Origin of the sequence: Rhodanobacter sp. B2A1Ga4 (assembly GCF_018101315.1) — a bacterium.
Classification (GTDB): domain Bacteria; phylum Pseudomonadota; class Gammaproteobacteria; order Xanthomonadales; family Rhodanobacteraceae; genus Rhodanobacter; species Rhodanobacter thiooxydans_A.
Genome location: NZ_JADBJR010000002.1, coordinates 170,735 through 225,611 on the forward strand (window position 1 = coordinate 170,735; position 54,877 = coordinate 225,611).

60 protein-coding genes (2 of these 60 cut by a window edge) are annotated in these 54,877 nt (G+C 68.2%); 42 read left to right on the forward strand and 18 right to left on the reverse strand.

Annotation, left to right across the window (positions count from 1 at the left end):
* Together groL and IMW82_RS09395 are read right to left on the reverse strand one after the other, a co-directional pair.
* Positions 1–185, reverse strand: the start of a protein-coding gene (gene groL, locus IMW82_RS09390; protein ID WP_108471687.1) for a chaperonin GroEL. Its footprint begins 1,468 nt before the window's first position; the window shows 185 of its 1,653 coding nt (coding positions 1–185); its start codon is at positions 183–185; the stop codon falls past the left edge of the window.
* Between the two features lie 128 nt (positions 186–313).
* Positions 314–607, reverse strand: coding sequence for a co-chaperone GroES (locus IMW82_RS09395; protein WP_007514157.1), 294 nt, complete (start codon positions 605–607; stop codon positions 314–316).
* 236 nt (positions 608–843) lie between these two features.
* Here IMW82_RS09395 and cutA point away from each other — a divergent pair, with 236 nt between their 5' ends.
* The 12 genes from cutA (at position 844) to IMW82_RS09455 (ending at position 12,291) form a co-directional block, all read left to right on the forward strand.
* Positions 844–1,194, forward strand: coding sequence for a divalent-cation tolerance protein CutA (gene cutA / locus IMW82_RS09400; protein WP_108471688.1), 351 nt, complete (start codon positions 844–846; stop codon positions 1,192–1,194).
* Positions 1,195–1,252: 58 nt separating this feature from the next.
* Positions 1,253–2,149 carry a DMT family transporter gene (locus IMW82_RS09405; protein ID WP_108471689.1) on the forward strand — a complete coding sequence of 299 codons (897 nt, stop codon included), beginning with the start codon at positions 1,253–1,255 and terminating at the stop codon, positions 2,147–2,149.
* Between the two features lie 72 nt (positions 2,150–2,221).
* Positions 2,222–4,411, forward strand: coding sequence for a protein-disulfide reductase DsbD (locus IMW82_RS09410; protein WP_108471690.1), 2,190 nt, complete (start codon positions 2,222–2,224; stop codon positions 4,409–4,411).
* Positions 4,411–4,950: a TlpA disulfide reductase family protein gene (locus IMW82_RS09415; protein WP_108471691.1), complete on the forward strand. Its 540-nt coding sequence runs from the start codon at positions 4,411–4,413 to the stop codon at positions 4,948–4,950. Before IMW82_RS09410 ends, IMW82_RS09415 begins: the two co-directional genes overlap by 1 nt.
* 143 nt (positions 4,951–5,093) lie before the next feature.
* The gene (gene aroQ, locus IMW82_RS09420; RefSeq protein ID WP_108471692.1) at positions 5,094–5,546 is read left to right on the forward strand and encodes a type II 3-dehydroquinate dehydratase; all 453 of its coding nucleotides are present in this window, start codon (positions 5,094–5,096) and stop codon (positions 5,544–5,546) included.
* A 74-nt stretch (positions 5,547–5,620) separates the two neighbouring features.
* Positions 5,621–6,079: an acetyl-CoA carboxylase biotin carboxyl carrier protein gene (accB, locus tag IMW82_RS09425; protein ID WP_108471693.1), complete on the forward strand. Its 459-nt coding sequence runs from the start codon at positions 5,621–5,623 to the stop codon at positions 6,077–6,079.
* Between the two features lie 10 nt (positions 6,080–6,089).
* On the forward strand, positions 6,090–7,466 hold the full coding sequence (gene accC, locus IMW82_RS09430; protein WP_211004348.1) for an acetyl-CoA carboxylase biotin carboxylase subunit: 1,377 nt from the start codon (positions 6,090–6,092) through the stop codon (positions 7,464–7,466).
* 60 nt (positions 7,467–7,526) lie between these two features.
* On the forward strand, positions 7,527–8,426 hold the full coding sequence (gene prmA, locus IMW82_RS09435) for a 50S ribosomal protein L11 methyltransferase (protein WP_108471695.1): 900 nt from the start codon (positions 7,527–7,529) through the stop codon (positions 8,424–8,426).
* Positions 8,427–8,499: 73 nt separating this feature from the next.
* Positions 8,500–9,354, forward strand: coding sequence for a zinc-ribbon and DUF3426 domain-containing protein (locus tag IMW82_RS09440; RefSeq protein ID WP_211004349.1), 855 nt, complete (start codon positions 8,500–8,502; stop codon positions 9,352–9,354).
* Between the two features lie 156 nt (positions 9,355–9,510).
* On the forward strand, positions 9,511–9,834 hold the full coding sequence (locus IMW82_RS09445) for a helix-turn-helix domain-containing protein (RefSeq protein ID WP_108471697.1): 324 nt from the start codon (positions 9,511–9,513) through the stop codon (positions 9,832–9,834).
* A gap of 80 nt (positions 9,835–9,914) precedes the next feature.
* Positions 9,915–11,525: a bifunctional phosphoribosylaminoimidazolecarboxamide formyltransferase/IMP cyclohydrolase gene (purH, locus tag IMW82_RS09450; RefSeq protein ID WP_211004350.1), complete on the forward strand. Its 1,611-nt coding sequence runs from the start codon at positions 9,915–9,917 to the stop codon at positions 11,523–11,525.
* Positions 11,526–11,580: 55 nt separating this feature from the next.
* Positions 11,581–12,291 carry a glutathione S-transferase gene (locus IMW82_RS09455; protein ID WP_211004351.1) on the forward strand — a complete coding sequence of 237 codons (711 nt, stop codon included), beginning with the start codon at positions 11,581–11,583 and terminating at the stop codon, positions 12,289–12,291.
* Positions 12,292–12,297: 6 nt separating this feature from the next.
* Here the strand turns inward: IMW82_RS09455 and IMW82_RS09460 are convergent, their stop codons facing one another.
* Positions 12,298–12,729 carry an EamA family transporter gene (locus IMW82_RS09460; RefSeq protein ID WP_108471700.1) on the reverse strand — a complete coding sequence of 144 codons (432 nt, stop codon included), beginning with the start codon at positions 12,727–12,729 and terminating at the stop codon, positions 12,298–12,300.
* 76 nt (positions 12,730–12,805) lie between these two features.
* Positions 12,806–13,339 (reverse strand): DUF2782 domain-containing protein, encoded by a 534-nt coding sequence (locus IMW82_RS09465; RefSeq protein WP_108471893.1) that lies wholly within the window; start codon positions 13,337–13,339, stop codon positions 12,806–12,808.
* Positions 13,340–13,444: 105 nt separating this feature from the next.
* Between IMW82_RS09465 and polA the strand changes: the two genes are divergently transcribed.
* The 6 genes from polA (at position 13,445) to IMW82_RS09495 (ending at position 20,102) form a co-directional block, all read left to right on the forward strand.
* Positions 13,445–16,192, forward strand: a complete 2,748-nt coding sequence (gene polA / locus IMW82_RS09470) for a DNA polymerase I (protein ID WP_108471701.1) — start codon at positions 13,445–13,447, stop codon at positions 16,190–16,192.
* 328 nt (positions 16,193–16,520) lie between these two features.
* Positions 16,521–16,739: a hypothetical protein gene (locus tag IMW82_RS09475; RefSeq protein WP_108471702.1), complete on the forward strand. Its 219-nt coding sequence runs from the start codon at positions 16,521–16,523 to the stop codon at positions 16,737–16,739.
* 69 nt (positions 16,740–16,808) lie between these two features.
* Complete coding sequence (gene uvrD, locus IMW82_RS09480; RefSeq protein WP_108471894.1) at positions 16,809–19,013, forward strand: DNA helicase II; 2,205 nt, start codon at positions 16,809–16,811, stop codon at positions 19,011–19,013.
* A 68-nt stretch (positions 19,014–19,081) separates the two neighbouring features.
* Entirely contained in the window at positions 19,082–19,363 is a 282-nt protein-coding gene (locus IMW82_RS09485; RefSeq protein WP_108471703.1) for a type II toxin-antitoxin system RelE/ParE family toxin, read from the forward strand.
* A gap of 15 nt (positions 19,364–19,378) precedes the next feature.
* On the forward strand, positions 19,379–19,669 hold the full coding sequence (locus IMW82_RS09490; RefSeq protein ID WP_108471704.1) for a HigA family addiction module antitoxin: 291 nt from the start codon (positions 19,379–19,381) through the stop codon (positions 19,667–19,669).
* A gap of 181 nt (positions 19,670–19,850) precedes the next feature.
* Positions 19,851–20,102, forward strand: coding sequence for a hypothetical protein (locus IMW82_RS09495; protein WP_159082183.1), 252 nt, complete (start codon positions 19,851–19,853; stop codon positions 20,100–20,102).
* A 13-nt stretch (positions 20,103–20,115) separates the two neighbouring features.
* Here the strand turns inward: IMW82_RS09495 and IMW82_RS09500 are convergent, their stop codons facing one another.
* From IMW82_RS09500 to IMW82_RS09510, 3 genes are read right to left on the reverse strand one after another with little or no spacing between them, the layout of a single operon-like run.
* On the reverse strand, positions 20,116–21,372 hold the full coding sequence (locus IMW82_RS09500; protein ID WP_108471705.1) for a heme biosynthesis HemY N-terminal domain-containing protein: 1,257 nt from the start codon (positions 21,370–21,372) through the stop codon (positions 20,116–20,118).
* Positions 21,369–22,511 carry a uroporphyrinogen-III C-methyltransferase gene (locus tag IMW82_RS09505; protein ID WP_108471706.1) on the reverse strand — a complete coding sequence of 381 codons (1,143 nt, stop codon included), beginning with the start codon at positions 22,509–22,511 and terminating at the stop codon, positions 21,369–21,371. Before IMW82_RS09505 ends, IMW82_RS09500 begins: the two co-directional genes overlap by 4 nt.
* Positions 22,512–22,568: 57 nt before the next feature.
* Positions 22,569–23,339, reverse strand: coding sequence for a uroporphyrinogen-III synthase (locus tag IMW82_RS09510; RefSeq protein ID WP_108471707.1), 771 nt, complete (start codon positions 23,337–23,339; stop codon positions 22,569–22,571).
* Between the two features lie 89 nt (positions 23,340–23,428).
* Between IMW82_RS09510 and IMW82_RS09515 the strand changes: the two genes are divergently transcribed.
* From IMW82_RS09515 to IMW82_RS09525, 3 genes are all read left to right on the forward strand, one after another.
* Complete coding sequence (locus IMW82_RS09515) at positions 23,429–23,902, forward strand: YiiD C-terminal domain-containing protein (RefSeq protein WP_108471708.1); 474 nt, start codon at positions 23,429–23,431, stop codon at positions 23,900–23,902.
* A gap of 58 nt (positions 23,903–23,960) precedes the next feature.
* Positions 23,961–24,374, forward strand: a complete 414-nt coding sequence (locus IMW82_RS09520) for a hypothetical protein (RefSeq protein WP_108471709.1) — start codon at positions 23,961–23,963, stop codon at positions 24,372–24,374.
* A 100-nt stretch (positions 24,375–24,474) separates the two neighbouring features.
* Entirely contained in the window at positions 24,475–24,921 is a 447-nt protein-coding gene (locus IMW82_RS09525) for a rhodanese-like domain-containing protein (protein WP_108471710.1), read from the forward strand.
* A gap of 90 nt (positions 24,922–25,011) precedes the next feature.
* Here IMW82_RS09525 and IMW82_RS09530 read toward each other — a convergent pair whose 3' ends face one another.
* A complete protein-coding gene (locus tag IMW82_RS09530) occupies positions 25,012–26,079 on the reverse strand; it encodes a 2Fe-2S iron-sulfur cluster-binding protein (RefSeq protein WP_108471711.1) in 1,068 nt (355 codons plus the stop codon).
* A gap of 54 nt (positions 26,080–26,133) precedes the next feature.
* Between IMW82_RS09530 and IMW82_RS09535 the strand changes: the two genes are divergently transcribed.
* From IMW82_RS09535 to IMW82_RS09560, 6 genes are all read left to right on the forward strand, one after another.
* Positions 26,134–26,574, forward strand: coding sequence for a hotdog fold thioesterase (locus IMW82_RS09535; RefSeq protein WP_108471712.1), 441 nt, complete (start codon positions 26,134–26,136; stop codon positions 26,572–26,574).
* On the forward strand, positions 26,571–27,530 hold the full coding sequence (locus IMW82_RS09540; RefSeq protein ID WP_108471713.1) for a serine/threonine protein kinase: 960 nt from the start codon (positions 26,571–26,573) through the stop codon (positions 27,528–27,530). Before IMW82_RS09535 ends, IMW82_RS09540 begins: the two co-directional genes overlap by 4 nt.
* A gap of 86 nt (positions 27,531–27,616) precedes the next feature.
* A complete protein-coding gene (locus IMW82_RS09545) occupies positions 27,617–28,156 on the forward strand; it encodes a DUF1190 domain-containing protein (RefSeq protein WP_108471714.1) in 540 nt (179 codons plus the stop codon).
* Positions 28,156–29,334: a glutathionylspermidine synthase family protein gene (locus IMW82_RS09550; protein ID WP_108471715.1), complete on the forward strand. Its 1,179-nt coding sequence runs from the start codon at positions 28,156–28,158 to the stop codon at positions 29,332–29,334. Before IMW82_RS09545 ends, IMW82_RS09550 begins: the two co-directional genes overlap by 1 nt.
* 30 nt (positions 29,335–29,364) lie before the next feature.
* Positions 29,365–29,799 (forward strand): hypothetical protein, encoded by a 435-nt coding sequence (locus IMW82_RS09555; protein WP_108471716.1) that lies wholly within the window; start codon positions 29,365–29,367, stop codon positions 29,797–29,799.
* A 137-nt stretch (positions 29,800–29,936) separates the two neighbouring features.
* A complete protein-coding gene (locus IMW82_RS09560; RefSeq protein WP_108471717.1) occupies positions 29,937–31,109 on the forward strand; it encodes a class I SAM-dependent rRNA methyltransferase in 1,173 nt (390 codons plus the stop codon).
* Between the two features lie 33 nt (positions 31,110–31,142).
* Here IMW82_RS09560 and IMW82_RS09565 read toward each other — a convergent pair whose 3' ends face one another.
* A complete protein-coding gene (locus tag IMW82_RS09565) occupies positions 31,143–32,336 on the reverse strand; it encodes an FAD-dependent oxidoreductase (RefSeq protein WP_108471718.1) in 1,194 nt (397 codons plus the stop codon).
* 125 nt (positions 32,337–32,461) lie between these two features.
* On the opposite strand from IMW82_RS09565, the gene rmuC reads away from it, so the two are divergent.
* The 3 genes from rmuC (at position 32,462) to IMW82_RS09580 (ending at position 34,911) form a co-directional block, all read left to right on the forward strand.
* Positions 32,462–33,904, forward strand: coding sequence for a DNA recombination protein RmuC (rmuC, locus tag IMW82_RS09570; RefSeq protein ID WP_108471719.1), 1,443 nt, complete (start codon positions 32,462–32,464; stop codon positions 33,902–33,904).
* Between the two features lie 75 nt (positions 33,905–33,979).
* Positions 33,980–34,582 carry a GTP cyclohydrolase I FolE gene (gene folE / locus IMW82_RS09575; RefSeq protein WP_108471720.1) on the forward strand — a complete coding sequence of 201 codons (603 nt, stop codon included), beginning with the start codon at positions 33,980–33,982 and terminating at the stop codon, positions 34,580–34,582.
* Entirely contained in the window at positions 34,579–34,911 is a 333-nt protein-coding gene (locus IMW82_RS09580; RefSeq protein ID WP_108471895.1) for an EF-hand domain-containing protein, read from the forward strand. The genes folE and IMW82_RS09580 overlap by 4 nt, the downstream gene beginning before the upstream one ends.
* 57 nt (positions 34,912–34,968) lie before the next feature.
* Here the strand turns inward: IMW82_RS09580 and IMW82_RS09585 are convergent, their stop codons facing one another.
* Genes IMW82_RS09585 through IMW82_RS09610 form a run of 6 tightly spaced genes read right to left on the reverse strand, consistent with a single transcriptional unit; the run spans position 34,969 to position 39,729 of the window.
* The gene (locus tag IMW82_RS09585) at positions 34,969–36,165 is read right to left on the reverse strand and encodes an ABC transporter permease (protein WP_108471721.1); all 1,197 of its coding nucleotides are present in this window, start codon (positions 36,163–36,165) and stop codon (positions 34,969–34,971) included.
* Positions 36,162–36,896 (reverse strand): ATP-binding cassette domain-containing protein, encoded by a 735-nt coding sequence (locus IMW82_RS09590; RefSeq protein ID WP_108471722.1) that lies wholly within the window; start codon positions 36,894–36,896, stop codon positions 36,162–36,164. The genes IMW82_RS09585 and IMW82_RS09590 overlap by 4 nt, the downstream gene beginning before the upstream one ends.
* An 11-nt stretch (positions 36,897–36,907) precedes the next feature.
* Positions 36,908–38,461 (reverse strand): alpha/beta hydrolase, encoded by a 1,554-nt coding sequence (locus IMW82_RS09595; protein ID WP_108471896.1) that lies wholly within the window; start codon positions 38,459–38,461, stop codon positions 36,908–36,910.
* Positions 38,462–38,481: 20 nt separating this feature from the next.
* Entirely contained in the window at positions 38,482–38,682 is a 201-nt protein-coding gene (locus tag IMW82_RS09600) for a helix-turn-helix transcriptional regulator (RefSeq protein WP_108471723.1), read from the reverse strand.
* Positions 38,675–39,079, reverse strand: coding sequence for a hypothetical protein (locus IMW82_RS09605; RefSeq protein WP_108471724.1), 405 nt, complete (start codon positions 39,077–39,079; stop codon positions 38,675–38,677). Before IMW82_RS09605 ends, IMW82_RS09600 begins: the two co-directional genes overlap by 8 nt.
* Before the next feature lie 32 nt (positions 39,080–39,111).
* Positions 39,112–39,729: a hypothetical protein gene (locus IMW82_RS09610; protein WP_108471725.1), complete on the reverse strand. Its 618-nt coding sequence runs from the start codon at positions 39,727–39,729 to the stop codon at positions 39,112–39,114.
* 518 nt (positions 39,730–40,247) lie between these two features.
* On the opposite strand from IMW82_RS09610, the gene IMW82_RS09615 reads away from it, so the two are divergent.
* From IMW82_RS09615 to IMW82_RS09630, 4 genes are all read left to right on the forward strand, one after another.
* The gene (locus IMW82_RS09615) at positions 40,248–40,778 is read left to right on the forward strand and encodes a fimbrial protein (RefSeq protein ID WP_108471726.1); all 531 of its coding nucleotides are present in this window, start codon (positions 40,248–40,250) and stop codon (positions 40,776–40,778) included.
* A gap of 90 nt (positions 40,779–40,868) precedes the next feature.
* Entirely contained in the window at positions 40,869–41,612 is a 744-nt protein-coding gene (locus IMW82_RS09620; RefSeq protein WP_108471727.1) for a fimbria/pilus periplasmic chaperone, read from the forward strand.
* A complete protein-coding gene (locus IMW82_RS09625) occupies positions 41,609–44,377 on the forward strand; it encodes a fimbria/pilus outer membrane usher protein (RefSeq protein ID WP_234411326.1) in 2,769 nt (922 codons plus the stop codon). Before IMW82_RS09620 ends, IMW82_RS09625 begins: the two co-directional genes overlap by 4 nt.
* A complete protein-coding gene (locus IMW82_RS09630; protein WP_108471728.1) occupies positions 44,370–45,356 on the forward strand; it encodes a fimbrial protein in 987 nt (328 codons plus the stop codon). Before IMW82_RS09625 ends, IMW82_RS09630 begins: the two co-directional genes overlap by 8 nt.
* Before the next feature lie 9 nt (positions 45,357–45,365).
* Here IMW82_RS09630 and IMW82_RS09635 read toward each other — a convergent pair whose 3' ends face one another.
* Together IMW82_RS09635 and IMW82_RS09640 are read right to left on the reverse strand one after the other, a co-directional pair.
* The gene (locus tag IMW82_RS09635) at positions 45,366–45,716 is read right to left on the reverse strand and encodes a hypothetical protein (protein WP_159082184.1); all 351 of its coding nucleotides are present in this window, start codon (positions 45,714–45,716) and stop codon (positions 45,366–45,368) included.
* Between the two features lie 270 nt (positions 45,717–45,986).
* The gene (locus tag IMW82_RS09640; RefSeq protein ID WP_108471730.1) at positions 45,987–46,748 is read right to left on the reverse strand and encodes an FAD-binding oxidoreductase; all 762 of its coding nucleotides are present in this window, start codon (positions 46,746–46,748) and stop codon (positions 45,987–45,989) included.
* 93 nt (positions 46,749–46,841) lie between these two features.
* Here IMW82_RS09640 and IMW82_RS09645 point away from each other — a divergent pair, with 93 nt between their 5' ends.
* The 3 genes from IMW82_RS09645 to IMW82_RS09655 are packed head-to-tail and all read left to right on the forward strand — an operon-like array spanning position 46,842 to position 49,309.
* Complete coding sequence (locus tag IMW82_RS09645) at positions 46,842–47,807, forward strand: ABC transporter ATP-binding protein (RefSeq protein WP_108471731.1); 966 nt, start codon at positions 46,842–46,844, stop codon at positions 47,805–47,807.
* Complete coding sequence (locus IMW82_RS09650) at positions 47,804–48,586, forward strand: ABC transporter permease (RefSeq protein ID WP_108471732.1); 783 nt, start codon at positions 47,804–47,806, stop codon at positions 48,584–48,586. The genes IMW82_RS09645 and IMW82_RS09650 overlap by 4 nt, the downstream gene beginning before the upstream one ends.
* Positions 48,587–48,589: 3 nt before the next feature.
* Complete coding sequence (locus tag IMW82_RS09655; protein ID WP_108471733.1) at positions 48,590–49,309, forward strand: pseudouridine synthase; 720 nt, start codon at positions 48,590–48,592, stop codon at positions 49,307–49,309.
* A 105-nt stretch (positions 49,310–49,414) separates the two neighbouring features.
* Here IMW82_RS09655 and tsaD read toward each other — a convergent pair whose 3' ends face one another.
* Complete coding sequence (gene tsaD, locus IMW82_RS09660) at positions 49,415–50,464, reverse strand: tRNA (adenosine(37)-N6)-threonylcarbamoyltransferase complex transferase subunit TsaD (RefSeq protein ID WP_234411327.1); 1,050 nt, start codon at positions 50,462–50,464, stop codon at positions 49,415–49,417.
* 67 nt (positions 50,465–50,531) lie between these two features.
* Here tsaD and rpsU point away from each other — a divergent pair, with 67 nt between their 5' ends.
* The 5 genes from rpsU to IMW82_RS09685 all read left to right on the forward strand — a co-directional run.
* Positions 50,532–50,747, forward strand: coding sequence for a 30S ribosomal protein S21 (rpsU, locus tag IMW82_RS09665; RefSeq protein WP_007081639.1), 216 nt, complete (start codon positions 50,532–50,534; stop codon positions 50,745–50,747).
* Between the two features lie 186 nt (positions 50,748–50,933).
* Positions 50,934–51,380 (forward strand): GatB/YqeY domain-containing protein, encoded by a 447-nt coding sequence (locus tag IMW82_RS09670; protein ID WP_108471734.1) that lies wholly within the window; start codon positions 50,934–50,936, stop codon positions 51,378–51,380.
* 82 nt (positions 51,381–51,462) lie between these two features.
* On the forward strand, positions 51,463–53,199 hold the full coding sequence (gene dnaG / locus IMW82_RS09675) for a DNA primase (RefSeq protein ID WP_108471735.1): 1,737 nt from the start codon (positions 51,463–51,465) through the stop codon (positions 53,197–53,199).
* A 130-nt stretch (positions 53,200–53,329) separates the two neighbouring features.
* Positions 53,330–53,950 carry a DedA family protein gene (locus tag IMW82_RS09680; RefSeq protein WP_108471736.1) on the forward strand — a complete coding sequence of 207 codons (621 nt, stop codon included), beginning with the start codon at positions 53,330–53,332 and terminating at the stop codon, positions 53,948–53,950.
* Between the two features lie 9 nt (positions 53,951–53,959).
* Positions 53,960–54,877, forward strand: the 5' portion of a protein-coding gene (locus IMW82_RS09685; protein WP_108471737.1) for a bile acid:sodium symporter family protein. Its footprint extends 84 nt past the window's final position; the window shows 918 of its 1,002 coding nt (coding positions 1–918); the start codon lies at positions 53,960–53,962; the stop codon falls past the right edge of the window.

Genomic DNA, 54,877 nt, shown 5'->3' on the forward strand with positions numbered 1-54,877 from the left:
AGCTCGATCTCCTTGGCGACGGACACGCCGTCCTTGGTGATCGTGGGGGCGCCGAAGCTCTTCTCGAGCACGACGTTGCGGCCCTTCGGGCCCAGCGTGACCTTGACGGCATTGGCGAGCGTGTTCACGCCCTTGAGGATGCGCGAACGGGCGTCTTCGCCGAAACGGACTTCTTTAGCGGACATAAAATTTTTCCTTGAAAAATTTTTAATAAGTAATGGGAAACGTCACGAAAGAGCTACAGGAAGGAGCCAAAGGCGACTGGCGTGCGCGGTTTTGAATTTCACTCGCGCTCAGACAATCAGGCCCCCCATCAGCCCTCGATCACCGCCACGATGTCGTCTTCCTTCAGGAAGACCAGCTCTTCGCCGTCGATCTTGATTTCCTGGCCGGCGTACTTGCCGAACAGCACCACGTCGCCGGCCTTCAGCGACATCGGGCGCACCTTGCCGTCGCTCATGATCAGGCCGGTGCCGGCGGCGACGACCTTGCCGCGGGTCGGCTTCTCGGTGGCGCTGTCGGGGATGACGATGCCGCCGGCGGAAACGCGCTCTTCTTCTAGACGCTTGACGATGACGCGATCATGCAACGGACGCAGTGTGCTCATGGACGACTCCAGCTGACTTAGGTTGTTGATGAACAAGGCTTTCAAGACCCGGACCGGCGATCCTGTTAGCACTCGAAGTAAATGAGTGCCAATTTTACGGGTATGTGACCCCGCTGCAAGAGATCTTTGTACGGGGGATGCAACAGCTAATTGGGCGAACCAGCCGGCGTTTCAAGGGCGCGCCGCAAAATCGCCTGCAGCCAGCGCAGCCGGCGCGACCCGGGTACGCTTCGACCATGACCCCGACCGACCCTGCCACCGTCCTGCTTTGCCATTGCAGCTGCCCGGACGCCGCCAGCGCCCAGGCCATCGCCGAGGCGCTGGTCGGCGAGCGGCTGGCCGCCTGCGTCAACCGCCTGCCCGCCGTCCATTCCACCTATCGCTGGCAGGGCGTCGTGACATGCGACAGCGAGGAGCTGCTGCTGATCAAGACCACCGCCGGGCGCTTCGACGCGCTGAAAACCCGCCTGCTCGAACTGCACCCGTACGAACTGCCCGAATTGATCGCGGTGCCGGTGCAGCGCGGCCACACGGCCTACCTGGACTGGGTGCGCGCGGCGACCGGCGGGACGACGCAAGACTGCTGACAGCCCTTGTCAGTGGCAGGGCGTCAGACTGTGCCCTCCCCACTTCGCCCTCCCTGAAATGAAGAAGACCGACTACGCCGTGCTGCTGTCGCTGGGCGCTCTGTGGGGCGGCTCGTTCCTGTTCATGCGGCTGGGTGCCGGCGCCTTCGGCGCGCTGCCGCTGGCCGGGTTACGCGCGATCGGCGCGGCGCTGTGCTTCCTGCCGCTGCTGGCCTCGCGCGCGCGGCTCGCCGAATGGCGGGCGCACTGGCGACCGATCGCCGTGGTCGGGCTGACCAACTCGGCGCTGCCGTTCGTGCTGTTCACCTTCGCCACGCGCAGCCTGCCGGCGGGCCTGGCCTCGATCATCGACGGCATGACGCCGATGTTCGCCGCGCTGATCGGCTGGCTGTGGCTGGGCCAGCGGCTGGATGCCTGGCGCGGCGCCGGGCTGGCGATCGGCTTCGCCGGCGTCATCTGGCTAGCCGAGGGCAGCCTCGCGTTGGGGCCGGGCGCGGGCGTGGCGCTGCTAGCCTGCGTGGCCGCCACCGTGCTGTACGGCTATGCGGTGCATTACACCCACCTGCGGCTGGCGGGGGTGACACCGCTGGTGGTGACGGTCGGCAGCCATATGGTCGCCGCGGGGCTGCTGTTGCCGACGACGCTGCTGGCGTGGCCGGCACAGGCACCGCCGCTGCAGGCATGGCTGGCCGCCGCGGGGCTGGCCGTGCTGTGCACGGCGCTGGCCTATGTGATGTTCTTCTGGGTGCTGGCGCGGGTCGGCGCGACGCGCATCATGGTGATTCCCTACCTGATCCCGGCGTTCGGCGTGCTGTGGGGCGCGCTGCTGCTCGGCGAGCCGGTGAGCACCCGTATGCTCGGCGGCTGCGCGGTGATCCTGCTGGGCACCGCGCTCACCACCGGACTGGTGCGCAGGCGCCACGTGGTGCCCTCACTGGCGATTGAGGAGGCATAAGGCCGCAAGGAACGGAAGCGCGATCGGCATGGTCCATAATGGCTGTCCTGCCGTTGTGCCACTGGAATCGCGATGCGCCTGATCACCGGCCGCCTGGCCGCCCGCCTGCCCGCACTGGTCCTGCTGCTGCTCGGCCTGCTGTGCGCCGTGCCCGCGTCGGCACAGGACACGGAAAGCCTGCTGCCAGTCACCGAGGCGTACAAGCTGAGCACCGACACCGCCACGCCCGGCGTGCTGAAGCTGCACTGGACAATCGCGCCGGACTACTACCTCTACCGCGGCCGCATGAAGTTCAAGGGTGGCGACGGCGTCACCCTCGGCGAAGCGCAGCTGCCTGACGGCGAGAAACACCACGACGAATACCTCGGCGACGTGGAGACCTACCACCACGGCGTCGACGCCAGCATTCCGTACACCATCGCCGCCGGCACCACGCGGCTGCAGTTGAGCGTGCAGTACCAGGGCTGCCACGAGGTCGACCCGAAGATCTGCTACCCGCCGCATACCGAGAAGCTGGACCTACCGCTGCCGGCCAATGCCGGCGTCGCGACGACGCCAGCGACCGGCAGCGCACTGGGCGCGGCGCTGAACCGGCTCGGCAGCAACGCAGGCGTCGCCACGACCGGTGCGCCGCTGCCGGCCGAGCAGGCGTTCCGCTTCGAGGCGCTGGCGCAGGGACCGGGGCAATTGCTGCTGCGCTGGACGATGCCAAAGGGCTACTACCTGTACCGTGACCAGACCACGCTGAAGCTCAAGGATGCCGCCGGTCTCACGCTGCATCCCGCATGGCCGGCCGGTACCGCGCACCACGACGAACACTACGGTGACGTCACCGTGTACTTCGACCAGGTCGAACTACCGGTGACACTGGAAGGCGACCTGGCCGGGCGCAAGCAGCTCACCCTGCAGGCGAGCTTCCAGGGCTGCCAGGACGGCGGCCTGTGCTATCCGCTGATGACGCGCGCGGTGGAGATCGACCTGAACAGCGGTGCGGCAACATCCGGCACGCCGGCGCCGGAGCTGCCACCAGCCGATCTCGCCGGCGGCCCGCTGCAGGTCAGCCTGCTCGCCGCGCTGCTGCTGGCGCTGGGTGGTGGCCTGGTGCTGAACCTGATGCCGTGCGTGCTGCCGGTGCTGTCGATCAAGGCGGTCAGCGTGCTGGAAAGCGGCGACAGCCAAGCCACCGCGCGCCGGCATGCCCTGTTCTATACCGCCGGCGTGTTGTGCAGCTTCGCCGCGCTGGGGCTGGGCATCCTTGCGCTGCGCGCAGCCGGTCATGCGCTGGGCTGGGGTTCGCAGCTGCAGCAGCCGCTGCTGGTCGGCGCACTGGCCTGCGTGATGCTGGCGGTGGGCCTGTCGATGTCCGGCGTGGTGCAGTTCGGCGCCTCGCTGGGCAATACCGGCGCGAATCTGGCCAACCGTTCCGGCCCGGCCGGCGACTTCTTCACCGGCGTGCTGGCGGTGGTGGTGGCCAGCCCGTGCACCGCGCCATTCATGGGCAGCGCGCTGGCGTATGCGTTCGCCGCGCCGATGCTGTCCGCGCTGGGGGTGTTCCTGGCGCTGGGCGTGGGGCTGGCGCTGCCGTTCCTGGCGATCGGTTTCGTGCCCGCGCTGGCGCGCCTGCTGCCGAAGCCGGGGCGCTGGATGGAAACGCTGAAGCAGGTGCTGGCCTTCCCGATGTATCTCACCGCCGCCTGGCTGGTGTGGGTGCTGGCGAACCAGCGCGGCGCTGATGCGGTCGGCCTGGTGCTGGTGGCGATGGTGCTGCTGGCGATGACGCTGTGGTGGTTCGAGCGCAGCCGCTCGCGCGGCATGCCCAGCAAGATTGCGGTGGCGGTGCTGGCGCTCGCCACACTGGTGCCGATGTACCTGCTCGCCCACGTGCCGCCACCGTCGGCGGCCACCACGGCCGAGCAAGGCGTGGTCGCCTACAGCCCGCAGAAGCTCGCCGAACTGCGCGCGGCCGGCACGCCCGTTTTTGTCGACATGACCGCCGACTGGTGCGTCACCTGCAAGGCGAACGAGCACGCGGTGCTGGGCACGCAGGCGTTCCGCGACCTGCTGCAGCGCACCGGCGCGGTCTACATGAAGGGCGACTGGACCGACGTCAACCCGACCATCAGCGCGTTCCTGCAGCAATACCATTCGCCCGGCGTGCCGCTGTACGTGGTGTTCCCGAAAAACGGCGGTCCCGGCAAGCAGTTGTCCACCGTGCTGACCCGCTCGATCGTCGAGCAGGCGCTGACGGAAGCGGCGCGCTGATGTTGAGTCGCAGCAACTGGCTGATCCTCGGCCTGGCGGTACTGGCCGCCGCGCTCGGCGGCTATGCGCAACACCGCCGCCAGCAGCCGGCGCCAACAGATACGGCTGCGATCGGCCAGCCGCTGCCGGCGATCAGCCTGCCCGACCTCGACGGCAAGCTGCATCTGCTGAGTGATTATCGCGGCCGCCGGGTATTGCTGAATTTCTGGGCCAGCTGGTGCGTGCCCTGCCTGGCCGAAATGCCGGCACTGGCACTGGCGCAGGGAAAGTTCGGCGAAAACGCACCGATCGTGGTCGGTATTGCAATGGATGAACCCGTTCACGTTCGGACCTTTTTGGCCGCACATCCGGTGAATTACCCGATCTTGATCGGCCAGATGGGCCCGCCAAGTACTTCGTTGCAACTGGGCAATATCCGTCAGGTGCTCCCCTATAGCGTGCTGATCGGTGCCGATGGGCGCATCTTGGCGACACATGCCGGCCCGTTGTCGGCGGTGCAGCTGGAACAGTGGCTGGCGCCAGGGCAAGCGCAACGCTAAGCCAGCGTCGACATACGCCGACGCACGGAAACCCGACGCTTCTCCGTCAAACATCGCCGATCTGCAGCGAACTGGACAAGATTCCCGACTGCGCGCACACTGCGCCGGGTTCCGGGACCTCCGGACGCTGGCTGGACGGTTTCGTGGCGAAGATCCTGGTCCTGCATGGACCCAACCTCAATTTGCTGGGTGCCCGCGAGCCACAGATCTACGGCCGCGAGACGCTGGCCGACATCAACCGGCAACTGGCCGAGCGGGCGCAGGCGGCCGGGCACGAGCTGGTCTGGTTCCAGTCCAACGCCGAGCACGAACTGGTCGGGCGCATCCATCAGGGCCGCGACGACCGCACCGCGATGATCCTGTGCAATGCCGGCGCATTCACCCACACCAGCATCGCGTTGCGTGACGCGTTCGCCGCGACGGCGATCCCGTTCATCGAGGTACACCTGTCGAACGTGTTCGCCCGCGAGTCGTTCCGCCACCACTCCTACCTGTCCGACATCGCGCTCGGCGTGATCTGCGGATTCGGCGGCGACAGTTACCGGCTGGCGCTGGACGCGGCGCTGCAACGGTTGCAGGCAAGCGCCGCACCCTGACGCACCGGCCGCGCGGCCTCTCCATTCACCCCCGGCCACCCAAGCGGTGGCATGACTGACCAAAGGCTGATCCGATGGATTTGCGCAAAATCAAGAAGCTGATCGACTTGCTCGAGGAATCCAACCTCGCCGAACTGGAGATCAAGGAGGGCGAGGAAGTCGTCCGCCTGTCGCGCGTGCCGAAGAACGCCGCGCCAATAGCCGCCGCACCGGCGGCCCCGGTCGCCGTGGCCGCTGCACCGGTCGCGGCCTCGCCGGCGGTCGCCGTCGAGGCGCCCGCCGCGAATGCGCTGCCGGCAGGCCACGTGGTGAAGGCCCCGATGGTCGGCACCTTCTACGCCTCGGCCACCCCCGGCACACCGGCCTTCGTCAAGGTCGGCCAGCAGGTCAAGGCCGGCGAGACGCTGGGCATCATCGAGGCGATGAAGATGTTCAACCAGATCGAGGCCGACGTGGCCGGCACCGTGCAGGCGATCCTGGTCGAGAACGGCCAGCCGGTGGAATTCGACGAACCCATGTTCGTGATTGCCTGAGGCCGCCCGGATGCTCGAGAAGGTCGTCATCGCCAACCGCGGCGAAATCGCGCTGCGCGTATTGCGCGCCTGCCACAGTCTGGGCATCAAGACCGTGGCGGTGCACTCCACCGTGGATCGCAACCTGAAGCACGTCGGCCTCGCCGACGAGTCGATCTGCATCGGCCCCGGGCCGTCGGTCGACAGCTACCTCAACATTCCGCGGATCATCGCGGCGGCGGAAATCACCGACGCCCAGGCGATCCACCCCGGCTACGGCTTCCTGTCCGAACGCGCCGACTTCGCCGAACAAGTCGAGCAGTCCGGCTTCGTCTTCATCGGCCCGACCGCCGACGTGATCCGCCTGATGGGCGACAAGGTCGAGGCGATCCGCGCGATGAAGGCCGCCGGCGTGCCGTGCGTGCCCGGCTCCGGCGGTCCACTCGGCGAAGACGTCGACACCAATATCAAGATCGCGCGCGAGATCGGCTACCCGGTGATCATCAAGGCCGCCGGCGGCGGTGGCGGCCGCGGCATGCGCGTGGTACGCACCGAGGCGCACCTGGGCAATGCGATCACCATGACCAAGGCCGAAGCCAAGGCCGCGTTCGGCAACGAGCAGGTGTACATGGAGAAGTTCCTGGAGAATCCGCGCCACGTGGAAATCCAGGTGCTGGCCGACGGCCAGGGCCACGCGATCCACCTGGGCGAGCGCGACTGCTCGATGCAGCGCCGCCACCAGAAAGTGGTCGAGGAAGCGCCGGCGCCGGGCATCACGCCGGAGCAGCGCGCGGCAATCGGCAAGGTCTGCGTCGACGCCTGCCTGCGCATCAACTACCGCGGCGCCGGCACGTTCGAGTTCCTGTTCGAGAACGGCCGCTTCTACTTCATCGAGATGAACACGCGCATCCAGGTCGAGCACCCGGTGACCGAGTTCATCACCGGCGTGGATCTGGTGCGCGAGCAGCTGCTGATCGCCGGCGGCGAGAAGCTGTCGATCCGCCAGGAGGACATCAAGATCACCGGTCACGCGATCGAGTGCCGCATCAACGCCGAGGACCCGGACACCTTCATGCCCAGCCCCGGCACGGTGAAGCGCTTCGAGGCGCCCGGCGGCCCCGGCGTGCGCGTGGACACCCACCTGTACGACGGCTACCGCATCCCGCCGAACTACGACTCGATGATCGGCAAGCTGATCGTGCACGGCCCCGACCGCGAGACCGCGATCGCGCGCATGCGCCTGGCGCTGGCCGAGACGGTGATCGAGGGCGTGAAGTGCAACATCCCGCTGCAGCAGCGGATCATGGCCGACGTCGGCTTCCAGCACGGCGGCCAGAACATCCACTACCTCGAGAAGCGGATGGCCGAGCAGAAGGAAAAGAATGCGGCAACGAACGGAGAGTCGTGAGAAGCACGCTGGCGCGTCGCCACCCACCCCGCTCACTCCTCGATCATTCGTTCCTCGCCCATGCCATTCCTTGAACTCTCCCTGGTCGTCCGCACCGAGCAGCAGCCCCGCGCGGAAGAGGCGCTGGACGATCTCGGCGCGCTGTCGATCACGCTGCAGGACGCCGATGCCCAGACGCCGGACGAGCAGGCGATCTTCGAACCGGGCGTAGGCGAGCTGCCGCTGTGGCCCACGATCACGATCAACGCGCTGTTCGACGAACACACCGACCGGCGCGGGCTCAGTGCGGCGCTGGGCGAATTGCTGCCATGGCTGGAGCCGGATCAGCTGACATTCCACGAGGTCGCCGACCAGGACTGGGAGCGCGCGTGGATGGACCAGTTCAAGCCGATGCCGTTCGGCCGCCGACTGTGGATCTATCCGTGGAACATCGAGCCACCCGCCGATGACGATCTCGTGGTGGTGCGCCTCGACCCCGGCCTCGCCTTCGGCAGCGGCACCCACCCGACCACGGCACTGTGCCTGGAATGGCTGGACGGGCTCGAGCTTGCCGGCAAGACGATCACCGACTACGGCTGCGGCTCGGGCATCCTGGCGATCGCCGCGCTGAAGCTTGGCGCGGCCAGCGCGGTCGGCGTCGACAACGATCCGCAGGCGCTCACCGCTTCGGCCGACAACGCCGAACGCAACGGCGTGGCCGATCGCTTCGCGCTGTTCCTGCCGCAAGACGTTGATGCTGAACCTGCCGACGTCTTCATCGCCAACATCCTCGCCGGCCCGCTCGGCGAACTCGCACCCACCTTCGCCGCCGCGGCGAAACCCGGCGCGCCGTTCGCGATCTCCGGCATCCTCGCCGGCCAGCAGGACGAACTGCTGCAGCGCTACGCCGAATGGTTCGACGCGTTGCGCGTGGACACGCGCGAAGACTGGGTGCGCATCAGCGGTCGTCGCCGCGGCTGAGGTCGCCCGATCGCCGGCTTGCCCGCGCGATCACCCTGCTAAGCTTGCCGGATACCGATTCAAAGCGGCCTGCATGTATACACAATGTCCCGAATGCCTGTCCGTGTTTTCGCTGGATGCGCAGACGCTGGCGAAAGCGCACGGCCACGTCGTGTGCGGACATTGCGAGGCCAGCTTCGACAGCCTCGCCACGCTCGCCGAGCAGTTGCCGCCGGAACCGTTCGCCGAGCTGCCGGTCAACGAGCCCGCGTTTGAGCCGCCCCTGCTCGATCTGGTGGTCTATCGGCCACGACCCCACCCGCCGGCGGTGGTCGTCGCCGACGAGATGGTCACCACAGCCACACCCAGGCCGGCCGTCGAGGACTTTTCGCAACTGGTCTTCGCGCCGCGTTTCGCCCACGAGCCGCAACCGCATGAACGCGCGGCCCGGTGCGAGCGGCGGCACCTGCGTTCGTCCGGCGAACGGCGCTGGCCGTGGATCGTGGCGTGCCTGTTGCTCGCGTTGCTGCTCGCCGTTCAGCTGGCCTGGGCCAAGCGCGACGAGCTGATCCGCAACCCCACCGTGGGCGACTGGCTGCGCGGCAGCTGTGCCGTGCTCGGCTGCGAGCTGCCGCTGGTCGCCGCGCCACAACAGCTGCGCCTGCTGGCCAGCAACGTGCAGGCCCATCCCAGCGTCGCCGGCGCACTGATGATCAGCGCCAGCGTGCGCAACGACGCCAGTTTCGCCCAGCCCTGGCCGGTGCTGACGATCACCATGTCGAACGCCCAGGGCCAGCGCATCGCGATGCGCCGCCTGCAGCCAGCCGAGTACCTGGACGACGTCGCGATCCTGCGTCATGGCCTGGCGCCTGGCGGCAGCGCGGTGCTGCTGCTGGAAGTGGAAGACCCGGGCGACAAGGCGGTGGCGTTCGAGATCGGTTTCGAATAATGCGTCTGCGGTACTTAAAATTATCGGCCCGCGCGGGTAGACTCGACCCCTCGCGCCCGACATGCCGGACGGCATGCGATACACGCCGCGACACGCAAGATCAGTCATAACCATGAGCAGCGGCCTATGCAGTCGTCGCTTCGTATGTGAGGGGAGATGTCCGTGAATGCCGTAAGACTGCCTGCTGCCGAGGCCGCGAAACAGACCTCGTCGCAAGGCACAGGCTCGACCGGCGCCAGCCTTCAGGGCCAGAGCGCACTGAGCGAATGTGTCACCCGCACGGTGCGTCGCTACCTTGCCGACATCGGCGACACCGAATGTGCCGAAGGCCTGCACGCGCTGGTACTGCGCGAGGTCGAGGTGCCACTGCTGCGCGAAGTGCTGGCCTTCCATGACGGCAACCAGAGCCGCGCCGCCAGCGCGCTGGGCATCAACCGTGCCACCTTGCGCAAGAAGCTGGCCGCGCACGGCTTGCTGTAACCCATCCCGCGTATCCCCCAAAAGCCGCCCACCATCCGGGCGGCTATAATGAGCGGCTTTCCCCTTCTGGAAACCCGCTCATGTCCGCTCCCCAGCTCGTCCCGGTCCGTCGCGCCCTGCTCAGCGTCTCCGACAAGGCCGGCCTGATCGACCTGGGCCGGCGCCTCGCCGCCAGGGGCATCGAGCTGCTCTCCACTGGCGGCAGCGCGAAGGCGCTGCGCGAGGCCGGCATCGCGGTCACCGAGGTCAGCGACCTCACCGGTTTCCCCGAGATCATGGACGGCCGCGTGAAGACGCTGCACCCGAAAGTGCATGGCGGCCTGCTCGGTCGCCGCGGCACCGACGACAAGGTGATGGCCGAGCTCGGCATCGCGCCGATCGACCTGCTGGTGCTGAACCTGTACCCGTTCGAAGCCACCGTGGCGAAACCCGGCTGCACGCTGGAACAGGCGATCGAGAACATCGACATCGGCGGTCCGGCGATGCTGCGCTCGGCGGCGAAGAACTGGAGCGACGTCGGCGTACTCACTTCGCCGGACCAATACGCCGACGCGCTGGCCGAGATCGAGCAGCACGGCGGCCTCACCCGCGGCACCCGCTTCAAGCTCGCGGTGGCCGCGTTCAACAACGTGTCCAGTTACGACGGCGCGATCAGCGACTACCTGTCCGGCCTGGAACTCAACGATGCGCAGGACGCGATCACCGGCCACGCCAGCTTCCCGGGCCAGGTCAATGGCCGCTTCGTGAAGTTGATGGACCTGCGCTACGGCGAGAACCCGCACCAGCAGGCCGCGTTCTACCGCGACCTGTACCCGGCGCCGGGCACGCTGGCCACGTTCAAGCAGCTGCAGGGCAAGGAGCTGTCGTTCAACAACATCGCCGACGCCGACGCGGCATGGGAATGCGTGCGCAGCTTCGTCAAGCCGGCCTGCGTGATCGTCAAGCACGCCAACCCGTGCGGCGTGGCGGTGAGCCTGGACGGCATCAGCAAGGCGTACGACCTGGCCTTCCAGACTGATCCCACCTCGGCGTTCGGCGGCATCATCGCGTTCAACCGCGAGGTCGACGGCGCCACCGCGCGCGCGATCGTCGAACGCCAGTTCGTCGAGGTGGTGCTGGCACCCGCTTATGCGGATGACGCGCTGAAGGCGTTCCACAAAAAGGGCAACGTGCGCGTGCTGGTGATCCCGACGCCTGCTGGCGGCGACTTGCGTGCCGCGCACCCCGGCATGAATTCCAAGCGGGTCGGTTCCGGCCTGCTGCTGCAGAGCGCCGACACCGGCATGATCACCGCGGCGGACCTGAAAGTAGTCACCCGCAAGGCGCCCACCGAGGCGCAGATCCACGACCTGATCTTCGCCTGGAAGGTGGCCAAGTTCGTCAAGTCCAACGCCATCGTCTACGCCAAGGATCGCCAGACCATCGGCATCGGCGCCGGCCAGATGAGCCGCGTCTACAGCGCGAGGATCGCCGGCATCAAGGCCGCCGACGAGAAGCTCGAAGTGCGCGGCTCGGTGATGGCCAGCGACGCGTTCTTCCCGTTCCGCGACGGCATCGATGCCGCCGCCGCGGCGGGCATCAGTGCGGTGATCCAGCCCGGCGGCTCGATGCGTGACGCCGAGGTGATCGCCGCTGCCGACGAGCACGACATGGCGATGGTATTCACCGGGATGCGCCATTTCCGGCATTGAGTCCCGGCCTGCGGAGGCGCACGCTCGGCATCCATCCTTCGATCCGGAGGCTGCCATGCATTACGAGCTGTATTACTGGGCCGGCATCCAGGGCCGCGGCGAGTTCGTGCGGCTGGCGCTGGAAGACGCCGGCGCCGGCTACGACGACGTGGCGCGCATACAGGGCGACGACGCCATCGTGCGTTACCTCGACGGCGTCCACGAAGGCGCGCTGCCGTTCGCGCCGCCGTTCCTCAAGGCCGGCCGGCTGCTGATCGCGCAGACCGCGAACATCCTGCAATATCTCGGACCGCCGCTCGGCCTGGTGCCGGACAGCGAAAGCCGGCGGCGCTACGCGCACCAGTTGCAGCTGACCATCAGCGACCTCGTTGCCGAAGTGCACGACTCCCACCACCCGATCGCCGGCAGCCTGTACTACGAGGACCAGCGCGTCGAGGCATTGCGCCGTGCGGCCGATCTGCGCGAGACGCGGCTGCCGAAGTATCTGGACTATTTCGAGCAGGTGCTGGAACGCGGCGGCGGCCAGCATGCCCTGCACGAGCACTCCTACGTCGATCTTTCGCTGTTCCAGCTGATGAGCGGGCTGGAGTACGCATTTCCGCGCGCCATGCGGCGCCTCGGGCACGGGCTGCCGCTGCTGCATGCGTTGAAGCAGCGGGTGGCGCAACGACCGCGCATCGCCGCCTACCTGGCGTCGGCGCGGCGGCTTCCGTTCAACGAGAGCGGCATCTTCCGCCACTACCCGGAACTGGACGACCCGGCGTAAGCCCGCTCAGAACAGCGCGATCACCATCGCGCCGGCCACGATCAGCACGCCGCCGATCAGCAACGGCCAGCTCGGCCGCTCGCCCAGGAACACCAGCCCCAGCACGATCGCCAACGCCACGCTGAGCTTGTCGATCGGCGCCACCTTGCTCACCGGCCCCAGTTGCAGCGCGCGGTAGTAGCACAGCCACGACAACCCCGTGGCGATGCCGGACAACACCAGGAACAGCCAGCTGTGCAGCGGCAGCCCGGTGGGCCTGGCCCATTCCTGGCGCAGGCTGAGGATGCCGGCGGTGACCAGCAGGATCACGATGGTGCGGATGAAGGTGGCGAGGTTGGAATTGATGCCGACCACGCCGAGCTTGCCGAACAACGCGGTCAGCGCCGCGAACAGCGCCGAACCCAACGCAAACAACAGCCAGCTTTCACGCAGTTGCATCGCGCCACCCTCCGCCGGGATACCGGACTGGCGTCGTCGGCATGTCCAGCGCCGACGACGCGGTTCAGCGTGTGGCTCAGTGGCCGCCGTCCGCCGGCGCCGGCTCGGTCGAACCCTCGGCGGGCGGCCGGCTCTTGCCCCATTCCAGCACCTTGTACATCACCGGCCCCACCGGCTTCTGGCCGTGCTCGTCGACCAGCCGGCCCTGCGGATCGACCATGTAGGTCTGCGCGATGCCGCTCCTGGGGGTGATCACCACCATGTAGACGCGGCCGTTGCGGCTGTATTCCTGGATGCTGTTGTCGCCTTCCTGGTGTATCCGCACTTCCGGCGGCTGGTCGCGGGCGGCCTGCGCGCTGCCTTCGTCGCGCATCGCCGGCAGCGCCTGCGGCTTCAGGTCCAGCGACTGCGCGGACGAGGACGACGCGGCGTGGGCCGAGCGCTGCCTAGCCGCCGGCTTGGCGGCCGGCTTGGCCGCCGACTCCACCGCTTTCACGCCCGGGTCGTTGATCCCGGGCGGTGGTGGCACATTCGTCGATGGGACGTACTGCGCCCATACACTCGATGTGAACAGGACGCTGGCGGCAACCAGCAAGGCAGCGGTTTTCATGGCGGCAACCTCGTTCGGGGAGCGCAGCATAACAGCGCCTCCGCCGGGCTTTCGTGAAGCGCGACGTTTCGCCGTGCATGCGCGCCGTGCATGCGAGAATGAGGCATGCCCAAACTCATCCTGATCGACGGCTCCTCCTACCTGTACCGCGCCTTCCACGCGTTGCCGCCGCTCTCCAACGCCCGCGGCGAGCCCACCGGCGCGCTGTTCGGCGTGGTCAACATGCTGCGCGCCACCCTGAAGGCGAACCCCGATTACCTGGCCTTCGTCAGCGATGCGCCCGGCCCGACCTTCCGCGACGCGCTATACGCCCAGTACAAGGCGAACCGCCCGCCGATGCCGGACGACCTGCGCTCGCAGGTCGAGCCGATGCTGGCGATCGTGGGCGCGCTGGGCTTCCCGATCCTGCGCGTGCCCGGGGTCGAGGCCGACGACGTGATCGGTACGCTCGCCCTGCAAGCGCAGGCGCTCGGCATCGAGGTGGAGGTCTCCACCAGCGACAAGGACATGGCCCAGCTGGTCGGTTCCCACGTCGCCCTGGTCAACACCATGAGCAACACGGTGATGGACCGCGATGGCGTGATGGAAAAATTCGGCGTGATGCCGGAGCAGATCATCGACTTCCTCGCGCTCACCGGCGACGCCATCGACAACATCCCCGGCGTACCCAAGTGCGGCCCGAAGACCGCCGCCAAGTGGCTGGCCGAATACGCCACGCTGGATGGCGTGATCGCCCATGCCGACCGCATCGGCGGCAAGATCGGCGAAAGCCTGCGCGCCACGCTGCCGCAGCTGCCGCTGTCACGCGAGCTGGCGACGATCAAGACCGACGTGCCGCTGGAGTTCGGCCCCACCGAGCTGACCCGGCGCGAGGCCGACACCACGCTGCTGCGCGAGCTGTACACGCGCTACGAGTTCAAGGCGGCGCTGAAGGAACTGGACAACGCGGCACCGGTCAGCGAGGGAGGCGACGACACTTCTGTCGAGATCACGACAAAAGGCGTCGCGACTGAAGCCACTGCTGCAGCGGCGGCCGACCTTTCGTTCGCGGGCGACTACGAGCTGGTCACCACGCCAGCGCAGCTCGATGCGTGGATCGAAAAGCTGCGCGACGCCGAACTGATCGCCTTCGACACCGAGACCACCAGCATCGATGCGATGCGCGCGGACATCGTCGGCCTCAGCCTCGCGGTGGAGCCGGGCAAGGCCTGCTACATCCCGCTCGGCCACGACTACCCCGGCGCGCCGAAGCAGCTTGATCGCGACAGCGTGCTCGCCGCCTTGAAGCCCGTCTTCGAGGATCCGGCGCGGCCCAAACTGGGCCAGCACGCGAAGTACGACATCAACATCCTGTCGCACTACGGCATCGCCGTGCAGGGCCTCAAGCACGACTCGATGCTGGAATCCTACGTGTGGAATGCCACCGCCACGCGCCACGACATGGATTCGCTGGCGAAGAAGTACCTCGGCTACGACACGGTGAAGTACGAGCAGGTCGCCGGCAAGGGCGCGAAGCAGATCTCGTTCTCGCAGGTGGACCTGGACACCGCCTGCCGCTACGCCGCCGAGGACGCCGATGTCACCCTGCGCCTGCACCACGCGCTGTGGCCGAAGCTGGAGAGCGTGCCGGCGCTGCGCCGCGTGTACGAGGAGATCGAGATCCCGCTGGTGCCGGTGCTGGCCGAGATGGAACGCCGCGGCGTGCTGATCGACGGCGACGAGCTGCGCCGGCAGAGCCAGCAGCTGGGCAAGCGCATGCTGGAACTGCAGCAACAGTCGTACACGTTGGCCGGACGCGAGTTCAACCTCGACTCGCCAAAGCAGTTGCAGGCGGTGCTGTTCGACGAGCTGCACCTCGAAGCAAAACTGAAGACGCCGACCGGCCAGCCGTCCACCAACGAGGAAGCGCTGGAGGCGATCGCCGACACCCACGAACTGCCGCGGCTGATCCTCGACTACCGTGGCCTGGCCAAGCTGCGCAGCACCTACACCGACAAGCTGTCCGGCATCGTCAATCCGCGCACCGGCCGCGTGCACACCAGCTACCACCAGGGCTCGGTGGCGACCGGGCGGATCTCCTCGTCCGATCCGAACCTGCAGAACATCCCGGTGCGCACCGAGGAAGGCCGGCGCATCCGCCAGGCCTTCATCGCGCCGCCGGGCTGGCAGGTGATGGCAGCAGACTATTCGCAGATCGAGCTGCGCATCATGGCGCACCTGTCCGGCGACGAGGGCCTGCTCAAGGCCTTCCGCGAGGGCGGCGACGTGCACCGCGCCACCGCCGCCGAGGTGTTCGGTCTGAAGCCCGAGGAGGTCAGCGCCAACCAGCGCCGCGCCGCCAAGGCGATCAACTTCGGCCTGATGTACGGCATGAGCGCGTTCGGCCTGGCGCGCCAGCTCGGCGTGGACCGCGGCGAAGCCAGCGATTACATGGAGCGCTACTTCGCCCGCTACCCCGGCGTGCACGCATTCATGGAGGCCACCCGCGAACGTGCGCACCGCGACGGCTACGTGGAAACCATCTTCGGCCGCCGCCTGTACCTGGAAAACCTCACCTCACGCAACGCCGGCCTGCGCCAGGGCGCCGAGCGCGCCGCGGTGAATGCGCCGATGCAGGGCAGCGCGGCGGACATCATCAAGCGCGCGATGATCGCCTTGGCGGCGTGGCTGAAAAGTCGCGACGACGCCCACATGCTGATGCAGGTACACGACGAACTGGTGTTCGAGGTGCGCGCCGACGCGGTCGACGCGGTGCGTGCCGCGGTGGTCGAGCGGATGTCCGGCGCGGCGGCACTGGCGGTGCCGCTGCTGGTCGACGTGGGCGTGGGCGCCAACTGGGACGAGGCGCATTGAGCGCGGCCAGGGAATGCCTCGCGCAACAACGACTTGATGGTTAACTTTTCATGAGGATGAATCGTTTTTAAATTTCTTCGGAAACCGTGCAACTTTCTCCGCAAATCACGCACTAACACTTCGGATGCACGCAACGGCATCCGCGGCGCGCTCACCTCCCTGGGCCGCCACAGGCGCGAACCTCTCCCCTGGGTCTTCGCGTCTGCCCCCGCCCCGGAGGCTCCCCCTAGCCTCCGGGGCTTTTTTTGCCCGCGATTCGTGCCCTCTGTACACCCCATGCACGGCGGCAGCAGGCATACTCGCCCCCACATTCACCACGGGATACACCATGCGCGCAGGCCTGATCATCGTTGGCATCATCCTCGTCGCCGCCGGCATCTGGGTGGTGGCGGGCCATGCCTCCTACCAGACCACCGACACCTTGCTGCAGGTGGGCTCGGCCAAGATCACCGCCACCCACGACCAGGGCGTACCGCAATGGATCGGCATCGCCGGCATCGTGGTCGGCGCGCTGCTGGCGGTCGGTGGCTTCCTGCAGAAGCGCTGAACCACGCCCTGGCTGCTCCGGAAACCGCCGCAGCGGCGGTTTCCGTCTGCGCCCACTACAATGGGCGCGATGGATGTCTCGTACCTGATCGACCCGCTCAACGAAGCGCAGCGCGAAGCCGTCTGCGCCCCACCCGGCCACTATCTCGTATTGGCAGGCGCCGGCTCCGGCAAGACCCGCGTGCTGACCCACCGCATCGGCTGGCTGACCCAGGCCGAGCGGGTGCCGCCGTGGGCCATCCTCGCCGTCACCTTCACCAACAAGGCCGCCGGCGAGATGCGCGCGCGGCTGGAAGCGCTGATTCCCGGCGGCACCCAGGGGCTCACCGTCGGCACCTTCCACGGCATCGCGCATCGCCTGCTGCGCCGGCACTGGCGCGAGGCAGGCCTGCCGGAAGCGTTCCAGATCCTCGACGCCGACGACCAGCTGCGGCTGGTCAAGCGCGTCATCGCCGGGCTGGGCCTGGACGATGCGAAATATCCGCCGCGCCAGGCCTGCTGGCAGATCAACCAGTGGAAGGACGAGGGCAAGCGGCCGGACGGCATCGAGCATCGCGACCATCCGGTCACGCATACGTTCGTGAACATCTACAAGGCCTACGAGGACGCCTGCCGCCGCGCCGGGCTGGTCGACTTCGCCGAACTGCTGCTGCGCGCGCACGAGCTGTGGCTGAAGAACCCGGCCGTGCTGGAGCATTACCAGCAGCGCTGGCGGCATCTGCTGATCGACGAATTCCAGGACACCAACACGCTGCAGTACGCGTGGATCCGTGTGCTCGCCGGCACCACCGGCAAGGTCTTCGCGGTTGGCGACGACGACCAGTCGATCTACGGCTGGCGCGGCGCCAAGGTGGAGAACATGGCGCAGTTCCTGCGCGACTTCCCCGGCGCGCGCACGATCAAGCTGGAACAGAATTACCGCTCCACCTCGACCATCCTGAAGGCCGCCAACAGCGTCATCCAGCGCAACGGCAGCCGCCTCGGCAAGCAGCTGTGGACCGCCGGAGATGACGGCGAGCGCATCGCGCTGTACGCCGCCTACAACGAGCAGGACGAGGCGCGCTTCGTGATCGAGCGCATCCGCGAATACATCGACGAGCAGGGTTCGGCGAAGGACTGCGCGATCCTGTACCGCTCCAACGCGCAGTCGCGCAACTTCGAGGAACAGCTGGCCCAGCGCAACATCGGCTACCGCGTCTACGGCGGCCAGCGCTTCTTCGAGCGCGCCGAGGTCAAGGATGCGCTGGCCTATCTGCGGCTCACCGCGAACCGGCATGACGACGCCGCGTTCGAGCGCGCGGTGAACACCCCGCCGCGCGGCATCGGCGAGCGCACGCTGGACGCGCTGCGCCGCCGTGCCCGCGGCGAGAACACGTCGATGTGGGAAGCTGCACTGTCCGAACTGAGCGGCGGCAGCGAGCTGGCCGGCCGTGCGAAGAACGCGGTGAAGGCGTTCCTCGGCATGATCGACGCGATGGCGCGCGCTTTTCAGCCGCCGACGTCTGATGGCGAAAAGGACGCGCTCACCCTGGCCGAACAGATCGACCACGCGATCACCCATACCGGCTTGCGCGATTTTTACGAGAAGGACTCGCGCGGCAACGCCGAGTCGCGGGTGGAAAACCTGGACGAACTGGTCAACGTGGCCAGCCGCTTCGAGCGCACCGCCGAGGACATCGACGCCGGCCTGAGCGAGCTCTCCGCGTTCCTGTCGCATGCCACCCTGGAAGCGGGCGAGAACCAGGGCGAGGCGTGGGACGACTGCGTGCAGCTGATGACCCTGCACTCGGCCAAGGGACTGGAGTTCCCGCTGGTCTTCCTGGTCGGCATGGAGGAAGGCCTGTTCCCCAGCCAGCGCTCGGTCGACGACGAAGGGCGGCTGGAGGAGGAGCGCCGGCTCGCCTACGTCGGCATCACCCGCGCCCGCGAGAAACTCGTCGTCACCCACGCCGAATCGCGTCGCATGCACGGCACCGAAATGCTGGCGCGACCCTCGCGCTTCCTCGGCGAGATGCCCGCCGAACTGATCGACGAGGTGCGCCCGCGCGTGCACGTCACCCGCCCGCTGTACACCGGCCGCCCTCACGAGATCTCGCCGTCGCTGGAGGAATCGCTGCCGGTGAAACTCGGCCAGCGCGTCAGCCACCCGAGCTTCGGCGATGGCGTGGTGATCAGCGCCGAAGGCAGCGGCGCGCATACCCGGCTGCAGGTGAACTTCGAAGGCGCCGGCAGCAAGTGGCTGGTGGCGGCGTACGCCAACCTCACGCCGCTGTAACTGTCCCGACCGTGCCCGTCTTGCCATAACGCATTGCGTTATATGACGGAAAGCGTTATGGTCACCGCATGATATGGAGCTTCGCGGACAAGGAGGCGGAGAAGATCTGGGGTGGTACGCCATCTCGGCGTTTGCCCATGGACATCCAGCCGGTCGCGCGCCGCAAATTGCGCATGCTCAACAACGCCTCGACGCTGGACGATTTGTGTGTTCCTCCGGCCAACCGCCTCGAAGCGTTGAAGGGTGACCGCAAGGGCTGGCACAGCATCCGCATCAACGACCAATGGCGCATCTGCTTCCACTGGAAGGACGGCGATGCCCTCGACGTGGAAATCGTCGATTACCACTGAACACCGGAGTCGGCCATGAAGACCCTGCCCAACATCCATCCCGGCGAAGTGCTCCTCGAAGAGTTCCTGCTGCCGCTGAACATCAGCCAGAATGCCCTCGCTCGCGCCGCTGGCGTCCCGCCGCGCCGCATCAACGAAATCGTGCTCGGCAAGCGTGGCGTCACCGCCGATACTGCAGTGCGGCTCGCGGCCGCACTCGGCACCAGCGAGCGCTTCTGGTTGGGTCTGCAGGCCGACTATGACCTGGAGGAAGCGCATCGGGCGCTGGGCAGGGCGGTGAAACGCATCGAGCGGATCGCCGCCTGATATGTCGCGTCGAGTGAGCCTGAGCTGGCCGCCTGCTGCCCCTATTTGAGCAGTCGGGTGCTCGGCAACTTGGCACTACTCATCCTAAAGTTTACTTTTAACAACAATCGCGAAAAATGTTCGTGAGGGCGTGTACAACAATCCAAGGCTTGTTTGTGTCCGACAAAACGGAAAACAGCTGATGGCCCTGCCCGAGTGGAACACCAAGGTCGAGTCAGAAACAGAAATAACACCAACCCTGAGTATCAAATCCACCGGCATCCCGGCTGATTTATTTAAACAGGTGGTTCTCGCCCAACAAGCCGGTCTGGCACAAACTCTGGATGCCACAATTGCAACACTAAATACGGAAAGGTCTTCAGTCGTCGCGAGACGAGATTCGCTCCGGATTGCTCAAGCAGTTGAACGAACTCGGCACCTAGTAACAACGTGACATTCCACTGCCATTACCCCCGCAACCGCGGCACCCCATGCTCGTCGCGCTCCTCGATCGCAATCGGCTGCGTGTCGGGCTGACCGGGGTTGGCGGTTTGCGCCAGCGGGGTGACCGCGTCGCCGCGGGCGGATGCCAGCGCGTTGCGATAGCAGCGCTGCGCCTGCTCCGTATCGCCCTGGCCGGCGAACGCGTCGCCCAGAGCTTCCCAGGCGGCGCTGCCCGGCACCAGCGCCAGCGAGCGCTGCAGGTACTGCCGTGCCTTGCCCCACAGCTTCAGCCGCACGCACATGCGGCCGAGCGTGAGCAGCAGGTTGGCATCGTTCGGATGCGCGTCGAGCCAGCCTTCGGCGCGGCGCAGGCGCGCCTCGACGTCGTCGCCGGCCAGGCTGCCGTAGGTTTCGATCAACAGCGGCGACCACTCGCGACGCAGCGCGGATTCCACCTCGTCCATCGCCGGCAGGGTCAGTCCGAACGCGGCCGCGCGGCGGGCGTAGACGTCGATCACCGCGGGTACGCGGCGTTGCGTCTTCGGCAGTTGCGACCATAGCGCGTTGAGGCTGGCACCGTCCGCGGCGGCATGGATGGTGGCGGCCAGCACCTGCGCTTCCAGCGCGGCATAGGCGCGGTTGCCCAATGCGCCGCTCTTCTGCAACGGCGCCAGGGCTTCGCGGGCGCGTCGGATGTCACCGCTCGCCAGCGCGGCCAGCACCAGCTCGCGCCAACCACCCGGGGTCAGCGTGCCCTTGTCGGCTTCGGGCACCAGCAGCGCCAGCGCTTCGGCCGGCTTGCCTTCGCGGCGCAGTACGCGGGCGCGCAGCACGCGGGCCGCCTGCGGCGCGGATTGCGCGGCCTGATCCAGCGCTTCCAGCGCGCGGCCGTGTTCGCCGCGGCGCGAGGCCGCCTCGGCCGAGGCCAGCAGGGCCGGACCGCGCAGACTGTCCAGCCGCGAGGCGCGGTTGAGGTCGCGCTCGGCGTCACCGTGGCGGCCTTCCATCAGGGCGATCAGACCGTCGCCAAGACGCTGCTGGCTGAGCCGCCGGTGTCGTCGCGAGAACGCGCCGAACGGCCAGCGCGCCAGCCGCCACAGCGCGGTGAGCAGCGCCCACGCCAGCAGCAGGATGACCAGCGCCGCGACCACCGTGGTTTCCACCTTCCAGCCGCGCAGGCGCAGCAGCACATAGCCGGGATCTTCGGCCACCCAGTGCCAGCCGAACGCGGCCAGCGCGGCGACGACCACCAGCAACAGAAGCCAATACCAAAGCCTCATGGCCGGGCCCCGCCCGACGCCGCGGAACCGGCTGCAGCGGGACTGAGCGCATGCACCGCGCGCAGGTTGCGCAGTTCGCTCAGCGCGGCGCCCAGCTGCACCGGCGCGTCCGCCGGCAACTGGCTGGCGAGTTGTTTCAAGGTCTCGCGCGCCTGCTGCACCGCCGGCGCGCTGCCGTCGAACTGGCTGGTCAGCGCGGTATCCACCCGCTGCAGCGCGGCCGCATAGCCCTTGCTGTCATGGGCCAGCAACGCCGCCTGCGCCTGGGCCAGGTCGAGCGCAGCCAGCTCGCGCGCGAAACGTGCATCGGCGACGGCCAGCGGCGCACCGTCATCGCGCTGCACGCTGACCACGCTGGCCAGCGCGCGGCGGATGCGCGACCACGCATCGGTAGCCTCGGCGGTACTGCTGTCGAGTGGCTTCAGCGGCAGGCCGGCCAGCTCGCCGCGCAGCGCCACCAGCTGCTGCAACGCGCCGGCCTGGCTGGCTGGCTGGCTCTTCACCAGCGCTTCGTGCTCGGCGTTGATGCTCTGGCGCAGGCCGCTGAAGGCGCCGTCGTTGACCGCGGCCAGGGTCTTGTCGGCCAGTGCGTACGCGGCAGCCGCGCCCTGCGCGTCATGGAACAGCGTGTAGCGTTCGCCGGCCATGCGCAGCAGCGATTCGGTCTCGTCCAGCAACATGCCGTCGCGGCCGCTCAGGCTCTTCTCGGCGAGCTTGGCCACCGCGTCTTCGAGATGGCGTGTGCGCTCGGCCTGGCCGAGTAGTTCCTCGCGCAGCGAACGGTTGACCTGGGCCGCATCGTCCAGCCGCTGGTTCAGGCTGCTGCGCTGGTCGCCCAGCGCGGTCAGCGTGGTTTCCAGCGTGGCCACGCGCTGCTGCAGGCTGGCAACACTCTGGTTGTCCGCGGCGCTGCCCTGCTCCTGTTGCCACTGGCGCCAGCCGATGTAACCGGAAGCGCCCACCGCGACCAGCGCCAGCAGCACCGCCAGCGCCAGACTGCCGCCGCCGCGCGGACGCGGCGCGGGACGCGGCGCTGCGGAACGGGTCGCACGCACGGACGGTTCGACAAGTACCGCATCGGGTGCAGCGGGATCGGGACGGACGCCCTCAGGCGCGTTCGGCTTGTCTACGTTGCTCATGCACGCATGCTAGCAGCCCATACGGCCGCGTTCGTAGCAAGCGGACGTGAAGAGCGCTCAGTGCGCCGGCATGGCCGCGGCCAGCAGGTCCGCCGACAACGCCGAGGCGGCCGTGACGATGCGCTGGAAACCCGCCGCACGCGCGGCGGCGGCCAACCGTTCGCTGCTCGCCACCGCGGTCGCCGCGCACAGCCGTGTCCACGCCTTCGCCGGCAGCAACTGCTGCAGGTTGTGCAGCGCTTCGGCGCTGGACAGCAGCACCTGCGCCGAGGCCGGCAATTGCAGCAGCGCATCCACATGACGGCGGCCCAGTCGCGGTGGCGCCCGCCGATAGACGTGCAGTTCATGCAGTTGCGCGCCGCGTGCGGCGAGTTGTTCGCGCAGCACGCCGCGGCCGCCGGGCGCGCCGACCAGCGCCACCCGATGGCCGCGCAGGTCATGCAACGCGGGATGCTCGAGCAGGCCTTCGCTGTCCTGCCGGCGTGGTGCCAGCGGCGCGGCGATGCCATGCCGGCGCAAGGCCCGCGCCGTGCCCTGACCCACTGCCAGTACCGTCGCCGTGGTCCGCAGCGGCAACAGCGCCGCGGCGTAACGCACGGCGGCCGGGCTGGTGAAGACGACCAGTTCGGCTGCCAGCGCCGCATGCAGGCCGCTGCGCGCGTCCGCGACATCCACCACGCTGTGCAGGGCCAGGCCCGGCAGCAGCAGCGGCACGCCACCGAGCGCGCGCACCCGGCGCGCCAACGCCGACGCGGTGCCGGCCGGGCGGGTGATCACCACGGTCCGGCCGTGCAGGTCCTGCGTGTCCCGAGAGGATTGTCGCTGCATCCGCGCACCGCGTCCGGCCACTGTCATGGCCCCAGTGTAACGGTGGCCCTACACTGGGCGGTCTTCCCCTCCCCGCGGACCCCAACCACGTGAGCACGACCGACGACGCCACATCGCACGCGCAGCAATTGATCCAGTTCATCCGCGACGAAATCCCGCTGGCCCACGCGATGGACCTGCAACTGGCCGACTGCGACGACGACCGTCTGAGCCTGCGTGCGCCGCTGGCGCCGAACGTCAACGACAAGGGCTGCGCGTTCGGCGGCAGCCTGGTCAGCCTGATGACCCTGAGCGGCTGGGCGCTGGTGGAACTGGCGCTGCGCCGGCGCGGCCACGACTGCGACGTGTTCGTCGCCGAATCCAGCGTGCGCTACCTGGCGCCGCTGTGGCAGGACTTCCACAGCGAGGCGCGGCTGGCCGCCGAGGCCGACTGGACCACGTTCTTCAACACACTCGAGGCTCGCGGCAAGGCGCGTATCGGCGTCGACTGCGTGGTGCCCGGCGAACACGGCCAGCCGGCCTGCACCCTGAGCGCGCGCTTCGTCGCCAAGCGCCGCGGCTGAAGTGGCGTGCGCCCGCTTGAGGCAGAATGGGCGGGCATCCACCGGGGAGGAGTCACCCATGCGCCGCATCCTGAGCATTCTCGTCGTGCTGTCCGTACTGCTGCTGGCCGGCTGCGCCACCAAGACCCGCAGCGACGCGCTGACCACCACGCTCAAGGCCTACGGCAGCACGGTGCGCTGGGGCGATTTCCAGAGCGCCGCGCAATTCATCGACCCGAAGGTACGCGCCGCCCACCCGCTGAGCCCGCTGGAACTGGCACGCTACCGGCAGGTACGCGTGAGCGAGTACGACGACGGTGCCGGCCCGGTGCCGACCGGCGACTTCGACGTGCAGCAGACCGCCATGATCAGCCTGGTCAACATCCATACCCAGTCCGAGCGCAGCATCGTCGATCACCAGACCTGGCACTACGACGAGGCGACCAAGCACTGGTGGCTGACCAGCGGCTTGCCGGACATCACCCAGGACTGAGCGGTTGCCCCGGATCGGCGGATGCCCGCGCCGATCACGGCATACCCGTATAATCGCCGGTTTACCCGAGCCGATGCCATCAGGGCACAGTGGACTGACGATGAACGATTTCCTGCACAAGCTGCCCGAATTTATCGGCAACCATGTGGCCTTGTCGGCCCTGTTCATGATCCTGCTGGTGGCGTTGATCGTCATGCAGGTCAGCACGCTGTTCAGCAAGATCAAGGAGCTCAGCCCGGCCGGGCTGACCCAGCTGATCAACCGCGAGAGCCCGCTGCTGATCGACCTGTCGGCGATCGCCGAGTTCGAGAAGATGCACGTGCCCGGCGCCCGCCACGTGGCGATGAGCCAGTTCGACCCCGAACACAAGGACCTCGCCAAGGCGAAGGAACTGCCGGTGGTGGTGATGGACAAGGACGGCCGCGGCAACTCGCTGAAGGCTTCGCAGCGGCTGGTCAAGGCCGGCTTCGGCAAGGTCTACACGCTGGGCGGCGGCGTGCTGGCCTGGCACGCGGCGCAACTGCCGGTCGCCAAGGGCAACAAATAGGCTGCCAGCCTGATGGCGGCAGCCCGTTCGCGGGCAATGCTCTTCGGAATCCCGAATCCAGCGCCATAGGCATCGCCCGCAAGCGGGCTCCTACAGAGCGCGGTCGTGGATACCGGCGCGCCCGGCAATGATCGCCGCCAGCACGTCCGGCGCGTATTCGAACGAGTCGTAGTACAGCCGCTCTTCCGGCAGGCCGGCGGCGAGGAACAGCGGGTGCGCGGCGTCGATCATCGCCGGCGGGCCGCTCATGTACAGGTCATGGCCGGAGAGATCGGGCTGGTCGGCCAGCACCGCCTCGTGCACCAGCCCCGTGCGCAAGCCATCGGCCAGGTCGGGGTGGGAGACCACGGCGTGGAACGCCAGGTTCGGCACCTCGCGCGCCCATTGCTCGGCCAGCGCGCGCAGGTACAGGTCTGCCGCGCTGCGCGCGCCCCAGTACAACTGCATGTTCCGGCGCGTGCCCAGTGCGATGAAGTGCTCGACGATCGCCTTGACCGGGGCGAAACCGGTGCCACCGGCCATGAAGATCATCGGCCGCTCGGAATCCTCGCGCGGCACGAAGGTGCCCAGCGGCCCCTCGACGTGCAGGCGGTCGCCGACCTCGAGCACGTCGTCGACCCACGAGGTGAAGCCGCCGCCGGCAACATGGCGCACGTGCAGTTCGATCGAACCGTCCCGCTGCGGACCATTGGCAATGGAGAATGGCCGGCGCCGGCCGTCCTCCAGCAGCACGTCCAGGTACTGGCCCGGCAGCCGCCGCAGCCGGCGCTCGCCGCGATCGGGCTGCAGCCGCAGGCCGATCACGTCCGCTGCCAGCCGCCACTTGTCGGCCACCACCACGCCGAGCCGGCGCCGCGCGATGTCCTCCACCGAGGCCACCTCGCGCGCCTCCAGCAGCAGGTCGCCGCACGGCACGGCCTGGCACGGCAGCACCGCGTGCTGCGCGAGCGCGCCGGCATCCAGCGCCAGCGGCGGATTGCGCGGATACTCGCAGCGCCCTTCCAGCAGGGTCGCCTTGCAGCTGCCGCAGACACCGGCGCGGCAGGAATACGGCAGCGCCACGCCCGCGCGCTGCGCCGCTTCCAGCACAGTCTCGCCGATGGCCACCGGGAACTGGCGGCCGGAGGATTTAAGGGTAACGATGGGCACCGGGTGCATTGTCGCGGCGAACACGGCAGACAACAATGCGGGTTCGCATCACGGGAATCAACGATGAGCCTCTGGAAACAACCCGCCGACCTGGCCCGCCTCAACGGCTGGAGCGCCAACACCATGATGGAGGCGCTGGGTATCCGCATTACCGCGGTCGGCGACGACTGGCTGCAGGGCACCATGCCGGTCGATCAGCGCACCCACCAGCCCTACGGCCTGCTGCACGGCGGCGCCTCGGTGGCGCTGGCCGAAACGCTGGGCAGCACCGCGGCGATGCTCACGCTGGACCCCGAGAAGGAGCTGGCGGTGGGCCTGGACATCAACGCGAACCACGTCCGCGGCGTGCGCAGCGGCACGGTGACCGGCACCGCGAAGGCGCTGCACCTCGGCCGCACCACCCAGGTGTGGGAGATCCGCATCGAGACCGAAGACGGCGCACTGGTGTGCATCTCGCGCATCACCATGGCGGTGATCCCCGCGCGCGGCATGGGCGTGCGTTGAACGACGCCCCGTACGCCAGCCTCACCCCCGACCTGGTGCTCGACGCGGTGAGCGCCTGCGGCCTGTGGCCGGACGGCCGCCTGCTGGCGCTGAACAGCTACGAGAACCGGGTATGGCAGGTAGGGCTGGAGCACGATGGATTGGAACCGTCCGCGCCGGTGATAGCGAAGTTCTACCGACCCGGCCGCTGGAGCGATGCGGCGATCATCGAGGAACACGCGTTCACGCAGGAGCTGGCCGACGCCGAACTGCCGGTGGTGGCGCCGCTCGCGTTCGGCGGCCGCACCCTGCTGCATCACGCCGGCTTCCACTACGCGCTGACGCCGCGCCGCGGCGGTCGCGCGCCGGAGCTGGAAACCATCGACCAGCTGCAATGGCTGGGTCGGCTGATCGCGCGCCTGCACCTGATCGGCGCCCGCGCGCCGTTCGTGCATCGCGGCAAGCTCGACCGCGACACGATGGTGCAGCAGCCGATGCAGGCGGTGCTCGGCTCGTCGCTGCTGCCGGTCTCGCTGCAGACGAACTACCGCGCGGCGGCGACGCGGCTGGATGCGGCGATCGCCGCGCGCCTGGAGGCCATCGGCCCGCTGCGCCAGCTGCGCCTGCACGGCGACTGCCACCCCGGCAACGTGCTGTGGACCGACGCCGGCCCTCACTTCGTCGACTTCGACGACGCCCGCACTGGCCCCGCCGTGCAGGATCTGTGGATGCTGGCGAACGACGAACGCGCGATGGATGCCGTGCTTGAGGGCTACCAGCAGTTCCGCGACTTCGACCACGCCGAACTGGCGCTGGTCCCCGCATTGCGCGCGATGCGCCAGCTGCACTACGCCGGCTGGATCGCCGCGCGCTGGCACGACCCGGCCTTCCCCGCGGCATTCCCGTTCGCCGCCGAATCGCGCTGGTGGGAACAGCACATCGCCGACCTGCACGAGCTGGCCGACGCGCTGGGATGAGGGTCCGCTGCGGCATTCGATCGCAAGAACTTTCATCCGCACGCGCAAGCAGGCATGCTTGGCCGGATACCTTGCCGAGTGTGTCCATGAAACGATCCCGCACCGCCGCCCTGCTGCTGATGAGCACGGCCCCGTTGTTGCTGACCGCCTGCGACCGCAGCGAGAGCGCGTCGCGTGAAGGCCTGTACACCTCAGTCGAGGCCTGCGTGGCGCAGACCAACGACCGCGACACCTGCCAGCAGGCGTTCGCCAAGGCGCAGCAGGACGCGGCGACCACCGCGCCGCGCTTCGCCAATCGCGAGGCCTGCGAGGCCAGCTACGGCAAGGAGCAGTGCGCCGAACGCAGCGATGGCGCCAGCCATTCGTTCTTCGGCCCGCTGATGACCGGCTTCTTCCTGTCGCAGATGATGTCGCGCAACGGCGTGGCCGCGAATGGTTTCAACAGCGCGCCGGCGTTCCGCGACAACAGCGGTGGCTGGCAGCGCCCCGCCACCGGCGCCGGCGGCGTCTACCGCGGCGGTGCCGGCACCGCGATGGTGCCGGTCAACGCCACGCCGAACCGCGCGGTCACGGTCAGCCGTTCCGGCTTCGGCACGTCCGGCAGCAGCCGCGGCATCGGCGGCTGATGCGCCGGGTCGCCACGGCCGAGCGCCCCGACTGGCGCGCCAAGGCCGCCGCGTGCGGTTTCGGTTTCCACACCATCGACGACGCGCCGTACTGGGACGAGTCGGCGTATTACGCCTTCAGCCTGCGCGAGATCGAGAACGACATCGAGGCGCCCAGCGAAGAGCTGCACGCGATGGCGCTGGACATGGTCGAACGCGTCGTCGGCAGCGAGCAGCACATGCAGCAGCTGGCGATCCCGGAACCGTACCGCGACTGGATCGCGCAGAGCTGGCGCGAGCGCCAGCCGCACCTGTACGGGCGCATGGATTTCGCCTGCGACGGCCATGGCCCGGCCAAGCTGTACGAGTTGAACTACGACACGCCGACCTCGCTGTTCGAAGCCGCGTTCTTCCAGTGGCAATGGCTGGAAGACCAGCTTGCACGCGGCCAACTGCCGGCCGGCAGCGACCAGTTCAACTCGATCTACGAATCCCTGGTGGAAGCGTTCGGCACGATCGCGCGACGCATCGCGCGGCCGTTCCATTTCGCCGCCGTGCGCGATTCGGCGGAAGACCAGGGCACCGTCGCCTACCTGCGCGACTGTGCGCTGCAGGCCGGCATCGACTGCGGCGCGCTGGCGATCGAAGACATCGGCATCTCCGCCGACGGCCGCTTCACCGACCTCGACGACCACGTGATCGGCTGCCTGTTCAAGCTGTACCCGCTGGAAGACCTGTTCCGCGAATCGTTCGGTGCATACCTGCCGCGCTCGGGCCTGCAGCTGATCGAACCGCCGTGGAAGGCGCTGCTCAGCAACAAGGGCATCCTGCCGCTGCTGTGGGACGCGCATCGCGGCCATCCGAACCTGCTGCCGGCCGAGTTCGACGGCGGCGATGAGTTGCCGCGCGGCTGGGTGCGCAAGCCGCTGCATTCGCGCGAGGGCGCCAACATCGCGATGCACCTGGACGACGGCCGCGAACTGCGCACCGACGGCCCCTACGACGGCCCGTGCATCCGCCAGGCCTGCCATCCGCTGACCGGCTTCGACGGCCACCACCCACTGATCGGAAGCTGGGTGGTCGGCGACCGCGCCTGCGGCATCGGTATCCGCGAGGACCGCTCGCTGGTCACCCAGGACAGCGCCCGCTTCGTGCCGCATGCGATCGTCGAGGAAGCGCGCGGCGTGCTGATCGCCTAAGCTTGCGTCTTTTTCCGCACAAGGCCCCGCATGCGCACCCTCCTGTTCCGCCTGATCGGCGTCCTCGAAATCGCCGGTGGCTTCTACGGCGTGGCGGCGATGCTGCACCGGCTGTTGCCGTTCGGCGCGCACGACAGTGTGCTCGCCCTGCTCGGCCTGGCGTTGTACGGCTTCGTACTGGCGGCCGGGGTCCAGCTGGTTGCCGGTAGCGAACACGGCGTGCGCCTGTCGCGCTGGGCGCAGTTGCTGCAATTGCCGTTGATCGCGCTTCCGGTGTTCAGCTACGGCCTGCACTGCGGCGCCTTCGTCAACGTGTTCGTCACGCTACAGGCCACGCCGCGGCTGGCCCTGGACTGGCACTTCGGCACCCAGGGTTTCGTGCTCGCCGCCGCCGGTCCGTCCGTGTCGCGCCTGGGCATCAACCTGCTCGCCCTGCTCTCCTGGCTGATCCTGCGCCTGCGCTGACGCTCTTGCTCCCTCCCCTGCGAAGCAGGGGGAGGGCCGGGGTGGGGCGCTTTTGATCTTCCCTGCCAACCCGAGCAACCCCTCCTAGCCTCCCCTGCAAGCAGGGGAGGAAGCAGAGCAGCAGCTATCATGCACGGATGAATACGCCTACCTCGCTGCCCGTCATCCGCCTGAAATCCGACCGCAGCCCCGGCCACCCGTGGGTGTGGTCGGCGCAGATCTACAAGCCGGAATCGAAACTGCCGCCCGGCAGCGTGGTCGAGGTGCAGGATGCGAAGGGCCGCTTCGTCGGCCGTGCGTTCTGGAACGGTCACGCGCGCATCGCGTTGCGCCTGCTCGACACGCATCCGGACGCCACGATCGACGCCGACTGGATTGCCGCGCGCATCGCCCGCGCGGTGCAGCTGCGCCGCGACTGGCTGCAGCTCGATGCCGTCAGCGACGCCTGGCGCGTGGTGCACAGCGAGGGCGACGATCTTTCCGGCCTGATCGTCGACCGCTACGCCGACGTCCTCGTCATCGAATATTTCGCCGCCGGCATGTGGAAGTTCCGCGAAGCGATCCACGCCGCGCTGCTCACGCACTTCCCCGATGCGCAACTGTACTGGTTCGCCGAATCACACGTGCAGAAGCAGGAATCGTTCGACTGCCGCAGCCCCGAGGTGCCCGCCGCGTTCGAGGTGCACGAGCACGGCCTGCGCTTCCACGCCGCGCCCGGTTCGGGCCACAAGACCGGCTTCTTCGCCGACCAGCGCGACAACCGCAAACGCTTCGCCGAACTGGCGAAGGGCCGCCGCGTGCTCGACCTGTGCTGCAACGCCGGCGGCTTCGCGGTGCACGCGATGGCGGCTGGCGCACGCGAGGCGGTCGGCGTGGATCTGGACGCGGGCATCCTGGAAGTCGCCCGCGCCAACGCCGCCGCCAACAACGTCGCGGTGACGTTCGAGCAGTCCGACATCTTCGATTGGGTGCGCGCCGCGGTGGCGCGCGGCGAGCGCTACGACGCGGTGATCCTCGACCCGGCCAAGCTCACCCGCGACCGCAGCAAGGTGATGGACGCGCTGAAGAAATACTTTGCGATGAATCGCATGGCGCTGGACATCATTCCGCCCGGCGGCCTGCTGCTGACCTGCTCGTGCACCGGCCTGGTCGGCGAAGGCGAGTTCCTGGAGATGTTGCGCCGGGTGGCGCTCAACGCCGGCCGCGAAATCCAGGTGCTGGAAGTGCGCGGTGCCGGCGCCGACCACCCGTTCCGCACCGACGTGCCCGAGGGACGTTACCTGAAGGCGGTGTTTTGCCGGGTGGATTGAGCCGCCCCGGCTTTTTTGCAGGAGCGGCATGGGTCAGGATTTTCGCGGCAGCCGCCCACGCAGCGAGGCGGCGTCGAACGGCCCGGGTTGCGCGACCAGTTCGCGCGCCGCATCCACCTGGTCCCACGTGTTCCACAGCAACACGCCGCGCACGCGGCCGCCGTCCAGGTAGTACACCACGCCCTCGCGGTTCGGCTCGCGCCAGTCCTCGACCACCTCAAGCCGCGTGTCCAGCAGGCCGACCGCCTCATAGCCGAGATCGAACAGGTCCGAATAGAAGAACGGCAATACGGTGTATTCCCCGGCCACGCCAGCCATCGCGCGGCCGGCATGGCGGCCCATGCTAACCGCCGCGTCCTCGTGCTCCACGCGCAGGCGCCGGCCCAGCGCCGGGTTGTGGAAATTGGCCACGTCGCCGGCAGCCCAGATGTCCGCATCGCTGCTGCGCAGCTGCGCGTCGACCACGATGCCGTTGTCGACGGCAAGCCCGGCCTGTTCGGCCAGCGCGGTATTCGGCGTCACGCCGAGGCCGGCCACCGCCGCCTCCACGCGCAGCAGGCTGCCGTCGGACAGCGCCAGCTCCACACCGCCATCGGTGGGGTTGCTGCCCTCCACGCGCACACCGCTGCGCACGTCCACTCCGCGATCGCGGTAATACGCGTCGAGATAGCGCGCCAGCCTATCGGGGTAGCGCCCCGCGCCGATCGTCTCGCCGGGAAACAGCAAGGTCACCTTGCAGCCGAGGGCGCACAGCGATGCGGCCAGCTCGCAGCCGATGAAGCCGCCGCCGATCACTGCGATGAAGGCGCCAGGCTTGGCGTAGCGCCGCAAGGCCTGGTAATCGTCCAGCGTGCGGAAATGGATGATCCGCTCCCCACCCTCGAACGGCAGCCGCCGCGGGGTGGCGCCGGTGGCCAGCAGCAGGCGACGGTAGCGGTAGCTGTCACCGTGGTCGTCGCGCGCAGTGCGCGCCACCCGGTCCAGCGACTCGACGCGCCGGCCCGCATGCAGCGTCGCGCCGCTCTGCGCGGTGGCCAGGTCGATGTCGGCCACCGACTTGTCGCCCTTCCACAGCGCCTTGGACAGCGGCGGCCGCTGGTACGGCGGTTGCGCCTCGGCACCAACGATGCCGACGTTCGCCGCGGCATCGACCTGGCGGATCGCCTTGGCGGCCGCGTCGGCCGTCATGCCGCCGCCGATGATCAGGTAATCGTGGATGTGTTCCATGTCTGTCTCCCGGGCCGATGGATCGACCCATGATGCACCGCCCTGGCAGCGGCAACGTGAAATCCAGGCGCAGCCGATGAGACCGCTCGACGTACACTGGATGCATCGACCCGGGAAAACGTTCCATGCCGCCCAATGAAATCCTGCTGATCGCCCTCGTCATCCTCGCTGCACTGGTGCTGCTGTTGCAGCTCGCACTGCTGCTGCGCGGCCGCGGCGACCCCGGCCTGGACGCGAAGCTGGATGCGCTGAAGGACGACAGCGCGCGCGTCGAACGCACCCTGCGCGAGGAGCAGCGCGCCGGGCGCGAGGAGCTGCAGCAGGGCTTCGACCGTTTCCGCGGCCACCTCGGCGAGCAGTTCGGCGGCATGTCGCAGCAGCAGGGCGAGCGCATCGAGGGTTTCGGCCAGCGCCTGACCCTGCTCACCGAACGCACCGACACCGGCCTGCAGGCACTGGCACAGCGCCTCGCCGAGGACGCGCGCAAGAGCCGCGAGGAAACCACGCTTGCGCTCAACCATTTCGGCGAGCAGCAGCAGCAGCGCCTGGCCGCGCTCGGCGCCGAGCACGAGAAGCGCATGGGCGAAGTGCGAGCCACGCTGGAGGCCAAGCTCGGCGCGATCCAGCAGGACAACGCGGCCAAGCTCGAGCAGATGCGCGCCACCGTCGACGAGAAGCTGCACGCCACGCTCGAAACCCGCCTCGGCGAGTCTTTCAAGCTGGTGTCCGAACGACTGGAAGCGGTGCAGCGCGGGCTGGGCGAGATGCAGAGCCTGGCCACCGGCGTCGGCGACCTGAAGCGCGTGCTAGGCAACGTGAAGACACGCGGCGTACTGGGCGAAACCCAGCTCGGCGCCCTGCTCGAACAACTGCTGACGCCCGACCAGTACGCCGCCAACGTGGCCGTGGTGCCCAACACCGACGCGCGGGTGGAATACGCCATCCACATGCCCAACGGCGTCGACGGCGCCCCATTGTGGCTGCCGATCGACGCCAAGTTCCCGCTCGAGGATTACCAGCGCCTGCAGGACGCCCAGGAAAACGCCAACGCCGTCGCCGCCGCGGACGCCGCCAATGCGCTGGAACGACGCGTGCGCGAGGAAGCCAAGCGCATCCGCAGCAAATACGTGGTGCCGCCGCACACGGTGGATTTCGCCATCCTGTTCCTGCCCACCGAGGGCCTGTTCGCCGAAGTGCTGCGGCGGCCGGGCCTGTTCGAGTCGCTGCAGCGCGACCATCACATCACGGTCGCCGGGCCGACCACGCTGGCGGCGATCCTGACCAGCCTCAAGGCCGGCTTCCGCACGCTGGCGATCGAGAAGCGCAGCAGCGAGGTATGGCAACTGCTGGGCGCGGTCAAGACCGAATTCGGCAAGTTCGGCGCGGTGCTGGACAAGGTCAAGAAGAATCTCGACCAGGCCAGCAACCAGATCGACGCGACCGGCGTGCGTACCCGTGCCATCGAACGCAGGCTGCGCGGCGTGGAAACCGCGCCAGGCGACGTCACCCGCCAATTGCTGGACGACGTGCCCACGCCGGACGACAGTGACGACGACACCGAGACCTGACTTTCCCGCCCGCCCGGACCTGCGCCGGCTTGACGCGGACGTTAGACTGCCCCATCCGCCCACCCGAGATTCCCCATGAGCGAGCAGCGCAACCCCAACGACGTCAGCCAGGAACAGGCCGAGGAGGCCGTGCGCACGCTGCTGCGCTGGGCCGGCGAGGACCCTTCGCGCGAAGGCTTGCTGGACACCCCCAAGCGGGTGGTCAAGGCCTACCGCGACTGGTTCGCCGGCTACGATTCCGACCCGGGCGACTACCTGCGCCGCACCTTCCGGGAGGTGAACGGCTACGACGAGATGGTGGTGCTGCGCGACATCGAGTTCGAGAGCCACTGCGAGCACCACATGGCACCGATCATCGGCCGCGCCCACGTCGGCTACCTGCCGACCAACCGGGTGGTCGGCATCAGCAAGCTGGCGCGCGTGGTGGACGGCTTCGCGCGCCGTTTCCAGGTGCAGGAGAAGCTCACCGCGCAGATCGCCCAGTGCATCCAGGAGACCCTGCAGCCGGCCGGCGTGGCGGTGGTGATCGACGCCAGCCACGAGTGCATGACCACCCGCGGTGTGCACAAGCGCGGCGTGTCGATGGTGACCAGCCAGATGCTCGGCACTTTCCGCGACGACGCACGCACCCGCGCCGAGTTCCTGCAGTTCATCGGCATCCACGGCGGCCACCGCTGAACGCGCGGCTGGCTGCCGCGCTGGCGCTGCTGCTGGCGACGGCGGCCGCGTCGGCGCAGGAAACCCGCTCGCAATACCTGCAGTTGTTCGACCGCGACGGGGACGGCCGGGTCAGCGAGGCCGAATACGTCGCCTACATGAGCCGCGGCTTCCAGGCGATGGACCGCAACGGCAACGGCATCATCGACAGCGACGAGCTGCCCGGCGGGCGCGGCCAGCCGATCACGCTGCAGGAGTATCGGGACAACCTGCGCCGCCAGTTCCACAAGCTCGACCGCAATCACGACGGCTACCTCGACGCCCGCGAACTGACTGCGCCGCCGCAATAGCGCTCCCTCCCCTGCGACGCAGGGGAGGGCCGGGGCGGGGTTGCTCTTGGCTTCTTGTCAGGCCGAGATCGCCAGTTTCTCCGAGCGGTACAGCTGCACCGTCGCCAGCATCGCGAGCAACGCTGCCGCAAGGCTGCCGGCCAGGCACAGGACGAGCTGCACCGCGCTGACACCGTCGCCGCGCAGCAGCTGCATGATGCCGAGGTTCTGGCCCAGCAGCGGCACCGCGTACATCCACGCCTGCGCCTTGATCGGCATGAACGACAGCAGCAGGCTGGGAATGATCGGCACCAGCATCAGCAGCGAGATGTAGGTCTGCGCCTCGCGATAGCTCTTGGCGAACGCCGCCACCATCGACTGCAGCGCGGCCAGCAGCAGCACCAGCGGCAGCATCAGCAGCAGCACGTAGGTCGCGAAGTGCAGGCCGAGATCCAGCTCCATGCCGATCTTGCCGGCGGGAATGAACTGCCCCACCACGGCGAACGCCAGCAGGGTGATCAGCAGGCTGGCGGTGGAGAACGCGCAGATCGCCGCCAGCTTGCCGCACAGGATCTTCCAGCGCGCCACCGGGTTGGCGAACAGCGGCTCCAGCGATTGCCGCTCGCGCTCGCCGGCGGTGAGGTCGATCGCCAGGTACATGCCGCCCATGAAGATGGTGATGACGAAGAAGTACGGCAGCATCGCGAACATCAGCACCGCGCGCGACTGTGGCGTGGCCTGGTCGCGCCGGGCCACCTGCAGCGGCCACGCCGTGCCCGGCGACATGCCGCGCGCGACCAGCCGCATCGCGCCCTGCTGCCGCGCATAGCCTTCGACCAGTTTGGTCACCCGCTCCACCGAGGTATTGGCGTCGCGCTGCGAGGAGTCGTAGAACAGCTCGACCTGCACCGGCTCGCCCTTGCGCCAGGCCTTGCCGTAACCGGCGGCGATGCGCAGCACCACGTCGGCGTCCTGCTGGCGCACGGCCTGCGCGGGGTCGGCCACCGGCGCACCCGGCACCACGCCGCCGGCCTTCAGCGCGTCGAGCAGGTTCGGCGCGTACTCGGCGCCGATCACCGGTACCGGCAGCGGCTTCTCGGCCTTGTCCAGTTCGCGGTTGAGGGTGAAGTTGATCAGCATCACAAACAGCAGTGGCCCCAGCAGCGGGCCGGTGAGGAACGCGCTCATCAGGGTGCGGCGATCGCGCAGGTTCTCCTTCACCTCTTTCAGGAACACGGTGAGGAAGGCGCGGGTTTTCGGGGTTGCCTTGTTCATGCCGCCAGTCCCTCTTCGCTGCCGATGATCTTCACGAAGGCGTCTTCCAGGTTGGATTCGCCGGTCTGCGCGCGCAGTGCGTCCGGTGATTCGTCGGCCACCACGCGGCCGTGCGCGATCACCACGATGCGGTCGCACAGCGCGGCGACCTCCTGCATGATGTGGCTGGAAAACAGCACGCAGCGGCCCTCGTCCTTCAGCCGCCGCATGAACTGGCGCAGCGCGCGGGTGGCCATCACGTCGAGGCCGTTGGTCGGCTCGTCGAGGATCACGTTGCGCGGGTCGTGCACCAGCGCGCGGGCGATCGCCGTCTTCACCCGCTGGCCCTGCGAGAAACCCTCGGTGCGCCGGTCGGCGATGTCGTCCATCTCCAGCGCCTTCACCAGCGCCTCGCGCCGGCTCGCCAGCAGCTCCTCCGGCAGGCCGTGCAGGCGCCCGAAGTAGTCGATGTTCTCGCGCGCGGTCAGCCGCTTGTACAGGCCGCGCGCATCCGGCAGCACGCCGAGCCGGCGGCGCACGCCGAGCGGGTCGACCGCCGCATCGATGCCGTCGACCAGTACCTGGCCACGGTCCGGCGTCATCAGCGTGTACAGCATGCGCAAGGTGGTCGTCTTGCCGGCGCCGTTGGGGCCGAGCAGGCCGGTGATCTCGCCGTCACGGGCACTGAAGCTGACGCCGTCGACGGCCTTCACCGTGCCGAACGCCTTGTGTAGATCCCTTACCTCGATCATGGCGCGGCTCCTTAAGGGGTTGAACCATTGAAGTCGATGAAGATCGGCGTGGGCTGCAGCCGGTCCAGGCAGCTCGCGTCCAGCGTCTTTGGGTCGAGTTTCTCGACGAAGTGCTCGATCAGTTGCGGCGTGCAACCAGTGGCCATCACGCTGTGCGCCTGGCCCTTGAGCACCAGCACGCGCGCGTTCGGCAGGCCTTTGGCCACCTCGTCGGCATAGCGCGGCGGGGTTACCGGATCGTACTGGCCGGCCAGCAGCAGCACCGGCTTGTCGCTCTTCAGCGGCTGATGGAAGTCGGCCGGGCGCACGCCCTTCGGCCACACCGAGCAGACCGCCTTCAGCGCGTCGACCATGCGCGTGCCGAGGATCGTCTGCGCGTCCTGCGGGCGCGCCGTGAGCAGGTCGGCGTCCTCGCTGCAGATCACCGAGTACTGCATGCCGCTGCCCATCAACTCGGACAATTCGCCGGACAGCAGCTTGGCCTGGCCCAGCAGCGGGCCGACGTCGCCACGGGCGGCCGCGTCGATCGACAGCGGCAGCAAGGCGGCGGTGGCCGGTGTGTAGGCGAACATGCGCACCACGCTGGCCAGCGAGTCCTCGTCCAGCATCCGCTTCACGGTCTGGTAGCTCTGCGGATCGCGGAAGCTGACCTGGTGCGGGTTCGCGCGCAGCGCGTCGCGCAGCTGGTACAGGGTCTGGTCCGGATCGCCGAACTGCTTTTTGCAAGCCGGTTCGGCGGTGCAGCGGGCGAACTGCGCCTTCAGCGCATCGTCCAGGTTGCGCGCGAAATCCTCGCCCAGCGCCAGCGAGTTCGGCACCACGCTGTCCAGCACCACGCTACGCACCGCCTGCGGGAAGCGCATCAGGTATTGCTGCGCCATCCGCGTGCCGTACGACACGCCGACCAGGTCAAGCGGCGGCGCGCCGAGCGCCTTGCGCACGTCTTCCAGATCCTGCGCCGTGATCGTGGTGGTGTAGTAGCGCGGGTCGGCGTGGCCGGCCAGCTGCTTCAGGCAGGTGGCCGCCGCCGCCCGCAGCTTGTCGGCGTCGAACGTGCTGTCGTCTCCCGGCGTGGCGACCGCGGAGGATGCCTTGCAGTCGAGCGCATTCGAACCACCGGTGCCGCGCTGGTCCAGCAGCAGCACGTGGCGATGCGCCAGCAGCGGTTGCAGCACCGACGCCACCAGGCCCGCCGAGTCGGTCGCCGCCTGGCCGGGACCGCCGGCGAGGAAGGCCAGCATGTCGGGACTTGCCACCTGCGCCCGCGAGCGCAGCACCGCCAGCTTCAGCCTGATCGTGCGGCTGTGCGGATCGGCGCGGTTTTCCGGCACCGGGAACTCGGTGCACCACGCCGCCGTGCTGAGCCCGCTGTTCGGCTGCGCCAGTTCGCAGGCGGACAAGGTGACGGCGCCGAGCTTCCAGGTCGCCGGTTTGGCCGGCGCCACTTTCGCGGCAGGCGCCGGCGAGGCGGCGGCCGCGGGCGGCAGGTCCTTGTCCTGCCCGCGGCGATGGCCGCCATGGCTGGCGGCGAAGATCGCCACCGCGATGGCGACCACTACCCCCATGCGTGCTCTGGACTTCTTGTTCACGTGCTGCTCCCCGGGTCGAAAATCGATTCAATGGGACGGCCAAACAGTTTCGCGAGCTTGAACGCCAGCGGCAGGCTCGGATCGTACTTGCCGGTCTCGATCGCATTGACGGTCTGCCGCGATACGTCCAGCCGCTCGGCCAGGTCCGCCTGTGACCAGCCGTGCTCGCCGCGCAATTCGCGTACGTGGTTATGCATGACGGCGATAACGCCAGACGACCACCAGCTTGGCGAGACCGAACGTCGCGAACAGGCACGGCATCACCCAGATCGCCACCGCTCCGCCGCGCACCTGCCAGCCCACATCCGCCAGCAGCAGCAGGCCGAAGCTGAAGAAGCCGAAACCGGTCGCCATGGCGGCTATCGCAAACGATTCCAGGTCGATGCGCCGCTCCAGTTCGTCCTGATCGCGCAGCACCCGCACCATCGCGCGGATCGCCAGCACGATCGGCAGCAGCGGCAGCAATGCCAGCCCCACCCGCCATGGCAGGCTGGCAAGCTTCGGCAGCAGCAGCCCCGACAGCACGATCAGCACCACATAGGCCAGCATGGCCGGGAGGAATTCACGCAGGTAGCGCTTATGGACGGCGCGCATCGGAGGCTCCGGTGATGGTGATGGACAGCGACTCAGGCGTCATCGGATGGCACGGCCGAGGAGCGGCGGCGCCAGCGCAGGACACCCAGCACCAGCACGAACAACACCGCCGCGGCCGCCATGCCCATGAACAGTCCGACATCGAAGGCATCGTGGCGACGGAAGGCGAACCACCCCACCACGGCGATCAACCCGGCGACCAACAGCAGGCGCCAGCGCAGCGGCATGCCGGCGTCAGCGCCGGCGCAGGTCAGCTCACTACCGTAATGGCGCGCCACCCACCACCGCGCCGCCTGATAACCGATCAGCAGCACCGGAAACACCCAGATCAGGATCGAGCCATCCAGCACCACGACTCCCGCTGCCGCCAGGAAGCCGCCGACCAGACTGGCCACGCCGACGAGCGCGGTGGATGCACCCAGTGCGACGAGATGCGTGCGCTGCTCCAGCTCGTCGGCATGCCACACCCGCTGCGCCATCTGCCAGATCACGTAAAGCACTGGCAGCGTGGGCAGCAGCGCCAGCACCACCTTAAGCGGCACACTGGCCGTGCCGCGCACCAGCGGCCACGCCATTAGCAGCACGGCGACATACAGCACCATCGCCAGCGCCACCCGGCGCTGGTAACGCCTTTCCGTAAAACGTGGCATCTCCCATCCCCTCCTGCGTTTCGCCTGGCGGCCGGCGCCGTACACGCGTGGCACCCCGCTGGCCATGTCAAGCGACCTTGACAAGCACAGGATAGGCAGGCTGCCTCGCTCGTGTCAAGGTCACTTTACAAAAGGGCTTTCAGATCCCCAACCCATGATCGCCACGCATGAAGATGGCATGATGACGGTGTGAGGGATAAGTGACATAGTTCGCAGTTTGAAGTGCCAATTTTTGTCAGGGGAAACTGACAAATCATGCGAAAAGCGTTGCCCTTCTTCAACTCTGCCAGTCCCACGACCGGCCTGACAGCTTTGAGTAACCGTTTACGTGCAAATTCTGGCACGCCGCTTGCTTTAAGCGGTCAGCCGCCTCAGAAGCCACGGCAGGCATTCGATGTCCGGGGGGACTCCCGAAACTGCAACAGACGCCGGTCGGATCTCCGGCCAGCCAGTCCGACGCTACCCGCTGCTGCCATGCAAAACCATCACTCGTACGCACCTACAGGAATGATCGACCCATGAACAAGACCCTGCTTTGCACCGCCCTGGTTGCCGTCACCGCCGCCCTTGCTCCGACTGCCCAGGCCGCCAGCAGCGGCACCATCAGTTTCACCGGCACGGTGCTCGCCGATACCTGCGTCATCAAGATCAACAACAGCGCGAGCAACGTCGTCGCCCTGCCGACCGTCATGGCGGCGGCATTCGGTTCGGCAGCGGGCAACGTGGCCGGCTCCACCAACTTCACCGTTGACCTGAGCAACTGCGACACGAATACCGCGAGCGCCAACATGGCGTTCACCGCCGGCACCAGCATCGACAGCACCACCGGCAACCTGAAGAACGCCACCACCGGCGGCTCGAACGTGGAGATCGAGCTGTTGAACGGCAGCGCTGCGATCAATACGTCGACCCAGGCCAATGCCCCGGTCATCACCGTCACCGGCGGCGCGGGTTCCGCTTCGCTCACGGCGCAGTACATCTCGACTGCCACGGCAACCACGGCTGGCCTGGTCACCTCGTCGGTCGGTTTCACGATGACCTATATGTAAGCAGGCACCGACGCGCTGCAGCCAGGGCGACGTGGCTGCAGCGGTCTTGCTGCCGTCGCCGCGATGTCTTCGATTTTCACGGATACCCTGATGAAAAGCCTGCTCTGCGCCATTGGTGCAGCCTTGATCGCGCTTGGCGCCACCATCGGCCCCGCCCACGCCAGCGTCGTGATTGCCGGCACCCGCGTGGTGTTTCCGGCGGCCAACGGCGAGGTCACCGTGCGCCTGAGCAACGCCGGCAACCAGCCAGCCCTGATCGAGGCGTGGATCGACAGCGGCAACTCCGACTCCACTCCCGACAGCGCCAAGGTGCCCTTTCTGATCACGCCGCCGCTGGCGCGCATGAACGCGGGCAAGGGCCAGAGCCTGCGCATCATCTACACCGGCCAGCCGCTGCCAGCTGACCGCGAGTCGCTGTTCTGGCTGAACGTGCTGGAGATTCCGCCCAAGCCCACGGCGAAACCGGGCGAGGAACAAAACACGCTGCAGTTCGCCGTGCGCTCGCGGCTCAAATTCTTTTTCCGCCCGGCCAACCTGGCCGGCGATCCCTCCACCGCAGCTCGCGACGTCACCTGGCACGTGGTCGCGGATGGCAGTGGCTACGCGCTGGAGGCCCGCAACCCCACGCCGTACCACATCACCTTCAGCAAGCTGTCGCTGAGCGTCGACGGCGTAGCGTATGCGCCGGACAGCGGCATGGTGGCGCCACTGTCGTCGCTGCGCCTGCCGGTCAAGCGGCTCGTCCATGCGCCGGCCGCGGGCAGCACGGTCGACTACACCGTCATCAACGACTTCGGTGCCGCCGCGTCCTACCAGGGCAAGATCGCGCCGTGAGCCGGTCGCGCGCCAGCGCTCCGGCGGCGATGCGCCGCCAGCTGCTGTCGGCGCTGATCGGCTTGGCCTTGTGCGGCTGGTGCGGTCACGCCGTGGCCGCGACGACCGCCGCCGGCCCGAACGCGGACGCCAGCACGCCGGCCGTCGACGCCATGGATGCCAGCTTCGACCGCAGCATGCTTTCCGGCGCAGGGCAGAACACCACCGACTTGTCCCGCTTCGAGCGCGGCGACTTCGTGCCAGCCGGCACCTACAGCGTCGACATCTACCTCAACGACCGCCCCGTCGGCCGCAGCAACGTGCGCTTTGCGGCGACATCGGCCGATGCCGCCGCCACGCCCTGTGTCACCCAGCCCCTGCTCGACAGGCTGGGCCTGCACCCGACCGACCTGTCAGCCCGGACCACCGCCGATCTGGCCGACGAAAAGGTCTGCGTCGACATGGCCCGCGTAATTCCCGGCGCCAGCATGGCGTTCGAGATGTCCGACCTGCGCCTGGACACCAGCGTGCCGCAGGCCTCCCTGGGGCTGATGGCACGTGGCTACGTCGACCCGAAATACTGGGACTCCGGGGTCAACGCCGGCCTGCTCAACTACAACTTCAACAGCTATCGCACCAGCAGCCACGGCCTGTCGCAGACCTCGTCGTATCTCGGCCTGAACGCCGGCCTGAACCTGGGTCGCTGGCACCTGCGCCACACTTCCTCGCTGGGCTGGCAATCCGGCACCGGCGGCGTGGGTTCCGGCCACCACTGGCAGAACATCGCCACCTACGCGCAGCGCGACCTGCCGGGAATGCGCGCGCAGCTGACGCTGGGCGATGCCTGGACCAGCGGTGAGATCTTCGACAGCATCGGCCTGCGCGGCGTGCAGGTGGCCACGGACGACCGCATGCTGCCGCAGTCGCAGCGCGGCTACGCGCCCACCGTGCGCGGTATCGCCGACAGCAATGCCAAGGTGACCGTGCGCCAGAACGGCATGATGATCTACCAGACCACGGTGGCACCGGGCCCGTTCGTCATCGACGACCTCTACGCCACCGGCTACGGCGGCGACATCGAGGTCAGCGTGACCGAGGCCAGCGGCCGCGTGCACACCTTCTCGGTGCCATACGCGTCGGTGCCGCAGCTGTTGCGCCCGGACGTCACCCGCTTCAGCGTGGCCGCTGGCCAGCTGCGCGACACGTCGATCGAACACAAGCCGAACGTGGTGCAGGCTACCGTGCAGCGCGGCTTCTCCAACCTGCTGACCGGCTATGCCGGCGCGGCTGGCTCGCAAGGCTACGCGGCACTGCTGCTGGGCGGCGCGCTGAACACGCGCTATGGCGCGTTCGCCGCGGACGTCACCGGCGCGCGCACGCGTATCCCGGGCCTGAACGCGATGTCCGGCCAGAGTGTGCGCCTGAGCTACAGCAAGATCCTGGCACAGACCGGCACCTCGCTGACCGTGGCGGCCTACCGCTACTCGACCAGCGGTTTCCTCTCCCTCGGCGATGCCGTGCGGGCACGCGACTATGCCCGCCGCGGTCTGCCGGTATTCGCCAGCGGCCCGGCCCAGCCGCTGACGATCAACGGCGTGCCGCTCTCCAACCTGCTCACGCCGGCACAGCAGGCCGCGCTGGCGGGCGTCGACTACCGCGACTTCCTGACGCCGAACGGCGTCGATCGCCAGCGCAACAACTTCAGCCTCACCCTCAGCCAACGGCTGGGCAGCCGCGGCGGCTCGCTCTACGTCAACGGCTCGGCCCGCGACTACTGGAACCGCGGTGGCACCGACACCCAGTTCCAGGTTGGCTACAACAACGCGATCGGCCGGGTCAGCTACAACCTCTCGGCCGCCCGCGAACGCGACCTGTTCGGGCGCAGCGACAACCGCTACATGGTCAATCTCACGATTCCGCTGGGCGACGATTCGCATACCCCCATCTTCACCGGCAGCCTCGCCCGCGATGGCAACGGCGGCATGCAGGAGCAGGCCACGCTCAACGGCAACGCCGGGGTCGACAACCGCTTCTACTACGGCGCCACCGCGACGCACGACAGCAGCAACGCCACCGGCAGCACCGGCAGTACCGGCAGCATCAACGCGGGCTACCGCGGTACCCACGCGCTGCTCAACGCCGGTTTCGGCATGGGCAGCGGCTACTCGCAGGCATCGCTGAACGTGACGGGTGGCATCGTCGCGCATCCGGGCGGCGTCACCTTCGGCCAGCCGCTGGGCGACACCGTGGCCATCGTGCAGGCGCCCGGCGCTGCTGGAGCACGCGTCGGCAACGCGGCCGGCGTGCGCATCGACGACGCCGGCTACGCGCTGGTGCCCTATGTCACCCCGTACGTCCTCAACACGATCGACATCGATCCCACCGGCCTGCCGCTGGACGTGCAGCTGGACAACACCAGCGCCCAGGTGGCACCGCGCGCCGGCGCCGTGGTGATGGTGAAGTTCAAGAGCGAGAGCGGGCGCTTCGTGCTGATCCAGACCCACCTTGCCGACGGCAAGACCCTGCCGTTCGGCGCGGAGGTGCTGGACGAGCAGGGCCAGGTGGTCGGCGCCGTGGGCCAGGCCGGGCGCATCATGGCGCGCGTCTCGCGGCAGACGGGGCACCTGGGCGTGCAATGGGAGGACGCGGCGGGCAGCGCGCACCACTGCGCGTTCGCCTACCGGGCGCCCCCCGCCACGGCCGGCACCGACCGCTACGCCACACAGGACGCCAGCTGCCATGAACCCGGCGCCACGCCAGCCTCCGAGGTGAGCCATCATGAATAGACCACCTCGGCCGCCTGTGCTGTACTCGATCCGCGCACGCCTCGCTCGCGGCGCCGCCGTGCTCGTGGCCGTGGCGTTGCTGGCACTGGCGCCCGGATGGGCGCATGCCTCCGGCTGCACGGGCACCACGTCGGCTACCTACACGGTGTCCGTGCCGTCGACCCTCGTCAACGACCCCAATATCGCCGCGGGCACCGTGCTCTACACCTCGGCCCCCACCCCGATCAGCACTCCGGTCACCTACTACTGCAACGGCCAGGGCAACGGCTGGGGACTGGTGGCGCCTTCCGGCGCCCTCCTGCCAACCAACACGAACCTGTTCCCCACCAACATCACCGGCGTGGGCTACCGGGTACTGGAAAACGGTGTCTATATCACCGCGTACCCCTACGCCCAGAGTCGGGACAACCAGGCCGTATACACCGAGTCCGGCTCGGTCACGATCGAGCTGGTGAAAACCGGCCCGATCGCCAACGGCGGCTCCCTGCAGGGCCCGCTGGCCGCCCTCAGGGCAGGCGCCACCAATTTCATTACCTACGCAACGATCAACCTGGCTGGTTCCCTGACCTTCACCGCACCCGCCTGCCAGGTCAGCACCAGCAACATCACCGTGAACCTGCCTACGGTCACCAGTCAGGCCTTCGGCGGCGCGGGTTCGGTCGCCGGCACCACTCCATTCCAGATCGGACTGACCTGCTCCAGCGGCGCGGTCGTCCGCATCACCCTGGACACCGCCACGCCGGTCGCCGGCAAGCCGGGCGTGATCGCGCCATCGAGCGGCAGCGCCGGTGGCGTTGGCGTGCAGGTGCTGGATTCATCGGGGACGACCCCCGTGCAATTCGGCGTCGCCCAGACCATCGGCGCCACGCCGAACGGCGCACTCTCGGTGAACTATTTCGCCCGTTACTACCAGACGGGAAGTGCAGTGAGCGCGGGCCTGCTTGGCGCCACGGCGACCTTCACGCTCTCGTACCAGTAGGTTCCGCGCTCAATCGTAGGTGCGCGTGACGAGCCTGGCCATGACCTTGCCGCCAGGGGCCACCGGGGCATAGCTGGCGAAATAGTCGAGCAGGCGGTCGTGACCGCGATTGGCTGTGGTCAGGTCAACCACTTCGTGGGTAAAGGTGGGACCGACGTCGGCGCCGGCGCGATGACCGCAGCCCAGGCGTTGCCCGGCCGGGTCGGTGGCAGCGGAGGACATCGCCGGGGCAAGCTGCTCGGTGGAGCAGGTTGGCTCCACTACAGCACCGGCAAAGTTGATGCGCCCACTTTGCGCCCACGCTCCCGACATCGCCAACGCGACGAGCGAACCAACCAACCAACGATGCTGATTGCGCATGTGCCATCCCTCGCAGCGCACGGAACCACGCGCGCCTGAAGGTGTTTTCGGCGCCGCCCGCGCAGGCTTTATGGCGCACGGTGACCGCAGTCCCGAAAATGCGAACCACGTCACGCTTTTGACGCCACCGGTTTCCTGGGGAGGCAGTCTGGCGAAGGGATAGTGAACGGCGCGGCTGCGCTCGCGGGAGACTTATCGACACGGCGCTAACAAACCTGAGGACGTTCGCGGCCATGCCCCCCGGCTCCGGGAACACGCCGCAACCCCCGCTCAGCGCGACGAAATGTACTTCTCGCGCCGGATCTGCGGCACCGGCAGGCCGAACTCCTTCAGCGCGTTGAACGCGGCATCGACCATGTTGGGGTTGCCGCACAGGTAGGCGATGTCGCGGTCGGCGCGCGGTCCGAGTTCGGCCAGCACGTTCTGCACGTGGCCGCTGCGGTCGGTGGGGCGCGGCGTGGCGCGGGCTTCGCGGCTGAAGCAGCCGTGGAAGAGGAAGCCGGGGTGGCTTTGCGCGAACGCTTCAAATTCCTCGCCATACAGCAGTTCGGCTTCGCTGCGGGCGCCATACAGCAGCACCACTTCGCGGTCGCCGCTCGCCAGCAGTTTTTCGATCTGCGGCAGCATGGCGCGGTACGGGGTGACGCCGGTGCCGGTGGCGAGCAGCAGGTAGCGCGGATGGCTGTCGGTCTCCTGCAGGCAGAAGCGGCCGTAGGGGCCGCTGGCGTCGATCACGCCGCCGACCGGCAGTTCGCCAAGCAGTTTCGTCGCCGCGCCGCCGTCGACGTAGCTCACCGCGATCTCGATGCGCCCGACTTCCACGGGCGCGCCCGGCGAGTTGCCGTCGCCGACGGTGGCGACCGAGTAGCTGCGCTTGGTGGCCGTGCCGTCGTCGTAGTGGAAATGCACCTGCAGGAACTGGCCGGGCTGGAACGCCAGCGGCCGGCCGTCGACGCGCTCCAACACCAGGTGGCGCACCGCGGGCGCGAGCATGCGGCTGTCGACGAGACGGAGCTGGAAGTGGTCGGCCATGGAGGGTTTCCGGAAACGGTGTGTGCCGTCCGGCAGGGCCGGACGACGGGATGTAGCCCGCTATAATAAGGGCTAACCCCCTCGGTGCAGCCCATGTCCCCGCAGTCCCAAGATACGGCCCCGGCGCTCGTCGTCGACAACCTGCGCAAAACCTACGCCAATGGCGTCGAGGCGTTGAAGGGCATCAGTCTCACCGTGCAGCCGGGCGACTTCTTCGCCCTGCTTGGCCCGAACGGCGCCGGCAAGTCCACCCTGATCGGCATCCTGTCCTCGCTGGTGAACTCCACTTCCGGCGACGCACAGGTGTTCGGCGTGTCGGTCAACAAGGATCGCAGTGCGGCGATGCGGCTGATCGGCCTGGTGCCGCAGGAGATCAACTTCAACCAGTTCGAGAAGCCGTTCGACATCTGCGTCAACGAGGCGGGCTTCTACGGCATCCCCCGGAAGATCGCCGCCGAGCGCGCGGAGAAATACCTGAAGGAGCTGCGCCTGTGGGACAAGGCGCAGATGCAGGCGCGCACGCTGTCCGGCGGCATGAAGCGGCGGCTGATGATCGCCCGCGCGATGATGAACGAGCCCAGGCTGCTGATCCTCGACGAGCCCACCGCCGGCGTCGACATCGAGATCCGCCGCTCGATGTGGCACTTCGTCAGCGGCATCAACGCGGCTGGCACCACGGTGATCCTGACCACGCATTACCTGGAGGAAGCCGAGTCGTTGTGCCGCAACATCGCGATCATCGACCACGGCACGATCATCGAGAACACCAGCATGAAGCGCCTGCTGGCGACGCTGGACGTGGAGACCTTCGTGCTCGACGTGGCTTCGCTGCCGGCCGCGCTGCCGAGCATCCCCAACGTCACCCTGCGCCGCCGCGACGAGCACACGCTGGAGGCCGAGATGGCCCGCTCGCATGACCTCAACTCGCTGTTCGCGACGCTGTCCACGCACGGCATCATGGTGACCTCGATGCGCAACAAGACCAACCGGCTGGAGGAGCTGTTCGTGCGGCTGGTGGAGAACGGCCGGCACGCACCGGGCCAGGAGCGCGCCGCATGAGCAGCAATGCCGCCGCCAACCTGGTCGCCCTCAACACCATCGTGCGCCGCGAGATCGTGCGCATCATGCGCATCTGGACGCAGACGCTGATCCCGCCGGCGATCACCATGACGCTGTACTTCGTGATCTTCGGCAAGCTGATCGGCAGCCGCATCGGCACCATCCAGGGCGGCTTCACCTACATGCAGTACATCGTGCCGGGCCTGGTGATGATGAGCATCATCACCAACAGCTACGGCAACATCTCCAGCTCGTTCTTCGGCGCCAAGTTCAGCCGCGCGGTGGAGGAGATGCTGGTGTCGCCGATGCCGAACTGGGTGATCCTGACCGGCTACGTCGCCGGCGCGGTGGTGCGCGGGCTGGTGGTCGGCGTGCTGGTGCTGCTGATCGCGTTGTTCTTCACCGACCTGCACGTGATGCACCCGCTGATCACGTTCGCCTCGGTGCTGCTGGGCGCCACCATCTTCTCGCTGGCCGGCTTCGTCAACGCGGTGTACGCGAAGAAGTTCGACGACATCGCGCTGGTGCCGACCTTCATCCTCACCCCGCTGACCTACCTGGGCGGCGTGTTCTATTCGATCAACATGCTGGGTGAGCCGTGGCAGGCGATCTCACGCGCCAACCCGATCCTGTACATGGTCAACGCGTTCCGCTACGGCGTGCTCGGCATCAGCGACGTACACGTGGGCTGGGCCTTCGTGGTGATGCTCGGCTTCGTGGCGGCGCTGTCGGTCGTGGCGCTGCAGCTGCTCAAGCGCGGCGTCGGCCTGCGCTCGTAAGGCATGCGCGTCAACAAATACATCAGCGAAGCCGGCCTGTGCTCGCGCCGCGAGGCGGACGAGTGGCTCGCGGCCGGGCGCGTCAGCATCAACGGTGAAGTGGTCGGCACCGGGGCCAAGGCGCTGGAAGGCGACGAGGTGCGGGTGGACGGCGAAGTCGTCAAGGCGCGCCTGCTGGCCGCCACGCCGGCGGCGAAGAAAGCCATCTACATCGCGCTGAACAAGCCGGTCGGCATCACCTGCACCACCGACCAGAGCGTGTCCGGCAACATCGTGGATTTCGTCGACCATCCGCAGCGGATCTTCCCGATCGGGCGGCTGGACAAGGATTCCGAAGGGCTGATCCTGCTCACCAGCAACGGCGACATCGTCAACGAGATCCTGCGCGCGGAAAACCACCACGAGAAGGAATACCTGGTCGGCGTAAACAAGGCGGTCACCGACGAGTTCCTGGCCGGCATGGCGCGCGGCGTGCGCGTGCACGGGCAGATGACCAAGTCCTGTCGCACCCGTCGCATCGCGAAATTCGGCTTCTCGATCGTGCTGACCCAGGGCCTGAACCGGCAGATCCGGCTGATGGCTGCCGCGTTCGGCTATCGCGTCACGCAGCTGCGCCGTGTGCGCATCGACAACGTGAAGCTCGGCCACCTCAAGCCCGGCCAGTGGCGCAACCTCACCGAAGCCGAGCTGAAGGGCCTGCTGCCCGGCCGCACGCAATGGTGATCGCGTCGCCCCGCGAACGCCGGATGTAGGGCGGGCACTGCCCGCCGGCTCTTGCGGTTCCGGGAAAAAACGGCAGGCGGTGCCCGCCCCACGAACACCCCGCGGTCAGGCCGCCGGCAAAGTCTGCAGATCCCAGCGCGGGCGCACCTGCACCGTTTCATCCTGCCGCTGACCGCTGGCCAGGCGGATCGCGCCGGCCAGCGCGATCATCGCGCCGTTGTCGGTGCAGAAGTCCAGCCGCGGAAAATACACCCGGAAGCCGTCCTTTTCGCCGACCCTGGCCAGCTCGCTGCGCAGGTGGCGGTTCGCGCCCACGCCGCCGGCGATCACCAGCCGCTGCGTGCCGGTGGCCGCCAGCGCACGCCGGCACTTGATGACCAGCGTATCGACGATCGCCTCCTCGAACGCGCGGGCGATATCGGCGCGGGTCTGGTCGGTCTGGTCGGACTTCTGCCAGGCCAGCAGCACCTGGGTCTTCAGGCCGGAAAAACTGAAATCCAGCCCCGGCCGGTCGGTCATCGGCCGCGAGAAACGGAAGACGCCGGCCGTACCCTGCTGGGCCAGCCTGGCCAGCGCCGGACCGCCGGGATAGGGCAGGCCCATCAGCTTGGCAGTCTTGTCGAACGCCTCCCCGGCGGCGTCGTCCAGGGTGTCGCCCAGGATGGTGTACTGGCCGATCGCCTTGACCTCGACCAGCATCGAATGGCCGCCGGAAACCAGCAGGGCCACGAACGGCGGCTCCGGTGGATCGGCCTCCAGTAATGGCGCCAGCAGGTGGCCCTCCATGTGGTGCACCCCGATCGCCGGCACGCCCAGCGCCCAGGCCAGCGCGCGCCCCGCGGACGCCCCGACCAGCAAGGCGCCGACCAGGCCCGGACCGGCGGTATAGGCCACCCCGCCCAGGTCCTGCACGGTCAGCCCGGCCTGGGCCAGCGCCTCACGGATCAGCGGCAGCAGCTTGCGCACGTGGTCGCGACTAGCCAGTTCCGGCACTACCCCGCCGTAATCGGCGTGCAGCTTGATCTGGCTGTACAGGGTGTGCGCCAGCAGGCCGCGGCCCGGCGCGTCCGGCTCCCAGCGCAGCAGGGCCACGCCCGTCTCGTCGCAGGAGGTCTCGATGCCCAGCACGGGCTTTGAAAATTCGTCAGTTTCCACGGTATACTTCGCGGCTCGCCCTGTTCAACAGTCCCGTCACCGGGGCAGATTACCACTCGGAGTTTCCATGCCCAACGTAAAAGTTCGCGAGAACGAGCCGTTCGAGATCGCACTGCGTCGTTTCAAGCGTACCTGCGAAAAGGCCGGCGTTCTGGCTGAAACGCGCAAGCGCGAGTTCTACGAAAAGCCGACCCAGGAGCGCAAGCGCAAGCGTGCCGCCGCGGTGAAGCGTCACCTGCGCCGCCTGTCGCGCGACGTCTCGCGCAAGGTCCGCCTGTACTGAGTTTCCGCTCACCGCCTGTCGGTGGGCCGCCCGCGTCTTCACGCGGCGCATGCAGGAAACACGGTCGGCGCGGGTTCTCGCAGCCGCCGCCAGCACTCCGGATTCGACATTGGCCGGTGTTGTCCCAAGGGCAACGCCGGCTTTGTCGTTTCCGTAGAATGACCACCTGACCACGAGGCCCCCGCCATGACGCTCAAGCAGCAGCTCACCGAAGACATGAAGACCGCCATGCGCGGCGGCGACAAGCACCGGCTGGGCGTGATCCGGCTGATGCTGGCGGCGATCAAGCAGCGCGAGGTGGACGAGCGCATCGAGCTGGACGACGTGCAGGTGCTCAGCGTGCTGGAGAAGATGCTGAAGCAGCGCAAGGATTCGGTCAGCCAGTTCGACGCTGCGGGCCGCGACGACCTCTCGGCGATCGAGCGCGCCGAGATGGTGGTGATCGAAACCTACCTGCCGAGCAAGCTCAGCGACGCCGAGATCGACGCGCTGGTCGCCGCCGCGATCGCCGACACCGGCGCCAGCTCGCCGCGCGACATGGGCAAGGTGGTGGCCGCAGTGAAGGAAAAAGCCGCCGGCCGTGCCGACATGGGCGTGGTCTCGGGCAAGATCAAGGCGCGCCTGGCCGGCTGAGGACGACGCCGCGGCCGGTCCGCCCGCATCGGCGCCATCCGTCCGAACCTCCCCGCCGGCAACCGACTAGACTAACGGGCTTATGCGCGGCCTGATTCCCGACAGCTTCATCGACGAACTGCTTGCCCGCGTCGACATCGTCGACGTGATCGAGCGGCGCGTGCCGTTGAAGAAGGCCGGGCGCGAGTGGACCGCCTGCTGCCCGTTCCACAACGAGCGCACGCCCTCGTTCTACGTCAGCCCCGCGAAGCAGTTCTTCCACTGCTTCGGCTGCGGCGCGCACGGCAGCGCGGTGAAGTTCCTGATGGACTACGAGCGGCTGGAGTTTCCCGACGCGGTGGAGGAACTGGCGCAGACAGTGGGCCTGACCGTGCCGCGCGAGGGTGGCCGCGAGGAGCGCCCACGCGAGGACAAGACCGATCTGTACGCCCTGCTGGATGCCGCCGCGGCCTGGTACGAAGGCGAGCTGCCGCGCAGTGCCGACGCCCAGGCCTACTGCAGGAAACGCGGCCTCGACGCGGAGACGATCCAGCGCTTCCGCCTCGGCTGGGCCCCGGCCGGCTACGACGGCGTGATCAAGGCGCTGGGCAACACGCCACGGCGGATGGAGCTGCTGAACGAGGCCGGCATGGTCGCCTCCAGCGAGCGCGGCAGCAAGTACGATCGCTTCCGCGAGCGGCTGATGTTCCCGATCCTCGACCGCCGCGGTCGGGTGATTGCGTTTGGCGGAAGAGTGCTCAGCGCCGAGCAATCCCCCAAGTACCTCAATTCCCCCGAGACCCCGCTGTTCCACAAGGGCCGCGAGCTGTTCGCGCTGTGGCAGGTGAAGCAGGCCAACGCGAACCTGGCACGGATCGTGGTGGTCGAGGGTTACATGGACGTGATCGCGCTGCACCAGGCGGGCCTGCCGATCGCGGTGGCCACGCTGGGCACGGCGACCACGCCGGAGCACACCGAGGTGCTGTTCCGCGCCGCGCCGGACGTGGTGTTCTGCTTCGACGGCGACCGTGCCGGCCGCGCCGCGGCGTGGAAGGCGCTGGAATCCGCACTGCCGCGGCTGCGCGACGGCCGCCAGGCGTACTTCCTGTTCCTGCCCGACGGCGAGGACCCGGACTCGCTGGTGCGCAAGGAAGGCAAGGCCGGCTTCGAGCAGCGCATCAAGGAAGCGATGCCGCTGTCGGACTACTTCTTCAACGAGCTGTCGCACGACGTCGACATGGCCAGCCTCGACGGCCGCGCCCGGCTGGCCGAGCGCGCCCGCCCGCTGATCGCGAAACTGCCCGACGGCGCGTTCCGCGACCTGATGGCGCAGGAGCTGGAGAAACGCAGCGGCGCACGCGCGATGCTGCAGGCCGATCCGGCCGTGCGCCGCGCCGTGCAGCGGCCGACGGCGGTACAGCGCAGCCTGGTGCGCAGCGCGATCTCGCTGCTGCTGGCGCAGCCGGGTATGGCCGACCAGGTGGAGCGGCCGTACCGCTTCCTGCGCCTGGACAAGCCCGGCGTGGAACTGCTGGCCGAACTGCTGGACCTCGCCCGCGCGCGTCCCGGCATCAATTCGGCGATGCTGGTGGAGCACTTCGCCGAGCGGGCGGAGTATCCCTCGCTGCAGAAACTGATGGCGGCGCTGGCGGTGGGTGAGCCCGAGGCGCAGCGCGGCGAATTCTTCGACGCGCTGGCGCGGATGGAAGACCAGGCCGTCACCCAGCGCCGCGACGCACTCACTGCGAAAAGCCGCGAGAGCACGCTGGACTCCGCCGAGAAGGCGGAGTTGCGCGAGCTGCTGGCCGCCCGGGTGCGGCCGCCGGTCACCCCGGCCTGATCGCGATGACCTGCCGCCTGCCGACAGCAGCCCTGCGTCAACCCGCCACGCCGGCCATGGATGGCCATCCGACTGTGGGATCATGGTCGGCTGCGGCCCGGCAGGTTCCGCATGACGCGCAAGGATACTGATGGATCTGCTGCAGCAACTGGTGACGATCTTCGCCGAGAACGGCTACGTGGCCGTGTTCATCGCGCTGATGATCTGCGGTGCGGGCTTGCCGCTGCCGGAAGACATCACTCTGGTCGCCGGCGGCGTGATCGCCGGGCTCGGCTACGCCAACGTGCATGCGATGGTCGCGCTGGCGATGTCCGGCGTGCTGCTGGGCGACTCGGCGATCTTCCTGCTCGGCCACCACTACGGCGCGCGCATCCTGCAGTGGCGCTTCGTGGCGCGCGTGCTGACGCCCTCGCGCTACGCCAAGGTGCAGGAGAAGTTCGACCAGTACGGCAACCGCATGCTGTTCTTCGCGCGCTTCCTGCCCGGCATGCGCACCACCGTCTACCTCACCGCCGGCACCACCCACCGGGTGTCGTTCCTGCGCTTCCTGCTGATCGACACGCTGGCCGCGCTGATCAGCGTGCCGTTCTGGGTCTACCTCGGCTACTTCGGCGCCGACAACCACGAATGGCTGGTGAAGTGGATGCACCGTGGGCAGAGCAGCCTGTGGGTGCTGGTCGGCATCCTCGCGCTGGTCCTGCTGGTGCTGTGGTGGAAGCACCGACGCCGCACGCGCTGCGGGCTGGACTGAGCCGCCGGCATGTCGTCGCGTCGCGCCGGTCCGGACAACTTCACCCTCGCCCTGCTCGCCACCGTGGCGCTGGCCTCGCTGCTGCCGTGCCGCGGCGGGACCGCGCGGGCGTTCGACGTGATCACCGACGCGGCGATCGCACTGCTGTTCTTCCTGCACGGCGCCAAGCTGCCGCGGGCCGCAATCGTGCAGGGGCTCACTCACTGGCGGCTGCACCTGACCGTGTTCGCCAGCACCTTCGCGCTGTTCCCGCTGCTGGGACTGGCGTTGCAGCCGCTCGGGCACGCGCTGCTGACGCCGCAGCTCTACCTCGGCGTGCTGTTCGTGTGCACGCTGCCGTCCACCGTGCAATCGTCGATCGCGTTCACCTCGATCGCCGGCGGCAACGTCTCCGCCGCGGTGGTCAGCGCCTCGATGTCGAACCTGCTCGGCATCGTGCTGACCCCGCTGCTGGTCGGCCTGCTGCTGGCCAGCCACGGCGGCGGCGCCTCCTGGCACGGCGTGCTGGACATCATACTGCAACTGCTGCTGCCGTTTGCGCTCGGGCATGCCGCGCGACGCTGGATCGGCGGCTTCGTCGACCGCCACAGGGCGCTGCTCGGCTATACCGACCAGGGCACCATCCTGCTGGTGGTCTACACCGCGTTTAGCGCCGCCGTGGTCGGCGGCTTGTGGCGCGATACGCCGCTCTCCGCCCTGCTCGCCACCCTGGCGATGTGTGCATTGCTGTTGGCGCTGGTGATGCCCACGCTGACCTGGACCGCGCGCCGGCTTGGCTTTTCGCGCGAGGACGAGATCACCATCGTGTTCTGCGGTTCCAAGAAGAGCATGGCCAGCGGCATCCCGATGGCGAAGATCCTGTTCGCCGGCCAGCTCGGCGGCCTCGGCGCGCTGGTGCTGCCGCTGATGATCTTCCACCAGCTGCAG

Coding starts and splice junctions, on each gene's coding strand:
- IMW82_RS09560 (WP_108471717.1), top strand. CDS start 29,937: ATGAATACGCCTACCTCGCTGCCCGTCATCCGCCTGAAATCCGACCGC.
- uvrD (WP_108471894.1), top strand. CDS start 16,809: ATGGATGTCTCGTACCTGATCGACCCGCTCAACGAAGCGCAGCGCGAA.
- polA (WP_108471701.1), top strand. CDS start 13,445: ATGCCCAAACTCATCCTGATCGACGGCTCCTCCTACCTGTACCGCGCC.
- IMW82_RS09600 (WP_108471723.1), bottom strand. CDS start 38,682: ATGCATAACCACGTACGCGAATTGCGCGGCGAGCACGGCTGGTCACAG.
- IMW82_RS09510 (WP_108471707.1), bottom strand. CDS start 23,339: ATGCAGCGACAATCCTCTCGGGACACGCAGGACCTGCACGGCCGGACC.
- IMW82_RS09640 (WP_108471730.1), bottom strand. CDS start 46,748: ATGGCCGACCACTTCCAGCTCCGTCTCGTCGACAGCCGCATGCTCGCG.
- IMW82_RS09670 (WP_108471734.1), top strand. CDS start 50,934: ATGACGCTCAAGCAGCAGCTCACCGAAGACATGAAGACCGCCATGCGC.
- cutA (WP_108471688.1), top strand. CDS start 844: ATGACCCCGACCGACCCTGCCACCGTCCTGCTTTGCCATTGCAGCTGC.
- accC (WP_211004348.1), top strand. CDS start 6,090: ATGCTCGAGAAGGTCGTCATCGCCAACCGCGGCGAAATCGCGCTGCGC.
- IMW82_RS09550 (WP_108471715.1), top strand. CDS start 28,156: ATGCGCCGGGTCGCCACGGCCGAGCGCCCCGACTGGCGCGCCAAGGCC.
- folE (WP_108471720.1), top strand. CDS start 33,980: ATGAGCGAGCAGCGCAACCCCAACGACGTCAGCCAGGAACAGGCCGAG.
- IMW82_RS09590 (WP_108471722.1), bottom strand. CDS start 36,896: ATGATCGAGGTAAGGGATCTACACAAGGCGTTCGGCACGGTGAAGGCC.
- accB (WP_108471693.1), top strand. CDS start 5,621: ATGGATTTGCGCAAAATCAAGAAGCTGATCGACTTGCTCGAGGAATCC.
- IMW82_RS09530 (WP_108471711.1), bottom strand. CDS start 26,079: ATGCACCCGGTGCCCATCGTTACCCTTAAATCCTCCGGCCGCCAGTTC.
- IMW82_RS09410 (WP_108471690.1), top strand. CDS start 2,222: ATGCGCCTGATCACCGGCCGCCTGGCCGCCCGCCTGCCCGCACTGGTC.
- IMW82_RS09455 (WP_211004351.1), top strand. CDS start 11,581: ATGCATTACGAGCTGTATTACTGGGCCGGCATCCAGGGCCGCGGCGAG.
- IMW82_RS09655 (WP_108471733.1), top strand. CDS start 48,590: ATGCGCGTCAACAAATACATCAGCGAAGCCGGCCTGTGCTCGCGCCGC.
- IMW82_RS09620 (WP_108471727.1), top strand. CDS start 40,869: ATGAAAAGCCTGCTCTGCGCCATTGGTGCAGCCTTGATCGCGCTTGGC.
- rpsU (WP_007081639.1), top strand. CDS start 50,532: ATGCCCAACGTAAAAGTTCGCGAGAACGAGCCGTTCGAGATCGCACTG.
- IMW82_RS09520 (WP_108471709.1), top strand. CDS start 23,961: ATGCGCCGCATCCTGAGCATTCTCGTCGTGCTGTCCGTACTGCTGCTG.
- IMW82_RS09650 (WP_108471732.1), top strand. CDS start 47,804: ATGAGCAGCAATGCCGCCGCCAACCTGGTCGCCCTCAACACCATCGTG.
- IMW82_RS09605 (WP_108471724.1), bottom strand. CDS start 39,079: ATGCGCGCCGTCCATAAGCGCTACCTGCGTGAATTCCTCCCGGCCATG.
- IMW82_RS09615 (WP_108471726.1), top strand. CDS start 40,248: ATGAACAAGACCCTGCTTTGCACCGCCCTGGTTGCCGTCACCGCCGCC.
- IMW82_RS09635 (WP_159082184.1), bottom strand. CDS start 45,716: ATGCGCAATCAGCATCGTTGGTTGGTTGGTTCGCTCGTCGCGTTGGCG.
- IMW82_RS09535 (WP_108471712.1), top strand. CDS start 26,134: ATGAGCCTCTGGAAACAACCCGCCGACCTGGCCCGCCTCAACGGCTGG.
- IMW82_RS09460 (WP_108471700.1), bottom strand. CDS start 12,729: ATGCAACTGCGTGAAAGCTGGCTGTTGTTTGCGTTGGGTTCGGCGCTG.
- prmA (WP_108471695.1), top strand. CDS start 7,527: ATGCCATTCCTTGAACTCTCCCTGGTCGTCCGCACCGAGCAGCAGCCC.
- IMW82_RS09495 (WP_159082183.1), top strand. CDS start 19,851: ATGGCCCTGCCCGAGTGGAACACCAAGGTCGAGTCAGAAACAGAAATA.
- IMW82_RS09555 (WP_108471716.1), top strand. CDS start 29,365: ATGCGCACCCTCCTGTTCCGCCTGATCGGCGTCCTCGAAATCGCCGGT.
- IMW82_RS09490 (WP_108471704.1), top strand. CDS start 19,379: ATGAAGACCCTGCCCAACATCCATCCCGGCGAAGTGCTCCTCGAAGAG.
- IMW82_RS09565 (WP_108471718.1), bottom strand. CDS start 32,336: ATGGAACACATCCACGATTACCTGATCATCGGCGGCGGCATGACGGCC.
- dnaG (WP_108471735.1), top strand. CDS start 51,463: ATGCGCGGCCTGATTCCCGACAGCTTCATCGACGAACTGCTTGCCCGC.
- IMW82_RS09610 (WP_108471725.1), bottom strand. CDS start 39,729: ATGCCACGTTTTACGGAAAGGCGTTACCAGCGCCGGGTGGCGCTGGCG.
- IMW82_RS09505 (WP_108471706.1), bottom strand. CDS start 22,511: ATGAGCAACGTAGACAAGCCGAACGCGCCTGAGGGCGTCCGTCCCGAT.
- IMW82_RS09595 (WP_108471896.1), bottom strand. CDS start 38,461: ATGGGGGTAGTGGTCGCCATCGCGGTGGCGATCTTCGCCGCCAGCCAT.
- IMW82_RS09485 (WP_108471703.1), top strand. CDS start 19,082: ATGATATGGAGCTTCGCGGACAAGGAGGCGGAGAAGATCTGGGGTGGT.
- IMW82_RS09475 (WP_108471702.1), top strand. CDS start 16,521: ATGCGCGCAGGCCTGATCATCGTTGGCATCATCCTCGTCGCCGCCGGC.
- IMW82_RS09395 (WP_007514157.1), bottom strand. CDS start 607: ATGAGCACACTGCGTCCGTTGCATGATCGCGTCATCGTCAAGCGTCTA.
- IMW82_RS09500 (WP_108471705.1), bottom strand. CDS start 21,372: ATGAGGCTTTGGTATTGGCTTCTGTTGCTGGTGGTCGTCGCCGCGCTG.
- IMW82_RS09645 (WP_108471731.1), top strand. CDS start 46,842: ATGTCCCCGCAGTCCCAAGATACGGCCCCGGCGCTCGTCGTCGACAAC.
- IMW82_RS09585 (WP_108471721.1), bottom strand. CDS start 36,165: ATGAACAAGGCAACCCCGAAAACCCGCGCCTTCCTCACCGTGTTCCTG.
- IMW82_RS09680 (WP_108471736.1), top strand. CDS start 53,330: ATGGATCTGCTGCAGCAACTGGTGACGATCTTCGCCGAGAACGGCTAC.
- IMW82_RS09525 (WP_108471710.1), top strand. CDS start 24,475: ATGAACGATTTCCTGCACAAGCTGCCCGAATTTATCGGCAACCATGTG.
- purH (WP_211004350.1), top strand. CDS start 9,915: ATGTCCGCTCCCCAGCTCGTCCCGGTCCGTCGCGCCCTGCTCAGCGTC.
- IMW82_RS09545 (WP_108471714.1), top strand. CDS start 27,617: ATGAAACGATCCCGCACCGCCGCCCTGCTGCTGATGAGCACGGCCCCG.
- IMW82_RS09630 (WP_108471728.1), top strand. CDS start 44,370: ATGAATAGACCACCTCGGCCGCCTGTGCTGTACTCGATCCGCGCACGC.
- IMW82_RS09445 (WP_108471697.1), top strand. CDS start 9,511: ATGTCCGTGAATGCCGTAAGACTGCCTGCTGCCGAGGCCGCGAAACAG.
- IMW82_RS09415 (WP_108471691.1), top strand. CDS start 4,411: ATGTTGAGTCGCAGCAACTGGCTGATCCTCGGCCTGGCGGTACTGGCC.
- rmuC (WP_108471719.1), top strand. CDS start 32,462: ATGCCGCCCAATGAAATCCTGCTGATCGCCCTCGTCATCCTCGCTGCA.
- IMW82_RS09440 (WP_211004349.1), top strand. CDS start 8,500: ATGTATACACAATGTCCCGAATGCCTGTCCGTGTTTTCGCTGGATGCG.
- IMW82_RS09405 (WP_108471689.1), top strand. CDS start 1,253: ATGAAGAAGACCGACTACGCCGTGCTGCTGTCGCTGGGCGCTCTGTGG.
- IMW82_RS09465 (WP_108471893.1), bottom strand. CDS start 13,339: ATGAAAACCGCTGCCTTGCTGGTTGCCGCCAGCGTCCTGTTCACATCG.